The sequence below is a fragment of the Sphingopyxis sp. MC1 genome (assembly GCF_000371385.1).
GTDB classification, from domain to species: Bacteria; Pseudomonadota; Alphaproteobacteria; order Sphingomonadales; family Sphingomonadaceae; genus Sphingopyxis; species Sphingopyxis terrae.
In genome coordinates, this window is record NZ_AOUN01000012.1 from 1 (window position 1) to 40,725 (window position 40,725).

At 66.9% G+C, this 40,725-nt stretch carries 35 protein-coding genes and 1 pseudogene; 16 read left to right on the forward strand and 20 right to left on the reverse strand.

From position 1 onward, the window contains the following. Nucleotides 1-141: 141 nt before the first annotated feature. The 4 genes from EBMC1_RS13695 to EBMC1_RS13710 all read right to left on the reverse strand — a co-directional run bounded on the left by EBMC1_RS13695 (nucleotide 142) and on the right by EBMC1_RS13710 (nucleotide 7,837). Nucleotides 142-1,956: a tetratricopeptide repeat-containing sulfotransferase family protein gene (locus tag EBMC1_RS13695; RefSeq protein WP_003048701.1), complete on the reverse strand. Its 1,815-nt coding sequence runs from the start codon at nucleotides 1,954-1,956 to the stop codon at nucleotides 142-144. 11 nt (nucleotides 1,957-1,967) lie between these two features. Beyond that, nucleotides 1,968-3,569, reverse strand: coding sequence for a DsbA family protein (locus EBMC1_RS17935; RefSeq protein ID WP_156001303.1), 1,602 nt, complete (start codon nucleotides 3,567-3,569; stop codon nucleotides 1,968-1,970). A 56-nt stretch (nucleotides 3,570-3,625) separates the two neighbouring features. After that, entirely contained in the window at nucleotides 3,626-5,032 is a 1,407-nt protein-coding gene (locus tag EBMC1_RS13705; protein ID WP_003048705.1) for a M48 family metalloprotease, read from the reverse strand. Nucleotides 5,033-5,200: 168 nt separating this feature from the next. After that, nucleotides 5,201-7,837 (reverse strand): Rne/Rng family ribonuclease, encoded by a 2,637-nt coding sequence (locus EBMC1_RS13710; RefSeq protein WP_003048708.1) that lies wholly within the window; start codon nucleotides 7,835-7,837, stop codon nucleotides 5,201-5,203. Between the two features lie 602 nt (nucleotides 7,838-8,439). On the opposite strand from EBMC1_RS13710, the gene EBMC1_RS13715 reads away from it, so the two are divergent. From EBMC1_RS13715 to EBMC1_RS13745, 7 genes are all read left to right on the forward strand, one after another. After that, a complete protein-coding gene (locus EBMC1_RS13715; protein WP_003048712.1) occupies nucleotides 8,440-9,708 on the forward strand; it encodes an N-acetylmuramoyl-L-alanine amidase in 1,269 nt (422 codons plus the stop codon). 71 nt (nucleotides 9,709-9,779) lie between these two features. Then, nucleotides 9,780-11,048, forward strand: coding sequence for a D-arabinono-1,4-lactone oxidase (locus EBMC1_RS13720; RefSeq protein ID WP_040590385.1), 1,269 nt, complete (start codon nucleotides 9,780-9,782; stop codon nucleotides 11,046-11,048). After that, nucleotides 11,045-12,190: a DSD1 family PLP-dependent enzyme gene (locus EBMC1_RS13725; RefSeq protein WP_003048714.1), complete on the forward strand. Its 1,146-nt coding sequence runs from the start codon at nucleotides 11,045-11,047 to the stop codon at nucleotides 12,188-12,190. Before EBMC1_RS13720 ends, EBMC1_RS13725 begins: the two co-directional genes overlap by 4 nt. Beyond that, nucleotides 12,187-12,867, forward strand: coding sequence for a TetR/AcrR family transcriptional regulator (locus EBMC1_RS13730; RefSeq protein ID WP_003048715.1), 681 nt, complete (start codon nucleotides 12,187-12,189; stop codon nucleotides 12,865-12,867). The genes EBMC1_RS13725 and EBMC1_RS13730 overlap by 4 nt, the downstream gene beginning before the upstream one ends. Before the next feature lie 108 nt (nucleotides 12,868-12,975). Then, nucleotides 12,976-15,492, forward strand: coding sequence for a penicillin-binding protein 1A (locus EBMC1_RS13735; protein WP_003048717.1), 2,517 nt, complete (start codon nucleotides 12,976-12,978; stop codon nucleotides 15,490-15,492). 61 nt (nucleotides 15,493-15,553) lie between these two features. Continuing rightward, nucleotides 15,554-16,681 (forward strand): peptide chain release factor 2, encoded by a 1,128-nt coding sequence (gene prfB, locus EBMC1_RS13740; RefSeq protein ID WP_040590389.1) that lies wholly within the window; start codon nucleotides 15,554-15,556, stop codon nucleotides 16,679-16,681. Continuing rightward, nucleotides 16,681-17,424, forward strand: coding sequence for a class I SAM-dependent methyltransferase (locus EBMC1_RS13745; RefSeq protein ID WP_003048721.1), 744 nt, complete (start codon nucleotides 16,681-16,683; stop codon nucleotides 17,422-17,424). Before prfB ends, EBMC1_RS13745 begins: the two co-directional genes overlap by 1 nt. Before the next feature lie 10 nt (nucleotides 17,425-17,434). On the opposite strand, the gene EBMC1_RS13750 is transcribed toward EBMC1_RS13745, so the two are convergent. The 8 genes and pseudogenes from EBMC1_RS13750 to EBMC1_RS13785 form a co-directional block, all read right to left on the reverse strand. After that, nucleotides 17,435-17,809 carry a DsrE family protein gene (locus EBMC1_RS13750; RefSeq protein ID WP_231292930.1) on the reverse strand — a complete coding sequence of 125 codons (375 nt, stop codon included), beginning with the start codon at nucleotides 17,807-17,809 and terminating at the stop codon, nucleotides 17,435-17,437. Next, nucleotides 17,788-18,537, reverse strand: a complete 750-nt coding sequence (locus EBMC1_RS13755; RefSeq protein WP_003048725.1) for a HesA/MoeB/ThiF family protein — start codon at nucleotides 18,535-18,537, stop codon at nucleotides 17,788-17,790. Before EBMC1_RS13755 ends, EBMC1_RS13750 begins: the two co-directional genes overlap by 22 nt. A gap of 105 nt (nucleotides 18,538-18,642) precedes the next feature. Continuing rightward, nucleotides 18,643-19,104 (reverse strand): annotated as a pseudogene (gene dut, locus EBMC1_RS13760) (dUTP diphosphatase); the annotation flags it as partial. Further along, nucleotides 19,067-20,329: a bifunctional phosphopantothenoylcysteine decarboxylase/phosphopantothenate--cysteine ligase CoaBC gene (gene coaBC, locus EBMC1_RS13765; RefSeq protein WP_003048728.1), complete on the reverse strand. Its 1,263-nt coding sequence runs from the start codon at nucleotides 20,327-20,329 to the stop codon at nucleotides 19,067-19,069. The gene coaBC and the pseudogene dut, both read right to left, overlap by 38 nt. A gap of 52 nt (nucleotides 20,330-20,381) precedes the next feature. Continuing rightward, complete coding sequence (locus tag EBMC1_RS13770; RefSeq protein WP_003048730.1) at nucleotides 20,382-21,497, reverse strand: DUF2029 domain-containing protein; 1,116 nt, start codon at nucleotides 21,495-21,497, stop codon at nucleotides 20,382-20,384. Continuing rightward, nucleotides 21,485-22,666: a glycosyltransferase gene (locus EBMC1_RS13775; protein ID WP_231292931.1), complete on the reverse strand. Its 1,182-nt coding sequence runs from the start codon at nucleotides 22,664-22,666 to the stop codon at nucleotides 21,485-21,487. Before EBMC1_RS13775 ends, EBMC1_RS13770 begins: the two co-directional genes overlap by 13 nt. Before the next feature lie 59 nt (nucleotides 22,667-22,725). After that, entirely contained in the window at nucleotides 22,726-24,273 is a 1,548-nt protein-coding gene (gene ubiB, locus EBMC1_RS13780; protein WP_003048734.1) for a 2-polyprenylphenol 6-hydroxylase, read from the reverse strand. Nucleotides 24,274-24,415: 142 nt separating this feature from the next. Further along, nucleotides 24,416-25,153 carry a class I SAM-dependent methyltransferase gene (locus tag EBMC1_RS13785; RefSeq protein ID WP_003048735.1) on the reverse strand — a complete coding sequence of 246 codons (738 nt, stop codon included), beginning with the start codon at nucleotides 25,151-25,153 and terminating at the stop codon, nucleotides 24,416-24,418. A gap of 92 nt (nucleotides 25,154-25,245) precedes the next feature. Here EBMC1_RS13785 and mutM point away from each other — a divergent pair, with 92 nt between their 5' ends. From mutM to EBMC1_RS13820, 7 genes are all read left to right on the forward strand, one after another. Beyond that, nucleotides 25,246-26,058, forward strand: a complete 813-nt coding sequence (gene mutM / locus EBMC1_RS13790) for a bifunctional DNA-formamidopyrimidine glycosylase/DNA-(apurinic or apyrimidinic site) lyase (protein WP_003048737.1) — start codon at nucleotides 25,246-25,248, stop codon at nucleotides 26,056-26,058. 197 nt (nucleotides 26,059-26,255) lie between these two features. After that, nucleotides 26,256-26,519, forward strand: a complete 264-nt coding sequence (gene rpsT / locus EBMC1_RS13795) for a 30S ribosomal protein S20 (protein ID WP_003048739.1) — start codon at nucleotides 26,256-26,258, stop codon at nucleotides 26,517-26,519. A gap of 503 nt (nucleotides 26,520-27,022) precedes the next feature. Then, the gene (gene dnaA, locus EBMC1_RS13800) at nucleotides 27,023-28,393 is read left to right on the forward strand and encodes a chromosomal replication initiator protein DnaA (protein WP_231292932.1); all 1,371 of its coding nucleotides are present in this window, start codon (nucleotides 27,023-27,025) and stop codon (nucleotides 28,391-28,393) included. A gap of 194 nt (nucleotides 28,394-28,587) precedes the next feature. Further along, complete coding sequence (locus tag EBMC1_RS13805; protein WP_003048744.1) at nucleotides 28,588-30,111, forward strand: acyl-CoA synthetase; 1,524 nt, start codon at nucleotides 28,588-28,590, stop codon at nucleotides 30,109-30,111. Beyond that, entirely contained in the window at nucleotides 30,108-30,758 is a 651-nt protein-coding gene (locus tag EBMC1_RS17940; protein WP_003048746.1) for a TetR/AcrR family transcriptional regulator, read from the forward strand. The genes EBMC1_RS13805 and EBMC1_RS17940 overlap by 4 nt, the downstream gene beginning before the upstream one ends. Nucleotides 30,759-30,787: 29 nt before the next feature. Beyond that, nucleotides 30,788-31,399 (forward strand): 2-hydroxychromene-2-carboxylate isomerase, encoded by a 612-nt coding sequence (locus tag EBMC1_RS13815; protein ID WP_003048748.1) that lies wholly within the window; start codon nucleotides 30,788-30,790, stop codon nucleotides 31,397-31,399. An 11-nt stretch (nucleotides 31,400-31,410) separates the two neighbouring features. After that, nucleotides 31,411-32,214, forward strand: a complete 804-nt coding sequence (locus EBMC1_RS13820) for a crotonase/enoyl-CoA hydratase family protein (RefSeq protein WP_003048750.1) — start codon at nucleotides 31,411-31,413, stop codon at nucleotides 32,212-32,214. A 25-nt stretch (nucleotides 32,215-32,239) separates the two neighbouring features. On the opposite strand, the gene EBMC1_RS13825 is transcribed toward EBMC1_RS13820, so the two are convergent. Genes EBMC1_RS13825 through crcB form a run of 5 tightly spaced genes read right to left on the reverse strand, consistent with a single transcriptional unit; the run spans nucleotide 32,240 to nucleotide 35,394 of the window. Then, nucleotides 32,240-32,929 (reverse strand): ATP12 family chaperone protein, encoded by a 690-nt coding sequence (locus EBMC1_RS13825; RefSeq protein ID WP_003048752.1) that lies wholly within the window; start codon nucleotides 32,927-32,929, stop codon nucleotides 32,240-32,242. Continuing rightward, a complete protein-coding gene (locus EBMC1_RS13830; protein ID WP_003048754.1) occupies nucleotides 32,926-33,162 on the reverse strand; it encodes a hypothetical protein in 237 nt (78 codons plus the stop codon). The genes EBMC1_RS13825 and EBMC1_RS13830 overlap by 4 nt, the downstream gene beginning before the upstream one ends. After that, nucleotides 33,159-33,782, reverse strand: coding sequence for an FMN-binding negative transcriptional regulator (locus EBMC1_RS13835; protein WP_003048755.1), 624 nt, complete (start codon nucleotides 33,780-33,782; stop codon nucleotides 33,159-33,161). Before EBMC1_RS13835 ends, EBMC1_RS13830 begins: the two co-directional genes overlap by 4 nt. Then, complete coding sequence (locus tag EBMC1_RS13840; protein WP_003048757.1) at nucleotides 33,782-35,020, reverse strand: RluA family pseudouridine synthase; 1,239 nt, start codon at nucleotides 35,018-35,020, stop codon at nucleotides 33,782-33,784. Before EBMC1_RS13840 ends, EBMC1_RS13835 begins: the two co-directional genes overlap by 1 nt. Beyond that, nucleotides 35,017-35,394, reverse strand: coding sequence for a fluoride efflux transporter CrcB (gene crcB / locus EBMC1_RS13845; RefSeq protein ID WP_040590392.1), 378 nt, complete (start codon nucleotides 35,392-35,394; stop codon nucleotides 35,017-35,019). Before crcB ends, EBMC1_RS13840 begins: the two co-directional genes overlap by 4 nt. A gap of 287 nt (nucleotides 35,395-35,681) precedes the next feature. Between crcB and EBMC1_RS13850 the strand changes: the two genes are divergently transcribed. Next, the gene (locus EBMC1_RS13850; protein ID WP_003048761.1) at nucleotides 35,682-36,695 is read left to right on the forward strand and encodes a hypothetical protein; all 1,014 of its coding nucleotides are present in this window, start codon (nucleotides 35,682-35,684) and stop codon (nucleotides 36,693-36,695) included. 111 nt (nucleotides 36,696-36,806) lie between these two features. On the opposite strand, the gene EBMC1_RS13855 is transcribed toward EBMC1_RS13850, so the two are convergent. Genes EBMC1_RS13855 through EBMC1_RS13865 form a run of 3 tightly spaced genes read right to left on the reverse strand, consistent with a single transcriptional unit; the run spans nucleotide 36,807 to nucleotide 39,688 of the window. Beyond that, on the reverse strand, nucleotides 36,807-38,204 hold the full coding sequence (locus EBMC1_RS13855; protein ID WP_003048763.1) for an SPOR domain-containing protein: 1,398 nt from the start codon (nucleotides 38,202-38,204) through the stop codon (nucleotides 36,807-36,809). A gap of 27 nt (nucleotides 38,205-38,231) precedes the next feature. Next, nucleotides 38,232-38,948 carry a hypothetical protein gene (locus EBMC1_RS13860; RefSeq protein WP_003048764.1) on the reverse strand — a complete coding sequence of 239 codons (717 nt, stop codon included), beginning with the start codon at nucleotides 38,946-38,948 and terminating at the stop codon, nucleotides 38,232-38,234. A 17-nt stretch (nucleotides 38,949-38,965) separates the two neighbouring features. Further along, on the reverse strand, nucleotides 38,966-39,688 hold the full coding sequence (locus EBMC1_RS13865; RefSeq protein WP_003048766.1) for a ParA family protein: 723 nt from the start codon (nucleotides 39,686-39,688) through the stop codon (nucleotides 38,966-38,968). A gap of 258 nt (nucleotides 39,689-39,946) precedes the next feature. Here EBMC1_RS13865 and EBMC1_RS13870 point away from each other — a divergent pair. Next, nucleotides 39,947-40,725: tetratricopeptide repeat protein (locus EBMC1_RS13870; RefSeq protein ID WP_003048767.1), on the forward strand; the 779-nt coding region annotated here is incomplete at its 3' end.

Sequence of the window (40,725 nt, forward strand, 5' to 3'; positions counted from 1 at the left end):
CCCACTCCACTCGATGACAACAATGTGACGGAGAATGACGCGGTGCAGCGCAAGCGCAAGCATTGTCATCGCACCGGTGCGCGCATTGGTCGAAAATGTCGGCTGCTGTTGCTCAAAGGCAACGTATTTGCGCGCGGCGGGCTAGTCGGCGAGCAGTGGAACCCCCGGATAAGCCTCCAGCACCGGACCGAGCGCCGCCTTGAGCGGGTCGAGCCATGCGTCATAGGGGCGCCATTGATCGACGCCGTCGCGGTTGATGGGGCGGCGCACCTGTTCGCTCGATGCGGTACGCACGGCGCGATCATTGGCGTAAAAGGCCAGGCAGGCCTCCTCGAACGGGACGTTCAGATAGGAGAGCATCGCGCGAACCTCGCCCTCCGGATCGTCGAGCAGCGCCTCGTGGATCACGCGGTGAACCCGACCCGGCTGGACCGCGTCGATATGCGCCATCAGGCGGACATAGTCGCGATAATAGGCACCGATATCCTCCAGCCCATAGCTGAACGCCTGACCCTTGGCGAAATGCTGGCGAAAGTTCGACCAGCAGCAATCGAGCGGGTGGCGCCGAGCATCGATGATCTTGGCGCCGGGCAGGGTCAGGCGAATGAAGGGCAGGTAAAGCCAGTTGTTCGGAAGCTTGTCGATATAGAAGGGCTTGTCCGTTTTGCGCTGGACTGCAGTGCGCGCCAGGAATTGCCGGCCGAGGTCGGCCAGCGCATCGGAGGGCAGATCGGCCAGTGCTTCGACCCAGCGACGCGGGTCGCCCTTCGCATCGCGCCCGAGGCTGAGCGCCAGCGCTGGAATATCAGGCAATTCCATCGTGCCTTCGATCGCACTATGGCTTGCCAGAATTTGCTCGATCAGCGTTGAACCCGCGCGCGGCAGGCCGAGGACGAAAATCGGATCGGGATCGGGCGCGCCCGCACCGGCCATTGCCGCAAAGCGTTCGGCCGGAAAATGGGCGATGATGGCATCGACCGTGGCGTGCGTATCTGCCGGATCATAGCCGAGTTGCGCCGACCGGATCGCATTGCCTGCTGCGTAGTGACGAAAGGCTGCGGCATGATCGCCGGCATCGTCATAGGCCTTGCCAAGCGCGAAGTGCAGATGGAGCCGGTCGTCCGCGCGCGCCTCGTCCGTTGGCGCCGCATCGACGAGCGCAGCTTCCATGGCGGATCGGTCGGCGGCGTCGAACCGAATGGTCTTCAGATTGGCGAGGCTCCACCAGATTTCGCCCAGCCCGGGATCGGTGGCGAGCGCATGGCGATAGGCCGCGATGCTGTCGTCCTGCCGCCCGACCGTCTTGAGCATATGACCATAGCTCATCCACAATTTGGCGTGGCCGGGAAAGCGGCGGGTCAATTCTTCGTACAGCGCGATCGCTTCGTCATAGCCGCCGATACGGCCGAGGGCGGCGGCCTTCAGATTGGCGTGGGCCGGATTGTCGGGATCGTCGCCGAGCACGGAATCGAGCGCCGCGACGGCTTCCGCAAAGCGATTCTGCTTGTAATAGACCGTCGCCAGATTGGCGCGGGCGGCGCCGAACCCCGGCGCGAGTTCGACCGCCCGCATCAGCAGCTTTTCGGCATCGCCATAACGGCCGATACGCCCGGCGACCTCGGCCAGCATGCGGATCGCCGCGACATCGGTGGCGTCGTCGCGCAGGCGTCCGCGCAGCGCGGCCTCGGCATCGGGCAGCCGATCTTCGGCGAGGGCGAGCGCCGCCGCGATCATCTCGGGATCGTGGATCGCCGCGCCAACGGCGTCGAGCGCGGCCGCCTGCGCCTCTTCCTCGCGTCCGAGCGCGCGCAGCGCGTGCGCAGCAAGGCGGTGGGCGGCGGCCGATGTCGGAACAACCTCGATAATCGCCTGCGCCTGCGCCAGCGCCGCCGCAGGCTGACCCGCCAGCAGATGCCGGGCGTTGGCGAGCGCCTGATCGTGCGTGACGGTCGCCAAGCCCGCGCGCCTCAGCTCTTGGACCGGGCCTTGGCGATGGCGCGCTTCAGCGTGTCATAGCCCACTTGGCCTTGGAGCAGTTGGTTGCCGACGACCCAGGTCGGGGTTGCATTGAGCTGAAGCTGGGTTGCGATCGCGAGGTTCGCGTCGAGTTCGCGCTGGAACAGCGCCTCGTTCGCGGTCGCGTCGGCGCTGCCGTCGGTGACGACGCCCGCGCGCTGCGCCGCGGCGGCGATCGCCGACGGATCGAGCGAGCTCGCTGCGAACATCGCGTGGTGGAAAGCGTCATACTTGCCCTGCCGCGCGGCGGCGAGCGCCATCAGCGCGGCATCGCGGCTTTGCGGCGAGATGATCGGCAATTCGCGGAACACGACCTTGAGCCGCTTGTCCTCGCGGACCAGCCGGTCGACGTCGGGCACGCTCGCCCGGCAGAAGCCGCAGGCATAGTCGGTGAAGACGACCAGTGTGACGTCGCCGTCGGCATTGCCCGCCCAGGCGCCGGCATAGGGCTTTTCGAGTGCGGGGCGGATCGCGTCGATGGCCTTCGCCATTTCGCGGTCGCGCTGCGCCTCCAGCGCCTCGGGGATGATTTCGGGATTGGCGCGAATATAGTCGCCGACGATCGTCTCGACCTCGCTCTTGCTCATGCCGCCGCCGAAGCGGCCGCCAAGCCAGAAGGTCGCGCCGAGCAGTGCGAGCGCGGCGATGCCGCCGATCAGCAGGGTGCGCGTCGATACGCCGTCCATCATTCCTCCCTGGCGCTGCGGCAAACGGCCCGCGGTCATCGCCTTGGCGCGCGCGGGCTTGGGTTTGGCCGGGGCTGCGACATGCGGGGTGCGATCATCGTCCGACACGGCGGCTATCGCCGCCGCTTTGGCTTGCGTTTCGGCCAAGGTCGCGGGGATCGCCTCGCCGGCAAAGAGGGGGAGGTCGCCCGCATTCCGGGCGTCGGCGGCGCGCGCCTCTGCCTCTTCGCGCGCGAGCAATTGTTCGAGCCCCGAGGGCGGCGGCGCAAGCTCTTCGGCAGCCGGGCGCAGCTTGTTCGCGGCATCGCCGATGCCGTCCTTGCCGGCGCGCGCAACCTGACCTATCCCGGCCTTCGTCTTGCCCGCAACCTCGCCGATCCCGCGTCCGGCTTCGCTGGAAATTTTCGCGACCTTGTCGCCCAGCGCCATCTTGCCCCACGCCTCGCCGCTCGCGCTCGCCGCGCTGCGCGCTGCCTTCGCCGATCCGCGTCCGACCGCACGCGCGGCCCGCGCGGCGCCGCGGCCCGAACGCTGCGCAAGGTCGCGCGTCCGCCGCGGTATCTCCATCGCCTCGACGCGCGCGGGGATATCGGCGCGTTCGCCGACATCGATCGTCCAGTCGGCAAAGGCCGCAGCGCCGTGCCGGATCGCACTCCACAGCCGCGCCGCGCCGGCCTTCAACTGCTCCCCCGTGACGCGCGGATCGCGCGCCGGGGCGGGCTTCGGCGTATAGCGGCCGACGTCGATGCCGACGGGCGGGGCGTCCTTCGGCTTTGCCAGTCCCTCGTCGGCGCGCGGCAGGGGCTCGGGCGCCGGCGACGGGTCGCGCAACCACGGCTGATAATATTCGTCTTTCTTGTCTGTCACTTGTCGCCCTTGTGCATTCGCGAAATTGCGATGCATCCCCGAATTTCGTCGTGAATCTAGCGCCGTTTGCGCGTCCGTTCTACCTCGGCGCGCGCAACCATCGAAATATCCTGTGCACGAATCCAGTCGGGCGACCCTTGCGGCAGGCCCTGCATCGCCATTTCGGCATTACGCAGCGCGAGCATCGGCTGTCCACCCTCGAGACTGTAGCGTTCCGCCGAGGCGAGCGCCGCGCGCGCCTGATCGCCGCGGTTCGCATAGACGATGCCGAGCTGATACCAGGCGAACGGATTCTCGTTATCGAGCGCGACGGCGGTTTTCAGCACCTTTTCGGCCTCTGGGAAATTGGCCGGATCCTCGGTCGCGATCAGCGCATGGCCGAGCGTTGAGGCGATCAGCGGCTGCGATTTCGAATTGGCGACCGCTTTGCGCAGCGGCGGGATCGCTTCCTTGGGCCGCCCGGATTCGAGCAAGACCTGGCCTTCGAGCTCGAGGAAATACGGGTCTTCGGGATTGGTGGCGATCAGGGCGTCGACCTCGTCCAGCGCCTTTTGCGGATAGGCGCTCTTGTGCCAGGCGTAAGCACGGGCGTAGCGCGCGGGCACGCTCTTGTCGCTTTCGGGATATTTGCGCAGCGTCCGCTCGGGCTCTTCCATATAGCCGAGCAGCTTGGCCTTCACGCGCTGAAAGCGGGCTTCGAGCTGGGGATCGCTTGGCTTGTCCCACGCCGGATCGACGACATAGACTTCGCGGAGCGCCTGGATGCGATCGCCCGACAGCGGGTGCGTGCGGCTGTAGGCCTGATCATCATCCTGTTTGACGGCGTAGCGGAATTCGAGATTCTGCAGCTTCTTGAAGAAATCGAGGCTGCCTTTGCCGCTGATCCCTGCCTTCGACAGATATTGCGCACCGGCGGCGTCGGCGGTCGCTTCCTGAACCCGGCTGAACGCCAGATATTTGCCGAGCGCGGCCTGTTGCCCCGCCATCATGATGCCCATACCGGCATCGCCGCCGCCCGCCGCGATCGCCGCGGCGCCGAGCAGCAGGCTGAGCAGCGAGATGCCCGTTGCCGTCTTGGCGCCGTCGCTGGCGCGGATGGCGTGGCCGCCCATGATATGGCCGAGCTCGTGGGCGAGTACGCCCTGCACTTCGTTGGCGCTGTCGGCGGTCTCGATCAGACCGCTAAAGACATAGATGTCCTGACTGCCCGCCACGAACGCGTTGATGCTGCGATCGCCGAGCAGGTGGACGCGCACCTGTCCGGGACGCAGCCCCGCCGCGACGAGCAGCGGATCGACCATGTCCTGGAACAGCGCCTCGGTTTCGGCGTCGCGCAGCATCGACTGCGCCATCACCGGCCGCGCAGCAACCGCCACCATGGCGACGAGCGTCAGCAGCAGGCGCAGCGCGGCGCGCCAGGCGCCCGGCCGGGCCAGGATGTGGGACGGGGATGGCGCGATCATCGCCGCCCGTCTTGCGCCGCGCGTCTGAACCTCGAATGAAGCCATGGAGACTTATTGGGGCGCCAGCCGCGCGGGCGCAAGGTGCGTGATGGCCGCTACTGCGGCGCCTGTCCGAAAAAAGGGCCCCCGCTTGCGCGAGGGCCCGTCTTTTCATGCAATTCAGGCCCGTCAGTTGCCGAAGGTGCGCTGCCACCAGCCGCGACGGGGTCCGCCCTCAGGGGCGTCGCCTTCGGCGTCGGCAGGGATGGCTTCGACCGTGGAATCGCCCTGCGGAGCGCTTGCGGTTGCTTCGGCGGGCTGCGCTTCGGCGGCGGCCGCCTTCTTGCTGCGGCTCGCGCGCTTTTTCGGCGCGGGCTTGGCGGGTTCTGCTTCCTCTACCGGCACGTCGGCGACAGGAGCCTCGGGCGCTTCGCTGCTTGCGTCGGCGGCTTCGACCGCGGCCGCTTCGGCAGCGATCGCCGCCTTGGTCTTGCGCGGCGCGCGTTTGCGCTTCGGCTTTTCGTCAGCCGCAGGGGCTTCGGGGGCGGGGGCTTCGACGGCTTCCGGTTCGGGCGCAGTCGTGTCCGCGTCGCCTGCCTCGGCCTCGACGGCTTCGGCCTCGACCTTCTTTCGACCGCGGCCGCCGCGGCGGCGACGCGGCTTGGCTTCGCCTTCCTCGCTCGCTTCGGCGGCTACGGGTTCGGCCGCACCATCGGCGCCGGCTTCGTCGTCGCCGTCGCCGTCGGTTTCCTCGGCCTCTTCGGAAGCCGTTTCGCCCTCGGCGGTTTCGTTGCCCTCGTCATCGCGGCGACCGCGACGACCGCGGCGGCGACGCCGGCGGCGCTTGTTGCGTCCGCCTTCGCCATCGGCATCGCCCTCTTCACGCTCGCGTTCGCGGCGCGCGGGGCGTTCGGCTTCTTCTTCCTCTTCTTCGATATCCTCTTCGTCGACGATATCGTCGTCATCATCATCCTCGATCGGCGCGATCGGGGCGAAGCTGCGGCGCTGAACGGGCGGCGGGCCGCCGACCTCGATCGCCATGCGCGCGCCTTCGGTTTCGCCGTCGGGCAGGATTTCGACGCTGACGCCGTACAGATCCTCGATATCGCGCAGTTCGCGGCGCTTTTCGTTGAGGAGATAGAAGGTCGCTTCCTGGCTCGCGCGCAGGATGATCTTGCTGCCCTTGCCGCGTGCGGCTTCCTCTTCGATCAGGCGCAGCGCGCTGAGACCCGCCGACGATGCGGTGCGGACGAGGCCGGTGCCTTCGCAATGCGGGCAGGGGCGCGTCGACGCTTCGAGCACGCCGGTGCGCAGCCGCTGGCGGCTCATTTCCATCAGGCCGAAGCCCGAGATGCGGCCGACCTGGATGCGCGCGCGGTCATTCTTGAGCGCATCCTTCATCGCGCGCTCGACCTTGCGGACGTTCGAGCCATGATCCATGTCGATGAAGTCGATGACGATCAGGCCCGCCATGTCGCGCAGGCGGAGCTGGCGGGCGATTTCGTGTGCCGCCTCAAGGTTGGTGCTGAGCGCGGTCTGTTCGATATTATGCTCGCGCGTCGAGCGGCCCGAGTTGATGTCGATCGACACCAGCGCCTCGGTCGGGTTGATGACCAGATAGCCGCCCGATTTCAACTGGACGACCGGATTGAGCATCCCCGCAAGCTGATCCTCGACGCCATAGCGCTGATACAGCGAAACGGGGTCGGCATATTGCTTCACGCGCCGGGCGTGGCTGGGCATCAGCAGCTTCATGAACTGCTTCGCCGCCTTATAGCCCTCTTCGCCCTCGACGAGCACTTCCTCGATGTCGCGGTGATAGATGTCGCGGATCGCGCGCTTCACAAGGTCGCTGTCCGAATGGATCAGCGCCGGCGCGCTCGACCCCAGCGTCTTTTCGCGAATCTCGTCCCACAGCCGGGCGAGATAGTCGAAGTCGCGCTTGATCTCGGTCTTGGTGCGGCTCATCCCCGCGGTGCGGACGATGCAGCCCATCGACGGCGGCAGGTTGAGCTCGTCGATCATCGCCTTCAATTTGCGGCGATCGGCGCCGTTCGAAATCTTGCGGCTGATCCCGCCGCCGTGCATCGTGTTCGGCATCAGCACGCAATAGCGGCCGGCCAGCGACAGATAGGTGGTCAGCGCCGCACCCTTGTTGCCGCGCTCTTCCTTGACGACCTGCACCAGCATCACCTGGCGGCGACGGATGACGTCCTGAATCTTGTACTTGCGGCGCAGCGACATGCGGCTTTCGCCATTTTCATCCTCGTCGCGGCGTCCGCGTCCGCGGCCGCCCTTGCGACCCCGGCTCCGCCCGCGGCCCCGTCGACCCTTGTCGTCGCGATCGTCGCGCGATTCTTCGCCATCTTCGCCGTCGGCGTCGTCCGCGGAATCTTCGCCGCCATCGTCGTCGCTGTCCTCGCCGATGGTTTCGGGGGCCGCAACGGCGGCGTCATCGTCGCCGGGTTCCTCGACATCGGCGACATCGCCTTCCAGCTCGTCGAGGTCTTCCTCGGCGCGCATCGCGGCTTCGGCGGCATGCTCCGCCTCTTCGCGCAGCAAGGCTTCGCGGTCTTCCTTCGGGATCTGGTAATAGTCGGGGTGGATTTCGCTGAAGGCCAGGAAGCCGTGGCGATTGCCGCCATATTCCACGAACGCCGCCTGCAGCGACGGTTCGACGCGGGTTACCTTGGCCAGATAGATATTGCCCTTGAGCTGCTTGTGCTCGGCGGACTCGAAATCAAACTCCTCGATGCGGTTTCCCTTGGTGACGGCGACCCGGGTTTCTTCCCGGTGCCGCGCGTCGATCAACATGCGCGTGGTCATTATTATCACTCCAGGCGCGCCGCAGCGCGCCAAACAAAAAGGCCGCCGCCGCCCGTGGAGGGCGGCTGCGGTCGATAGGGTTCAAACGGAAAAAGACGTTATTGCCGCGCGTGGCCCGCGTCCGGTCCTGGACGCGCATGCGGTCTTCCGTCACGTCGACGCGCGGCGCAAATGCGACCGCGTCGGCATGGGAAGAGGGCATGGCAAGCCTCATACGGCATCAACCTGTTACGGGGTGACCGTTATGGCAGGCGACGCTGGAATGGGGTCGGCCGCCGCCCGGTCATCCGGGTGGACTGACGGACATGTCTTTCCCCGCATGTCCGGCGCCGGGGAGGCCATGAACCGCGAATCGCGCGGGTCAGCCTTTCCCCTCAAAAGGCCGGACGGGATCGGGTCGGACACCGTCAGTGTGTCGGGTGCTAGCATCGGCACGGACCAACGGCAACCCAAAGCACGGCAGACACATGGGAATGTTCGCGCACGCCGACAAGGCGTTTTGCGCAATTCGTGCTGAATCGCCCGTTAACCGTGCCGGTTGACCGCGATTTGACGGGCAATGGCTAATGGCTGGTTCATCCTTTTTTGCGGCCGGAGCCCTTATGTTTTCGAATAAGCGCTGGACCATCGCGCGCCGGGGGCGGCATAACCGGGCGATGGGCCTGATCCTTGTCCTGATCGCGACGATCCTGTCGATACCGGCGGCGATCGCGGGCGATATTCGCGCGGTCGAAATCGGCGACCGCGAGGTGACGCTGCGCTTTGCCGACGTCGTCGCGGGCGCGTCGGCCTTCGTCCTCGCCGGACCCGACCGCATCGCGCTCGACATTCTGGGCGCAGATCCCGGCCGTTCGCCGCAGGGCAGCGGCCTTGTCAGCGCCGTGCGTCAGGGGCGGCCGGCCGCCGATACGGCGCGCGTCGTGCTCGATCTGGCGCGGCCCGCGGTGGTCACCGACGCGCGCTTCGCCGCCGACGGGCGCAGCCTGTCGCTGCGCTTGCGTCCCGTCTCGGCCGACGAGTTCGAACGCGCCGCCAAGACGCCGCGCACCGAATGGCAGCCGCCTCTCAACTTTCGCGCCAAGCCCCCCGAAAAGCGCTACAGCGTCACCGTGCCGATCGGCGCACCCAAGCCGGCGCCGGCGCTGCCCAAGATCGAGGGGCCGAATAATCCACGCCTGCCGCTCGTCGTCATCGACGCCGGCCATGGCGGGCACGATCCGGGCGCGATTTCGCCGCACAGCGGCAAGCGCGAAAAAGATATCACGCTGGGGATTGCGCGCGCGATCCGCGACGATCTGATCGCCAGCGGCCGCGTCCGCGTTGCGCTCACCCGCTCCGACGACCGCTTTCTGGTGCTCGAGGAACGCTATGGCATCGCGCGGCGGCTGAAGGCCGACCTGTTCATTTCGATCCACGCCGACGCGGCCGAGAATGAAGAGGCGCATGGCGCGTCGGTCTATACTTTGTCCGAAGTCGCCTCCGACCGCGAGGCGGCGCGGCTTGCGGCGCGCGAGAACAAGGCGAATATCATCAACGGCGTCGATCTGGGCGCGCACAGCGGCGAAGTCTCGTCGATCCTGCTCGACCTGACGCAGCGCGAGACGATGAATGTCGCGTCCGATTTCGCCCGTCTGCTCCAGCGTGAGGCGGCGGACGATGTCACCTTCCGCACCACCGCGCACCGTTTTGCATCCTTCGTCGTGCTCAAGGCCCCCGATACGCCGTCGATCCTGTTCGAAACCGGCTTCATCTCGAACAAGGATGATTCGGAATTTCTGGCTTCGGCGGCGGGGCAGAAAAAGGTCGCGCGCGGCGTCCGCGACGCCATCCAGGTTCATTTTGCGCGGCAGATCGCCGCCGTCGGCCGCTGAACCAAAAAGTTAGTCTTGACTAACTTTTTGCGGGCGCGCAGCTTCCGTCCCGTTCGCGGCGGGAGAGTGGCATGGCGACGGCAGAAGCAGGGTGGAGCAACTGGTCGGGCAGCGTGAGTGCTCCAGCCAGGGTGGCACGACCGACGAACGAGGCGGCGCTTTCCGCGCTGGTGCGCGAGGCCGCCAAGGTGCGCGCGGTCGGCGCCGGGCACAGCTTCATGCCGCTATGCCGGTCGGACGAACTGATCGTCAGCCTCGACGCGATGACGGGCGAGCTCAGTATCGCCCCCGATCGTCAGACCGCGCGCATCCCGGCAGGATGGAGCATCAAGCGGCTGACCGAGGCGCTGTGGCAGCACGGCCTTGCGCTCGCCAACCAGGGCGATGTCAATCCGCAGGCGCTGGCGGGCGCGATGGCGACGGGCACGCACGGGACCGGCGTCGATCTCGGCTCGCTGTCGACCTTTGCGCGGGGCTTCCGGCTGATCGGCGCCGACGGCACGGCGCGCTGGTGCGACGCGCAGGAAAACCCCGATCTGTTCGCGGCGCAGCGGCTGTCGCTCGGGCTGTTCGGCATCGCGACCGAGATCGAGGTTGCCGTCGTCCCTGCCTTTCATCTGGTCGAACGGATCGAGAAAAGGCGCTGGGACGAAATCCGCGAAAGCTATGACGAGCTTGCCGAACGCCACCGTCACATCGAATTCTGGATCTTTCCGCACGCCGAGCATGTGATCCTGAAGACGTTGACGCCGTGCGACCCGTGCGATCCGCCGCGCTCGACGAGCGATGTCGACGAAAGCGCGTTCCGCCGCGCGCTCGACATCGCGGCCTTCGCGCCCTTTCTGACCCCGCTGCTCCAGCGCGCGATGATGAAGACGCGCTTCGACGGCGAGCGACGCGGCCCCGCGCACAGCATCTTTCCGTCCGACCGCACGATCCGTTTCGAGGAAATGGAATATGAACTGCCGCGCGCCGCGGGCCTCGCCGCGCTCGACGCCGTGATCGGCTGGATTCGCGCCGGGCGTTTGCCCGTGACCTTTCCCTTCGAATATCGCACCGTCGCCGCCGACGATATCTGGATGAGCCCGATGAACGCCGGGCCGGTCGCCGCGATTTCGATGCACCAATATGCGAAAATGCCGTGGGCGGATCATTTTTCCGGTGCCGAGGCGATTTTCCGTGCGCATGGCGGGCGGCCGCATTGGGCGAAGCGCCACACGTTGACGCGCGCCGATGTCGACGCGCTCTATCCGATGGCCGAACGCTATCGCGCGGTCCGCCGCGCCGCCGATCCGCATGGCAAATTTCTGAACCCGCATCTGGAGGCGCTGTTTTCATGAGCGACGATCTGACCTTGCACGCCCATTTCGTCGGCCGGCAGGGGTCGCGCGCCGACCTCAATACGCCGGTACTCGTCCTCGATATCGACGCGCTCGACCGCAATATTGCGGCGATGGCCGGGCTGGCCGCTGCGCGCGGCATCGGCCTCAGGCCCCATGCCAAGACCCACAAGAGCGTCGATATCGCGAAGCGCCAGCTTGCGGCGGGCGCCGCCGGGGTCTGCTGCGCGAAGATCGGCGAGGCGGAGGCGCTTGCCGATGGCGGCATCACCGGCATCCTCATCACCTCGCCGGTCGCCGCGCCGCACGCGATCGAGCGGCTTGCGGCGCTGGCGACGCGGGCGGACGGGTTGATGGCGACGGTCGATCATCCCGATGTCGCGCGGCGGATCGATGCCGCGCTTGCGGCGCAGGGCGCGACGCTGGACGTGTTGATCGACATCGATCCCGGCATCGCGCGGACCGGCGTCGCCTCGCCCGAAAAGGCGGTCGACCTTGCGCGCGCCATCGCCGCGCTTCCGGCGCTGCGCTGGCGCGGCGTCCAATATTATTGCGGGTCGCAGCAACATATCGAGGATTATGCCGAGCGCCGCGCCGCGATCGTCGAGCGCACCGACTATCTGAAGACCGTGCTCGCCGCGCTTGCCGACGCGGATTTCGCGGCGGAAATCGTCAGCGGCTCGGGGACGGGAACGCACCATATCGACCTCGACCTCGGCGTCTTTACCGAGCTGCAGGCGGGCTCCTACGTCTTCATGGACAAGCAATATTGCGACTGCGATCTGACCGGCGACGGCGCGGTACCGTTCGAGGTTGCGCTCGGTGTCGATGCGCGCGTCGTCAGCGCCAATCATAGCGGTCTCGTCACCATCGATGCGGGGTTCAAATCGCTGTCGACCGACGGCGGGGTCGCCGTGGTCCGGCGCGGCGCGCCCACGGACAGCTTCTTCGCCTTCATGGGCGACGAACATGCCGCGCTGGTCGCGCCCGGCATCGGCGAACGGATGGCGCCGGGCGATCCGGTGACGCTGACCGTTCCGCACTGCGACCCGACCGTCAATCTCTATGACCATTATCATGTCGTCGCAGGCGACACGCTCGTCGCCATCTGGCCGGTCAGCGCGCGCGGCCGCGCGCGATGAGCGTCGCGGCGAAGGCGCCGCCGAAGCAGGACCGCGCGCGCGCCACCTATGACCGGCTGCTCGATGTCGCGGGCCTGCTCCTCGCCGAAGAGGGCATCGAACGCATTTCGACCAACCGGATTGCCGCCGAGGCGGGGCTGAGCCCGCCCGCGCTCTATCGCTATTTCGGCGACAAATATGCGGTTCTCGAAGCATTGGGCCGCCGGCTGATGGAGCGGCAGAATGCGGTGCTGGAGGCGTGGATCGAGCGGCACCGGCGCGGCGGCATCGCGGCGATGGCTGGCCATATCGGCGAACTGCTCGCCGAAACCGCCGCGGTGACGCGGGTCGAACCGGGCGCGGTGTGGACCTTGCGCGCGCTCCACGCGACCCCGCGGCTCGTCCATGTCCGGCTCGAATCGCATCGCCACGTCACCGACCGGCTGACCGATGCATGCGCTCCGCATTTGCCTGCTATTGGCCGGGACATGTTGTGGCGCCGGCTTCGCCTCGCGGTCGAGCTTGGCTTTGCCGCCGAAGAGATGACGAATGAAGAAGACTGCGTGCCGGCCGATGCCGTCCTTGCCGATGTTACCGCCATGCTGGGCGGACTGTTGCTCGACCTGACCCCCCTCCCGCAAGCGGGAGGGGTTGGGGGTGGGCCCGGACAGTCGGGTGGCCCACCCGGCTGCGATTAGCGAGCAAGCTCGCAAGTCTCGCTACCCCTCCCGCCTGCGGGAGGGGGATGCCCGACCACCGCAAGCCGCTTCCCTTTCGGCGAAGCAGGCTTTAGAGGCAGGCCAATCATGGTCGCCGACAGCACGTCCCACTTCCGTTACCGCCTGCGCCGCGACAGCAACGCCGTCATTGGCTGGTTCCGGCAGATGTGGACGCGGCGCTGGTTCCGCTGGCTCGGCTATCTTGCGCTGGCGGGCGTGGCCGCACTGGCGCTGCTGTGGGCGATATTCGCGCGTAACCTGCCTTCGGTCGACCAGCTGCGCGACTATCAGCCGCCGCTGCCGACGATGGTGCGCGACGGCGAGGGCAAGCCCGTCCACAGCTATGCACGCGAGCGCCGCGTCCAGCTGGAATATGCCGAATATCCCCAGCTTCTCGTCCGCGCCTTTCTCGCGGCCGAGGACCGCACCTTCTTCGAACATGGCGGGATCGACTATCCCGGCATCGCGACCGCGATCCTGACCAACCTGAAGCGCGACGGCCGTCCGGTCGGCGCGTCGACGATCACGCAACAGGTGGCGAAGAATCTGCTGCTGACGGGCGAGGTCAGCTATACTCGCAAGATTCGCGAGGCGATCCTCGCCAAGCGGATCGAGGCGGCGCTGACGAAGCAGCAGATCCTCGAACTGTATCTGAACGAAATTCCGCTCGGCCGTCGCAGCTTCGGCGTCCAGGCCGCGGCGCGCGCCTATTTCGACAAGGATGTCGATCAGCTCGCGCTTCACGAAATGGCCTTCCTCGCCATTTTGCCCAAGGCACCCGAAACCTACGGCCGCGCGCGCAATACCGACAAGGCGATCGCGCGGCGCAATTTCGTGCTTTCCGAAATGTTCCGCAACGGCTGGATCACCGCGGCGCAGCGCGACGCCGCGCAGGCGATGCCGCTCGGCCTCTCTGAAACGGGCAACAAGGCGGTCGCGCAGGTCGGCGGCTATTATATGGAAGAGGTGCGCCGCCAGCTGATCGACCAGTTCGGCGAGACCCCCGAGGACGGCCCCCTCAGCGTCTATGGCGGCGGGCTTTGGGTGCGCACCCCCTATGACGACAAGATGCAGCAGGCCGCGACCGGCGCGCTGCGCCGCGGCCTCGTCCGCTACGACACCGGCAAGGGCTGGTCGGGACCGATTGCGCGGATCGAGGCCGACGACAAATGGCGCAGCCGCCTCGCATCGAGCTTCATCGGCATCGACTATGACAATTGGCGCGTGGCCGCAGTGCTCGCCAAAACGGCCGGCGAGGCGCGCATCGGCTTTGCCGACGGCGAAGAGGGCCGCCTGCCCGCAGGCGCCGCGAGCATGGGCTATCGCAAGACGGGCGGCAGCGCCTTTTCGGCGATGCGCCCGGGCGACCTGATCGCGGTCAAGGCGACCGGGCCCGGCGTATATACGCTGAAGAACATCCCCGAAGTGTCGGGCGGCATGGTCGTCGAAAGCCCCCATTCGGGCCGCGTCTATGCGATGCAGGGCGGGTTCGACGTCCGCCTGTCGCCGTTCAACCGCGCGACCCAGGCCGAACGCCAGCCGGGGTCGACGATCAAGCCCTTCGTCTATGCGACGGCACTCGACAATGGCATGACGCCGGCGACGCTGATCGTTGACGGCCCCTTCTGCGTCTATCAGGGCGCGCGCTTCGGCAACAAATGCTTCCGCAACTTCGGCGGCGCGAGCGGCAGCGGCGAGCATACGATGCGCTGGGGCCTCGAACAGTCGCGCAACCTGATGACGGTCAGGACGGCGAGCCAGATCGGGATGGAACCGATCGTCGAAACGATCAAGACGATGGGGATCGGGACGCACGAACCCTATCTGTCGACCGCGCTCGGCGCCGGGTCGACGACGGTCGAAAAGATGGTCAACGCCTTTTCGATGCTCGCGAACCACGGCCGCGAGCTCAAGCCCCGACTGATCGACTATGTCCAGGATCGCCGCGGCAAGGTGATTTTCCCCAAGAACTGGAGGCCCTGCGAGGGGTGCAACAGCGACGATTGGGATGGCAAGCCGATGCCGCGCTTCACGCCGTCGGGCAAGCAACTGATGGACCCGATGACCGCCTATCAGGTCGTCCATATGCTCGAAGGTGTCGTCCAGCGCGGGACCGCGCAGGTGCTGCGCGATCTGAACGTGCCGCTGTTCGGCAAGACGGGGACGACCACCGGCCCGACCGACGTCTGGTTCGTCGGCGGCACCCCCGACGTCGTTGCCGGGCTCTACATGGGCTATGACCAGCCGCGCAGCATGGGCGGCTATGCGCAGGGCGGCAGCCTCGCCGCGCCGGTCTTCAAGCAATTCTTTCTCGAATCGCTGACCGACCGGCCGCCGGTGCCGTTCATAGCGCCGAAGAATATCCGTATGGTGCGTATCGACCGCCAGTCGGGCCGCCGTGTCTATGGCGCGTGGCCGGGGACCGATCCCAAGGCGGCGATCATCTGGGAAGCCTTCAAGCCCGAAAGCGAACCGCGCCGGACGATCCGCGAAGAAGAGATCAAGCCCGCCGCCTCCGCCAAGCGACCCGATGCGCCGGTACAGGAAGGCAATGGCCGGCGCAGCGACGCCGACTTCCTCGACGACCGCGGCGGTATCATCTGACGGCTTGCCTCGCGCGGCTGAGCCACTATGGCCGTCGCCTACAGTTTCAGGAGCAAAGACCATGCGCGCCGAAGCGCAGGATCATGTCGATACCATCAACGCCGCGCTGGCGCTCTTGCGCCGTTTCCTTGACTGGGACCGCGCGGTGCGCCGCCTCGACGAACTCAATGCGAAGGTCGAGGACCCGACGCTTTGGGACAATCCCAAGGCGGCGCAGGATGTCATGCGCGAACGCCGCCGTCTCGACGAGGCGATCACCGCGACGCGGTCGATCGAAAAGGAGATGGGCGATACGGTCGAACTGATCGAGCTTGCCGAGATGGAGGGCGACGAGGCGCTGGTCGATGACGCGGTGCAGTCGCTCGCCACGCTGGCGGCGCGCGCCGAAGAGGACAAGATCAAGGCACTGCTCGCGGGCGAGGCCGACAGCTATGACTGCTATATCGAGGTTCACGCCGGCGCCGGCGGCACCGAAAGCCAGGACTGGGCCGAAATGTTGCAGCGCATGTATATGCGCTGGGCCGAAAAGCGCGGCATGAAGGTCGAACTGATCGAGTATCAGGCGGGCGAACAGGCGGGCATCAAATCGGCGACGATGCTGGTCAAGGGCGAGAATGCCTATGGCTATGCGAAGACTGAAAGCGGCGTTCACCGCCTCGTCCGCATTTCGCCCTACGACAGCTCGGCGCGCCGCCACACCAGCTTTTCCAGCGTCTGGGTCTATCCGGTGATCGACGACAATATCGAGATCGAGATCAACGAAGGCGACCTCAAGATCGACACCTATCGTGCTTCGGGCGCGGGCGGGCAGCACGTCAACACGACCGATTCGGCGGTGCGTATCACGCACATCCCGACCGGCATCGTCGTCGCGAGCCAGAACGACCGGTCGCAGCACAAGAACCGCGCGACCGCGATGGGCATGCTGAAGGCGCGAATGTACGAGGCGGAGCTCCAGAAGCGCGAAGCCGCGGCTTCGGGCGAATATCAGGCCAAGACCGAAATCGGCTGGGGCCACCAGATCCGCTCCTATGTCCTCCAGCCCTATCAGCTGGTGAAGGATTTGCGCACCGGCGTGACCTCGACTGCGCCCTCCGACGTGCTCGACGGCGCGCTCGATCCCTTCATGGCGGCGGCGCTGTCGCAGAAGGTGACGGGCGAAAAGGTCGAGGTGGAGGATATCGACTGATGCGCCGCCGCGCGGCCCGGCCTGCGGCACTGCCGCTGTTCGCCGCGCTGGCTGCGCTGTCGCTGCTCGGGGGATGCAACGCGCCGTGGAGCGACAATAGCGACCGTCCCGAAACCGCGCGCGACTTTCCGCCCGCCGACCGTCCGGTCGCGCCGATCACCTCGACCAAATGGTCGACCGAAGAGGCGCGCGACCGCGTCAACGAAGCCGACGACATCATGGATTCAGCCGACGTGCGCCCCGGCATGACCGTGGCCGACATCGGCGCCGGCGATGGCTATTATACAGTGCGGCTCGCGCCACGGGTCGGCCAGTCGGGCCGCGTTCTGGCGCAGGATATCCAGCCCGAAGTGATCGAGCGGCTCGCCGACCGTGTCGCGCGCGAACGGCTCGATAACGTGTCGCTCAAACTTGGTGCGGTCGACGATCCGCGCCTGCCCGCGGCCAGCTTCGACCGCGTGTTCATGGTCCATATGTATCACGAGATCGGCGAGCCCTATGCCTTTCTGTGGCGCCTGCGCCCGGCGCTGCGCCGGGACGGGCAGGTGATCGTCGTCGACGGCGATCGTCCGATCGCCCAGCATGGCACACCCTTTCGCCTGCTCGTCTGCGAATTCGAGGCGGTGGGCTTCAAGCTTCTGTCCTATGACGACAAGGCGCACGCGGGCGGCTATCTCGCGCGCTTTGTACCCGATGGTCAGCGCCCGGCGCCCAAAGCCATCAAGGTCTGCAAGAACCCCTAGGGTCCTGACCCTAGTAGACCAGCAGCCTGTCGTCGGCGCGCGCGTCGGCAAGGAAACTGACGAGGCCAGCGGCGCGCACCTGCGGCACCAGGTCGTTCGCCGTCATGCCCGCGAGCGCGAGGCCCGACTGACAGACGAACAGGTCGACATCCATCGCCATCGCCTCGGCGATCAGTGCGGCAAGCCCCGGCTGGCCGACCGCCTCGCGCGCGCTGTCGCCGGCAAAGGTGACGGGGGTACGCAGCAGCGCCGCCGCCTCGCCCTGCAGGAACAGCCGCGCCGGGCGGCCGAGCGCCGCGGCGGCGATCCCCGTCTCCAGCGCGGCATAGAAGCGCGCGCCGTCCCGGCTCGCGACGATGATGCTCAGGCGCTGCATATCGGACATGTCGGCTCCTTTGCGACACCGACCTCGCGCCAGCGGCGATCGAGCATGTCGAGGATGGCGAGGCGGCCGGTCAGCGGTTGGCCCCAGCCGGTCAGCGCGCGCACCGCTTCGAGCGCAGCCATCGCTCCGATCATTCCGGCGAGCGCGCCCATCACGCCCGCTTCGGCGCAGTTGATGCCGGGTCGGTCGGGGTCGTCGCCGACCAGACAGGCGTAGCAGGGGCTGTCGCCGCGCCAGCCTTCATAGAGCGCGATCTGTCCCTCGAACGCGCCGATGGCGGCGCTGAGCAGCGGAATCTCGCGCGCGACCGCCGCGCGGTTGACCGCGAGGCGGGTGGCGAAATTGTCGCATCCGTCGAGGATCAGGGTCGCATCGGCCAGCAGCGCTTCGGCATTGCCCGTATCGAGCCGCGCCTCGACCGCCACCGCTTCGACATGGGGGTTGATGCGCCGCGCGGCGTCTGCCGCGACGATCGCCTTGGGACGGCCGATATCGGCATCGGTAAACAGCGGTTGACGCTGCAGATTGGAAAGTTCGACGCGATCATCGTCGACGATCGTCAGTCTGCCGACCCCCGCTGCCGCCAGATAGGTGATCGCCGGACAGCCGATCCCGCCCGCGCCGATGAGCGCGACATGCGCCGCCTTCAGCTTCGCCTGCCCCGCGCCGCCGAATTGCGGCAGGATGATCTGGCGCGCATAGCGGTCGAGTTCGGCGTCGCTGAGCAAGACCTATTCGCCCGGCCGCCGCATCTTCATCGCCGCGAGCGACCCGACATTGGCGGGCGCATCCTGATCGCCCTCGCTCTGTTCGTCGGCCGCGCCGCTCGCGACCCCGGTCGATCCGAAGCCGCCCGCGCCGCGCGCCGTTTCGTCGAGCGTCTCCACCTCGGCAAAGGTCGCGCGCTGGACGGGCGCGGGCACGATCTGCGCGATGCGGTCGCCGCGTTTGATTTCGAACACCTCGTCGCCGAGATTGGCGAGGATCACCTTCACCTCGCCGCGATAGTCGCTGTCGATCGTCCCCGGCGTGTTGAGGCAGGTGATGCCGTGCTTGAGTGCGAGGCCCGAGCGGGGGCGCACCTGCACCTCATAGCCTGCGGGAATCGCCATCGCGAAGCCGGTCGCAACCGCGTGGCGCGCGCCGGGGCGCAGCGTCAGCGTCTCGGCCGCGACGATGTCCATCCCCGCTGCGCCGTCGCTGGCATAGGCCGGAACCGGCAGGCCGCCGCCGTTGGGCAGGCGCTGGAGGCGGATCTCAATCATCGGCAAGGGGGACGCGGGTATCGAGTTCATCGGCGATTTTTTCCATCAATTTGCGGGCGACGGCTTCCTTGGGCAGCCGGTCCCAACTGTCGACGCCAGCCTTGCTGACGATATGAACGCGGTTCGTCTCGCCGCCCATCGGGTCCGCCGAGACATCGTTGGCGACGATCAGGTCGCAGCCCTTGCGGGCGAGCTTTGCCTGGGCATGAGCGATCACGTCGTTGGTTTCGGCGGCGAAGCCGACGAGCAGCGGCGGCCGCTTGGCGCTCTTCGCGACGCTCGCCAGAATGTCGGGATTTTCTGCCAGCGCGAGCGGTGGCACCTCGCCGCTGCCGTCCTTCTTGATCTTCTGCGCCGATGTGTCGGCGGCGCGCCAGTCGGCAACTGCGGCGACCATGATCGCGGCGTCGACGGGCAGTCCCGCCTCGACCTCGGCCGCCATTTCGCGCGCGGTTTCGACATCGACGCGAACCACGCCCGGCGGCGTCGGCAGCGGTACCGGCCCCGCGACCAGCAGCACCTCCGCGCCCGCTTCGGCGGCGGCGGCGGCGATCGCGAAGCCCTGCTTGCCGCTCGACCGGTTGGCGATGTAGCGGACGGGGTCGATCGGTTCGTGGGTCGGTCCCGCGGTGACGAGGATGCGGCGGCCATAGAGCGGGCGGTGGCGCGACGGCGCGAAATCGGGCTGGCCGCCGAGCGGCCGGACAATCGTGCCTTGCGCCAGCGCCGCCTCGATCGCCGCCTTGATCGCTTCGGGCTCGGGCAGGCGGCCGGGGCCATATTCGCCGCACGCCATTTCGCCCTCGTCGGGCTCCATCACCGTCACCCCGTCGCCGCGCAGCGTCGCGACATTGCGCTGGGTCGCGGGGTGCAGCCACATGCGTACGTTCATAGCGGGCGCCGCGAGCACCGGCTTGTCGGTCGCGAGCAGCAAGGTTGTCGCCAGATCGTCGGCGATGCCCCCCGCCATCTTTGCCAGCAGATCAGCGGTCGCGGGGGCAACGACGACCAGGTCGGCTTCGCGTGAAAGCTGGATATGCCCCATCTCGACCTCGTCCTTCAGGTCGAAAAGATATGTATATACTTTATTTTCGGACAGGGCGGCGAGCGTCAGCGGGGTGACGAACTGCTCGCCCGCGCGCGTCAGCACGCAGCGCACGCTATGGCCGGCCTTGCGGAGCAGGCGCACCAGCTCGATGGCCTTGTAGGCGGCGATGCCGCCGCCGATGATCAGAAGGATACGCCGATGGGTCATGACCCTATCCTATAGGATGTCCGCGCCCGCGATCCACGCAGATTCTGACCGCTCAGACCGCGGGTACGGAAACCGGTGACGGCTCCGCCCGGATCGACCGGTACAGGGCAAGGAGTGCGGCGGGCGCGAAGATCAGCCCCACGAACAATGTCGGTTCGATCAGCATCGCCCAGTAAAAATTATTGGGGCGTGCGAACAGCATCAGCATCGCCGCATAGCCGAGCTGGACGATCAGCATCGTCGTTCCCAGCCGCGACCGCCATGCGGCCCAGCCAAGCAATGCCAGCGGCACCACCGGCACCATCGTCCACGCCGGAAGAAAGCGGAATGCCGACGACACATGGACGAAGGACAGATAGGCCGACCATCCGCCCATCCCGCTCCAGCCGGGGGTGATCATATCGTCGGGACGGACGAAGGCGGTCAGCGTCGCCGCGTGCCACGCCATCAAGGCCAGGAAACCCAGTCCGATGCCAAGCCAGCCGGCGGCGGCGCGCCAATCGCGGTCGATCAGCGCGAACAGGCCCAGTAGCATTGCCACGGGCAGCACCGTTTCCCGCATCGCCAGCGCGAGCGCGGTCACGGCCATCGCCGGCCAGGGGCGGGCAGGGCGATAGAGGGCGAGCGCCAGCGCGATCAGCACGCCCGCCACCACTTCGTGCATCAGCACCCATTGGCGCGATACGATCTGCGACATGTTGGCCGCCATCAGAAGCGCGCCGAAGCGCGCGTAGCGCGGCAGGTCGTCATCGGCCATCAACCGCTTTCGCCACAGAAGGATCGCCGCAAGGCCGGTCAACGTCAGCAGCGCGACCGACCCGCGCAGGCCGATCACCGCCATGATTTCGGCCTGGGTGGGTAGGCGCACCGTAAAGAAAGGATGCAGCGGATAGCGATGCGCGCGCTGCGTTTCCGTCGCGGCAGAATAATAGGATTGGCCCGCCTCCATCTTGCGCAGGATGTTGAGGTACAGCGCATGGTCGCCGACCATGCCTTCGAACTTCATCGATGTGGGCTTGGCGGGCTGTACCCTCTTGCCGCCCACGCCGCCGCTCCATCCGGCCACCATCAGCGCGGCGAGCAGGACCAGCACGACCGCGGCCCAGAGACGCGGGATGGCCGAAAAGCGGTTCCAGCCGGTGCCGGCCGCCGGTGCTATTTGCGCCACGTCAGCGCCGAAGACATGGCGAAATTCCAGATCGCGCCCACCAAGACCCCGGCGACGCCCGCGACCCACCAACGCTCATTCTGCCCGGCGAGCCAGGTGCCGATGCCGATATTGGCAAGCGCGCCAACCGCCGAGATCGCATAGAAGCTCGCCAGTCCGCCCAGCACCGCCCAGCCCTTGAGCTTGCGGTCGGCGTAGGTGAAGCTGTTATTGAGGAAGAAATTGAACGCGATCGCGGTCACGACCGCGCCGGTCTGCGCCATCATGAAACTGTTGCCTGCGGTCAGCAGCGCCCACAGCACCGACAGGTGGACGAAGACGCCCAGTCCGCCGACCATCAGGAATTTCAGCAGACGGACCGGCACGAAGCGGCCGATCGTCTTTTCGGCGAGCAGTTCGGCATATTCGGCGATGACGCGCGCGCCGATCTTGCTCTCGCCCGCTTCGCGGGTGCGGAATTGATAGGGAACTTCAGCGACGCGCAGCGGCGTCGGCGACGACGCCAATATGTCGGCCAATATCTTGAAACCGATCGCCGACAGGCGCGGCAGCGCTGCGTCGAAAGCTTCGCGGCGCATCGCGAAAAAGCCGCTCATCGGATCGCTCACCTTGGTGCGCAGCGCGATCTGACCGATCTTCGTAGCAAACTGGCTCATCGACACGCGCAGCGCGCTCCATTCGCCGACGCCACCGCCATCGACATAGCGAGTGCCGACGGCGATGTCGGCGTCGTTCGACGCCACCGCGTCGATCAGGCGCGGCAGCGCGTCTTCGCTGTGCTGAAGATCGCCGTCCATCACCGCGATCACCGGAGCGGCCGTCGCCAGCACTCCTTCGATCACCGCTGACGACAGGCCGCGGCGGCCGACGCGCTGAACGATGCGGACGTGGCGCGAGGTGCGCGCGATACGGCGCACGACGTCGCTGGTGCCGTCGGGCGAATTATCGTCGACGAACAGCACTTCCCAGCCGCGACCGGCAAGCACGTTCGTCAGCTTCTCGACCAGCCGCTCGACATTGGCGGCCTCGTTGAGCGTCGGGACGACGACCGCGACTTCGAGCGGGAGGGTGTCAACCGACACGATCGGGTCGGCAAGGGCGGTTTCGTGGTGCATGTCGGGTGAAGATGCCTCGGTTCGATCGAGCGGTACCGCCCTGTTGGTCCTCAAAAAACGCTAGCGAATTAAGGTAAATCTTTGGTAATCACAATCGGCCTTGGCAGCGGCGATCAACCGCCCAGCGCAAGGAGGATCGCAGCGCCTGCGGCCGCCCCGGCGAGCGCGGTCAGCGCATAGCGCCAGGCCGTCCGCTTTTCGCCCCTTTCCCACATCAGCCGGACGTCGGGGAGCGGCGGCGCGGGCGGAGCAGCACCCGGCTTCGGCAATTGCGCGTCGAGGCGGCGGATGATGTCGGGGATCAGCGCCAGCGTCCGCCCCTGTTCGCGCAGTCCGTCGGCCAGCGCGGCTTCGGGGCCCAGTTCGTCGCGAATCCAGCCTTGCACGAACGGTCCCGATACATCCCACATGTTGATCCGCGGGTTGAGCATCGTGGCCACGCCCTCGACCATCACCATCGTCTTTTGCAGCAGCAGCAGATGCGGCTGGGTCTGCATGTCGAAGTCGCGGGTGATCGCAAACAGTCCGTCGAGCATCTGGCCGACGCTGAGCTCGCTCACCGGCTTGCCGCGCATCGGCTCGCCGACCGCGCGCAGCGCCGTCGCGAATTCCTCGACGCTGTGATAGTCGGGGACATATTGCGCCTCGAAATGAATCTCGGCGACGCGGCGATAATTGCCGGTGGTCAAGCCATAGAGAATTTCGGCCAGCCAGTAGCGCGCCTGCCGGTTGATCCGCCCCATGATACCGAAATCGACCGCCGCGATCGTCCCGTCGGCCTTCACGAACAAATTGCCCTGGTGCATGTCGGCGTGGAAGAACCCCTCGGCGATCGCCTGCCGCAGAAAGGCGTGGACCATATTGGTCGCCAGCTTTTCCATATCGTGCCCCGCCGCGACGAGCGCCTCGCGGTGCGAAATCTTGATCCCGTCGATCCAGTCGAGCGTCATGACGCGCGACGCGGTGCGGTCCCAGTCGATCGCGGGCACTTCGTAGGTCGGCTCGGCCGCCATTGCCTCGCGCAGTTCGGACGCCGACGCCGCTTCGCGGCGCAGGTCGAGCTCGCGCAGCGTCCAGCGGCGGAAATTGGCGATCACCTGTCGCGGCCGCAGCCGTGCGGCTTCGCCGCCCAGTGCCTCGAGGTGCGCGGCCGCCCATTCATAGGTTTCGATGTCGCGCGCGAACTGCTTGTCGATGCCGGGGCGGCGAACCTTGACCGCGACCTGCCGGCCGTCGGTGGTCACCGCGCGGTGAACCTGCGCGATCGAGGCCGAGCCGACGGGTTCGGGATCGAATTCGCTGTAAAGGCTTTCGAGCGGTGCCTCGAACGTCGCCTCGATCTCGGCACGGATGCGGGCAAAGGCCACGGGCGCGAGCGCGTCCTGCAGGGTCAGCAGGTTGCGCGCCGCCTCTTCGCCGACGAGATCGGGACGCGTCGCGAGCGTCTGGCCCAGCTTGACCGCCGCAGGCCCGATCGCCTGGAAGGCGGCGGCATAATCGGGCACCTTGGGCTGGATCGTGCCGATCCGTGCGATGCGGCACAGCCGCTTGACCCCCGGCGGCGTCTGTGGCGCGGTCTCGATCCCGCGCAGCGCGCCGTGGCGCGCCAGGATGCGGCCCCACTTCAGCAGGCGGGCAATATGGGTGACGGGTCGGGTCACCTTGGCCCCCCTCCCGCTTGCGGGAGGGGGTGGGGGTGGGCCAGCAACGGCGACGTTGCCCACCCCGCTGTGACTAGCCAGTAAGCTGGCAAGTCTCGCTGCCCCTCCCGCGAGCGGGAGGGGGTAGTTTCGCTTATCGATCTCACGCCTTCCACCCGCTATGGATCGCGACCAGTCCGCCCAGAATCGGTTCGACTTTCACCTCGGTAAAGCCCGCATCGCGAATCATCTGCGCAAAACGCGGCATCGGCGGGAAGCGGCGGATCGATTCGATCAGATAGCGATAGCTGTCTTCATCGTCGGCGATCAGCTTGCCGAGCTTTGGTACCAGATGGTGCGAATAGGCGTCATAGACTTGTGCAAAGCCGGGCCATTCGTTGGTCGAAAATTCGAGGCAGAAAAAGCGCCCGCCATAGCGCAGAACGCGGTGCGCCTCTTTCAGCGCGGCGGGAATGTCGGTCACGTTGCGGATGCCGAAGGCGATCGTGTAGGCGTCGAAAAACTGGTCGGGAAAGCTCAGCTTTTCGGCATTTTGTTCGGACCATACCAGCGTGTCGATGCCGCGCTCCGCCGCGCGTTCCATGCCGACGCCCAGCATGTCGGGATTGATATCGGCGACCGTGATGCTCGCGCCCGACGGCTCCATGCGAAAGGCGATGTCGCCCGTGCCGCCCGCCATGTCGAGGATCGCTTCGCCCGCGCGCGGCTTGACGCGCCGGACAAAGCGGTCCTTCCACAGCCGGTGCATCCCGCCCGACATCGCGTCGTTCATGATGTCATATTTGCGCGCAACGCGGCTGAACACCTCGCCGACCATCGCGGTCTTCGCGGTCGCCGGGACCTGTTCATAGCCGAAGCTGACGGTGTCGGGGGTGGTCATCGGGTGCGCGCCTTTGCGGGGAAAGCCTGTTTCAGCAGCGCCTTTAGCCGGGCCTTGCCGCGCGCGCAAATGCCAGATACCGCTGGCGCGAAATGCCCGAGCTTCCCGAAGTCGAAACCACCGTGCGCGGCCTCGCGCCCTTTCTCGAGGGGCAGCGGCTCGTCACGGTCAGCACCTTCCGCCCCGATCTGCGGCGCCCCTTTCCCGCCGACCTTGCGCAGCGGCTGACCGGGGCGACGGTTACCCATCTCGCGCGGCGCGCCAAATATGGCATCGTCTCGACCGACCGCGACGACCATATGATCTTCCATCTCGGCATGTCGGGGCGCTGGCGCACCGAGGGCGGCGAAGCGGGCAAGCATGACCATCTGCTGCTCGAAACCGGCGCCGGACACAGGCTGTTCCTCCATGATCCGCGGCGGTTCGGGTCGGTCGATCTTGTGAATGGCGACCCGCTCGCGATCTTTCCAGCCTTCGTGACGCTGGGGCCGGAGCCGCTGTCGGACGATTTCGACGCCGCCTATCTGGCCAGCGCGCTCGCCGGCCGTCGCGCGCCGATCAAGGCGATGCTGCTCGACCAGACGATCGTCGCGGGACTCGGCAACATCTATGTGTGCGAGGCGCTCAACATGGCGCGAATCGCGCCGACCCGCGCCGCGGCCGACGTGTCGCGGGCAAAGCTCGGCGCACTGGCGCCGGCGATCAAGGCGGTGCTGGCGGCGGCGATCGCTGCCGGCGGTTCGACCTTGCGCGATTTCCTCAGTCCCGAAGGCGACCTCGGCTATTTCGCCAAGGATTGGCGCGTCTATGGCCGCGAGGGCGAGCGCTGCGAATGCGGCGGCACGATCGTGCGGATCGTCCAGTCGGGGCGGTCCACCTTCTATTGCCCCAAATGCCAGCGGTGAGCGTGATCGGATGCCGCTTTTCCAGCGAAAAGCGTTGACCTTCGGAGACATGCTGGCTATGGGCCCACCCTTCGAGCAGGGTCCGGTCAACCGGAACCGGCCGCATCCGGACATTGATTCGCCGTCCACGCGCGATTCGGCTGCTCCGCTGCTGCTGTGCTCCGACCGTTGAACCGATTGGATATTTTGAGGAACTTATGGCCAATACGCCGCAGGCAAAAAAGCGCATCCGTCGCAACAGCGCGCGCACGCTGATCAACAAGAATCGCGTGTCGCGCATCCGCACGCTCGTGAAGAAGGTCGAAAACGCGGTTGCCGCCGGCGACAAGGCCGCCGCGACTGCAGCGCTCGCAGCGGCGCAGCCCGAAATGGCGCGCGGCGTTGCCAAGGGCGTCCTCCACAAGAACACGGTTGCGCGCAAATATTCGCGCCTGACCAAGAGCGTGAACGCGATCGCCTGATCCGCGCACGCCGCACCGTCCCGAAAGGGCACAAAAAAGGACCCGCCGGCCAAGCGCCCGCGGGTCCTTTTTTGTTACAGCGCGATGGCAAAGCTGTTGCAGCGCGGTAAGTGACGGATTTATCGCGATTCGTTTACCATGACGTTTTCACGTCGAATTAAACATCTGAAAAATATAGGAAATATTGCCCTCCAACGCGTTTCCGCGCCCCCTTGCGAGTCAAGAATTTTATTTCAGATTTTTTACGCTCCGCACCCTTGATCGACTCGTCTCCCCCTGCCTAGAAAAAGGCGTCGTTGGCCTTCGCCGGCGGCCGCCACATCGACATGATTCGGAAAGCTTCGGGCTGCGCGCCCGGGACAGGATGCTTGCGCCCCGGCGTGGGCGCCCGGATCGGCATGTGGTGGGCTGCGGGGCGATCGGGCCGCCGTGGGGGCATATCGGGGGCATGGATTGTGGTGCAAAGCGGGGACAGGCGTGACGACAAAGCAGGCATGGAAGCGATGAGCGCCGATGCCGCGACGCTTTGGCCGCGCGTGGCCGAAGGGCTGCGCCGCGATCTGGGCGCGCGCACCTTCGACCATTGGCTGAAGCCCGTCCGTTTCGCCGAATATTGCACCCTGTCGGGCGTCGTGACGCTGGAAACCGCGAGCCGCTTTTCGGCCAACTGGATCAACGAACGATTCGGCGAGCGCCTCGAACTGGCGTGGCGCCAACTGCTGCCCGCGGTGCGCAGCGTGTCGGTGCGCGGCGGAGTCGCCGCTGCCGAGCGGGCGACCGTGCTCGCCTCGGCGCCGCTGCCGAGCTTCGAGGCGTCAGCGCCGGCTGCCGTGCCCGCTGCCAATCCCGCGCTGCTCGGCTTCGATCCGCGGCTCTGTTTCGATCGCTTCGTCGTCGCGCGCTCGAACATCCTCGCTGCCAATGCGGCGCGCCGCATGGCGATGGTGGAAACGCCGCAGTTCAACCCGCTCTATCTCTGCTCGGGCACCGGGCAGGGCAAGACGCATCTCCTGCAGGCGATCGCGCAGGACTATGCTGCCGCGCATCCGACCGCGACCATCATCCTGATGTCGGCGGAAAAATTCATGCTCGAATTCGTCGGCGCGATGCGCGGCGGCGACATGATGGCGTTCAAGGCGCGGCTCCGCGCTGCCGATTTGCTGCTCCTCGACGATCTGCAATTCGTGATCGGCAAGAATTCGACGCAGGAAGAGCTGCTGCACACGATCGACGACCTGATGACCGCGGGCAAGCGGCTCGTCGTCACCGCCGACCGGCCGCCCGCGATGCTCGACGGGGTCGAGGCGCGGCTGCTGTCGCGCCTGTCGGGCGGACTTGTCGCCGATATCGAGGCCCCCGAGGACGATCTGCGCGAACGCATCATCCGCCAGCGCCTTGCCGCCATGCCGATGGTCGAAGTGCCCGACGACGTCGTCGCCTATCTGGTCCGCCATTTCACGCGCAACATCCGCGAACTCGAAGGCGCACTCAACAAGCTGCTCGCCTATGCCGCGCTGACCGGCGCCAGGGTCGATCTGGCGCTCGCCGAAGATCGGCTCGCCGAAAATGTCCGCAGCGCGCGCCCGCGGATCACGATCGAGGAAATCCAGCGTGCGGTCTGTGCCCATTACCGCCTCGACAAGGCCGAAATGGCGTCGAAACGCCGCGTCCGCGCGGTCGCGCGCCCGCGCCAGGTCGCGATGTATCTCGCCAAGGAACTGACGCCGCGCTCCTATCCCGAGATCGGCCGCCGCTTCGGCGGGCGCGACCATTCGACGGTGATCCACGCGGTCCGCACGGTCGAGGCGCTGCGCGTGACCGACAGCGAACTCGACGCCGAAATCGCCGCGATTCGGCGCAGCCTCAACAACTAATCCACAGACTTATACCGGGCTTATCCCCAGACTTTTGCCGGGATCGGCGGGCGCTTCGGCCGCAGCGAAACAGCGCCCATTTTGAAATCGGCATATCCTAGGGTCTTCACCCTACGGCGGCTTGACCGAAAGTTTCAGCTTGCTACTGATCGCGGGACATAAAGAAACCAAAAGCCCCTTGGAGAAGATGCCCGATGCACCCGTCTGTTCATGCTGCCAGTTCGCCCGACAAACCCGCGGTAATCGTTGCCGAAACCGGTGAGATGATCAGCTATGCCGAACTCGACGCAGCGTCGAACCGCGCCGCGCAGCTGTTTCGCAGCCACGGGCTGAAGCATGACGATGTCGTTGCTTTCATGCTGGAAAACACGCCGCATTATTATGGGCTGACCTGGGGGGCACAGCGCGCGGGGTTGCGCTATGTCTGCATTTCGTCGCGGCTGACGCAGGACGAGACCGACTATATCCTTGAAAATTCGGGCGCGAAGATGCTCGTCGTCTCGGCCAGCCTCGCATCCGCGGCGCTCCAGCTCGAAACTCGGATCGAACGCTATTCGATGGGCGGCGCGATTGCCGGATGGACGCAAATCGAGGACGCGCTGGCCGCGATGCCCGCGACGCGTATCGCCGACGAACGCGCCGGAGTCGATATGCTCTATTCGTCGGGGACGACCGGCCGGCCCAAGGGGGTCAAGGTACCGCTGCCCGAAGAGGAAGAGATCGACGCGCCGAACAGCCTCGTGATGCTCGCCTCGGCGGCGTTCGGGATCAACGCCGACAGCATCTATCTTTCGCCCGCGCCGCTCTATCACGCCGCGCCGCTCCGCTGGTCGATGACGATCCACCGGCTTGGCGGCACCGTCGTGCTGATGAAGAAATTCGATCCCGAAGCCGCGCTGGCGGCGATCCAGCATTATCGCTGCAACGCGGCGCAGTTCGTGCCCACCCATTTCGTCCGCATGCTCAAACTGCCCGCGGAGGTGCGTGCGCAATATGACGTGTCGTCGATGAAGAGCGCGATCCACGCTGCGGCGCCGTGCCCGGTCCCGGTCAAGCAGGCGATGATCGACTGGTGGGGGCCGGTGCTGCTCGAATATTATGCGGGGTCGGAGGGTAATGGCATGACCTTCGCGACCAGCCAGGACTGGCTGGCGCACAAGGGCACCGTCGGCCGCGCGATCCTGGGGACCGTCCACATCGTCGGCGAGGACAATGAAACCGAAGTGCCGGTGGGCGAGGAGGGTGCGGTCTTCTTCGAAAGCGACAATGTGTTCGAATATCACGACGACCCCGAAAAGACCGCGTCGAGCCGCAATTCGAAGGGCTGGTCGACACTCGGCGACGTCGGCAAGCTCGATGCCGACGGCTTCCTTTATCTCACCGACCGCAAGAGCTTCATGATCATTTCGGGTGGGGTAAACATCTATCCGCAGGAGATCGAAAACCATCTCGTCACCCATCCCAAAGTTGCCGATGTCGCGGTCGTCGGCGGCCCGCACGAGGAAATGGGCGAGGAGGTGATCGCGGTGATTCAGCCCGCCGACATGGCCGACGCGACCGATGAATTCCGCGACGAGCTTGGCGCCTATGCGCGCCAGAAACTGTCGGGCGTGAAGGTGCCGCGCCGCATCGATTTCATGGAGGCGCTGCCGCGCCACGATACGGGCAAACTCTACAAGCGGCTGCTGCGCGACCAATATTGGGAAAAGAAGGCGTGAACGCACCCCGCGTCAAGACGCGCGACCGCATCCTCGCCGCCGCGCTGCGCCTGTTCAACGAACAGCGCTTCGGCAGCGTATCGACCGCGGCGATCGCCGCCGATGTCGGCATCGCCGAGGGCAATCTCTGGTATCATTTCCGAAGCAAGCGCGCGCTCCTCGACGCGATCAGCGCCGATTTCGCCGAGGCGATCGAAGAGCGGCTGCAACTGCAGCCGTCCGATGACGGCGATCTGATCGAAGAATATGTCGCACTGCTCGCCTGCATGCAGCGCGAACTCCATACCTTCCGCTTTCTCTATCGCGACCGCGCCGATTATGGCGAATCGAGCCCGATCATTCTCGACCACATCGACGGCTGGTACGAACGCGTGCACGGCCAGCTGATGCTCTATCTCGGCGCGATGATCGATCGCGGCTACCTCGACTGGTCGCGCGCGCGGCTCGGCGATCTTTGCACCAATGCGCTCGTGATCCTGCGCTTCGGCCTCGAATATCAGCGCGAGATGGACCCGGCGGCGGTCGGCGACCTCGATAGCGCGCGCTGGACGGTCGAACGGCATCTGACCTTGTTCGAGGACCGGCTCGATCCCGCTGTGGCGCGCCGGTTCCACCGCGCGATCGAACAGGCCGACCTGCAGGCCTGACGCGCCTTTTCATTTGCAAAGGATCGATCATGCCGCGCCATCTGGAATTCTTTTTCGACCTGTCGTCGCCCTGGACCTATCTGGCGTTCACCAACGTCCAGCCGCTGATCGCGCGCACCGGCGCCAGCGCGACCTTTCGGCCGATCCTGGTCGGCGGGGTGTTCAACGCGGTGAACCAATCGGTCTATGCGGCGCGCGAACAGAGCGACAATCGCAAGCTGCAACATAGCTGGAAAGTGCTGGGGGACTGGGCGCGGCTCGCGGGGGTGGAGATGAATTTCCCCTCCCGCTGGCATCCGGCAAAGAGCGTCGCGGCGATGCGCTTCGCCACCGCGCTCGAGCCCGATCAGCCGGCGCTGATCGCCTTCGCCCGGGCGGCGTTCGAATCCTATTTCGGCGCGCAGGACAATCTCGACGACCCTGCGGTGCTCGAAGCGGCAGCAACGCGCGCGGGCCTCGACGGCGCGGCGATCCGCGGTGCGGCGGCGAGCGATGCGGTCAAGGCGCGGCTGCGCGCCAATACCGACGAGGTGATCGCGCGCGGCGGCTATGGTTCGCCGTCGATGTTCGTCGACGGCGATGATATGTATTTCGGCAACGACCAACTGCCGCTCGTCGAAGCGGCGCTTTTGAAAGCCTGAGAGGACTCTCCATGCAGGACCGCATTTCGATCACCATGCTCGACGACGGCATCGCCGACGTCCGCCTGATCCGCACCGACAAGATGAACGCGCTCGACGGCGCGATGTGGGAGGCGCTTGCGGCGGCGGTCGACCAGCTCAAGGCGACCCCGGGGCTGCGCGTCGTCGTCCTGTCGGGCGAGGGGCGCGCCTTTTGCGCCGGACTCGATCTCTCCAGCCTCGGCGGCGAGCGTGATCCGGGCGCGAGCAGCGCCGGCGGCGGACTCGCCGAACGGACGCGCGGTCTTGCCAACAACGCGCAATATGCCGCCTGGGGCTGGCGCGAACTGCCGGTGCCGGTGATCGCGGCGGTACATGGCGTCGCCTTTGGCGCAGGTAGCCAGATCATGGCCGCCGCCGATATCCGCATCGTTCATCCCGATACGCGCATCGCGATCATGGAAATGCGCTGGGGCCTTGTCCCCGATGTCGCCGGCATGGCGCTGTGGCGCACCCAGGTTGCCGACGACGTGCTGCGCGAGATGATCTACACCAACCGCGAATTCAATGGCGTCGAGGCGAAGGCGCTGGGCTTTGCGACGCATGTCGCCGAAGAACCGCTCGCCAAGGCGATGGAACTCGCGGCGGTGATCGCGGGCAAGAATCCGCATGCGATCCGGGGGGCGAAGCGGCTGTGCAACATGCTTGCCGACGCGAGCGATGCCGAAATCCTGCAGGCCGAAAGCGACGAACAGATAAAGGTGATCCGCACCCCCAATCAGATGGAAGCGGTGATGGCGCATATGCAGAAACGCAAGCCCGACTTCGCCGATTGACCGGAGGCGTCAGAGCATCGATTCGTCAGAGTAAGCGCAAGAACCGCGCCGCGTTGCCCCAATCGGCGGCGCGGCGGTCGCGCGCCTTTTGCGCTTCGCTGTCGGCGCCCCAGCGGCGTTCCTGATACAGCTCGTCGAGGCTGACCGCCTCCCACAGCATGTCGGCGGCGAACGCGTCTTCGACGAGCGCGAGCCCGGCGACGAGCGAACCGCCGATGGTGACGAGCGGCGACAGCGGCGCGAGGCGAAAGGGATCGAGCGCGTGCACCGCCTCGCGCAGCGCCGCCACCGTTGCGGCGGGCTGGTCGATCGGGAGCACGCCCTGCGCCAGCGCGAATTCGATGCCGTGCCGCGCCTCCGCCCAGGCGAGCAGCGGATTCCACGCCGCCGCCTGTTCGCCTTGCAGCGCGGCATCGCGGTCGTCGCGGTAGCAGAGAAGGTCGGTCTGGGCATAGGCGGCGATGGTCTCGGCAAAGGCCGCGCGGTCGCCCGTCGCCAGATCGATCGCGGCGTTGGCGATACCGGTCATCGGCATCGCCGCCGGATCGATGTCGCTGCCCTGCGCATTCCATTCGGCGGCGATCGCTTCGGCAAGCTCCTCGCTCGGCACCACCAGCGGCGCGCGCGCGGGGGTGCGCACCGGGCGCCCGTCAAGCGCGATGCCCCGGCCGCCGTCCTGCGGGACGGTCGTGGCAGTCCTCCAGAAGCGTTTCATGGCGCGGGCGGTGTCCGCCAGCGGCGCGCCAGGATGCGCGGCATGATTGCGAAATCGAACACGCCGGTCAGGACGACGATCACGCCGATCCAGCGATCGGTGGGCTGACCGGCGATGGCCCAGCCGCCCCGGATCAGCACGAAACCCGCCATGATGAAAAGCGCGCCGACGATTCGCATCGCCGACAGCGCGAAAAAGCGCTTCTTGGCCAGCCGGTCCTGTTCGTTGCTCATGCCCCCGCCTTATCGCCTGCGAGCTGGCGCATCAAATGCGCGAGGGCGCCGTGGCCCGTCCGCTCGATTCCCGCTGCCACGCGCTCGCGCTCGGCTGCATCCTTGTTCTGCGACAGTTTCACCGTCGGCCGCCATGCGCTGATCCGCATCTCGAAGCCGGTGATTGCGCCGGTCAACCGCGCGAAATGGTTGGCGTCCATCTTGGCGCGCGTCCACGGCGGATTTTCGCCGGCGCGTGCCTCGTGCAGCGTCGACAGCGTGTCGAGCTGCGCGACCAGTTCGGCATCCTCGAGCTTGCGCGCCACGCCTTCCATCTCGACCGCGACATAATTCCACGTCGGCACCGCGGTTGCGGCGTCGGCGTACCAGTTGGCGCTGACATAGGCATCGGGGCCCTGCACCACCGCGAGTGCCGGCGCGCCGGCAAGATGCTTCGTCAGCCCGTTACCGCGCGCGAGGTGGAATTGCAGCGTCGTCGCGTCGGCGCTGAGCACGACGGGCGCGTGGGCGACGCGTGGGCCGTCGGGCGTCGCCGCGAAAATGGCGGCAAAGCCGATTTCGCGCACCAGCAGCGCGGCGAGATCGTCCTGCCGGGGCCGGAACGCCGGATTGGGGTGCATCAGCGCGGCTTTCGCGGCGCCGGACCGCGGGTGCCCGTCTTGGCGGCTCCGGGCTTCGCGGCGCCGGGCTTCGCCGGGCCGCGCTTTGTGGGCGGTTTGCCGCCCGGCTTCGATGCGCCGGATTTCTCCGTCCCCGGTTTCGACTTAGCTGGTTTTGACTGGACCTTCGCCTCGGCACGGCCGCGCCGTTCGCCGCGTCTTGCCTTGCGCACCTGCTTCGCATGCGCCTTCGCCTTTGCCTTCTGCACCGTCTTGGTCGATGCGCGCGGCGCCTCTTCGGTCAGCAGGTCGCCGAGCAGCGGGTCGAAGCCCAGCGCTTCCAGGCTTTCGGCGAAATGCGGCGGCAGCGGCGCGCTGATGTCGATCGCGCCGCCATCGGGATGGTCGATGCGCAGCCGGCGGCTGTGCAGGTGCAGTTTGCGGCTGATCGTGCCGGTCAGGAACGCGCCCTTGCCGCCATATTTGCCGTCGCCGACGATCGGATGGCCGATCGCCGCCATATGGACGCGCAATTGATGCGTGCGGCCGGTCAGCGGCTGCAGTTCGACCCACGCCGCACTGTTGCCCGCGCGTTCGATGACGCGATAGCGCGATTTCGACGGCAGGCCTTTTTCGTCGACGTGCATCTTCTCACCGCCCGATCCGGGTTGCTTGGCGAGCGGCAGGTCGATCTCGCCCTGCGCGATGTCGGGGACGCCGACAACGATCGCCCAATAGGTCTTGCGCGCGCTGCGGTTCGAAAAGGCCTTGGCGAACCAGGTAGCGGCGCGCGGGGTGCGCGCGACGAGCAGCGCGCCCGACGTATCCTTGTCGAGCCGGTGGACCAGCTTGGGGCGCACGGCGGCATCGCCCTGCAGGGCGCCGAGCAGGCCGTCGACATGACTGTCGGTCTTCGTTCCGCCCTGCGTCGCGAGGCCCGGCGGCTTGTCGAGCACCAGCGCGCTCTTGTCGCGGTGGATGACCATCGCCTCGGCGAGCGCGACATCGGCGGGCGACAGCGCTTTTTCCTTGCGCGGCCGGGGGCCGGATGGCGCCGCGGGCGGCACCGGCATCGCGATTGTCTGCCCCGCCTCGATCCGGTCCGAGACATCGGCCTTGCGCCCGTCGATGGTCAGCTCGCCCGACCGGGCCCAGCGCGCGATCAGCGCGTGGGGCGTGCCCGGCCGGTGCCGTTTGAACCAGCGGTCGAGGCGGATGCCGTCATCCTCTTCGGCGACAATGGCGCTGTCGCTGCTCATGCCGGAAGCTGCCGTATCGTCGCCATTCCGACGCCGCACGCCGCAATGCCGATGATGACCGACGCGCCGACATAGGCCGCCGCCTGCGGCATCTGGCCGCGTTCGAACAAAGTCCAGAACTCCATGCTGAACGACGAGAAGGTGGTGAAGCCGCCCAGCACCCCGACGCCCAGGAACAGTCGGGCCTGATCGCTGCCGCCGCTGCGCGCGAGCCAGCCGATCAGCAGCCCCATCATCAAGCTGCCGGCGATATTGACCGACAACGTCCACCAGGGAAAGCCGGGGCCAAGCCGCGCGAGCAGGATCTGGCCGACCAGGTGCCGCGCACCCGCGCCGATCGCACCGCCGACCATGACAGGGAAAAGTCCGTTCATCCGCTCGCCCTAGCCGCAAAAGCGCGTGGCGCAAAGCGGGCGATCGCCCGTTGGTGGTCGCATCGCTCCCTGTCGGCGACCGGGATCGTCGCCAAGGGGGCTTGACGATGAGAACAAAACATGTCCAGATCGGACCTTCTTCCCGTCCGTCGGCGCGCGTCGACTCAGGCTATCGTTGTGCTTGGGTCCGTTTTGGCGGCAAATGGGAACGAACAAAAGGTGAATAGAGCCGCTGTGACGGCATAGTTGTACCGCGATGGACCAGGGCGACAGGGAAGGGCGTCGAAATGGAACAGATGATCGATATGCGACCGGCGGAACCGGTCTTTCCTTTAGGGCTGAACGAAACGCGGGCGGCATGGTCGGCGCCGCGCGACGAAGGGGCGCCGGCGCGCCTGCTTTTCGTCGGCTGCGATGCGGCCTGTCCCGACGTTGACCGTGTCGCGGGGGTGCGGCTTGTCGCGGCGGTGCCGTCGATGCGCGCCGCAGGGCATCTGCGCGCGATGATCGCCGCCGACATATTGTGGATCGCGGGAGCGGAGGCGATCGAGAGCGAAACCTTCGCCGACCTGATGGCGGCGGCGGCCGAACGGCAATGCGGCCTTGTCTGCGAAACGACGCTTGCCGCGCTCGATCGCGTCGCCGCCGCCGTGCCTGACGCTTTGCGCACCCAATGGCTGGTCGATGCCGACCCCGCCGAACGCCTCGTCGCGCTTGCCGCAGCGCGCCCGTCGGCGCGGCTCGCCGTCCACGATATTTCGCGCGACGAGGCGATGGAGCGGATCGACCGGTTGCAGGATGAGGTGGCGCGCATTTCGCGTCTGCTGGGCGAACTCGCGGGGCAGCCGGGACTGGCGGGGGCGCCGCGCCCGGGTGGCGGCATCGTCGGCTATGACGCCGGCGTGCGCGCGCCGACGCGCGATTTTTCGGTGATGCCGCGCAGTTTCGAACCCGAAGAGCGCACCCGCGACCGTCAGCGCGCCAAGGCGGTGCGCCACATGCTGCGCCAGCGCCGGATGCGCGAGCAATATTTCGCCGCCGATCTGTTCGCCGATCCCGCCTGGGACATGCTGCTCGATCTCTATGCGGCGCGGCTCGAGCGGCAGCCGGTGTCGGTGTCGAGCTTGTGCATCGCCGCCGCGGTCCCCGCGACGACGGCGCTGCGCTGGATCAAGACGATGACCGACGCCGGCATTTTCCTGCGCGAGGCCGATCCGCAGGACGGACGGCGCATCTTCATTGCGCTGTCCGACGGCGCGAACGAGGCGATGGCGCGCTATTTCGAGGCGCTCGACGAATAGGCGTCGGCGCGCCCGGGGGAGAGGGCCTTCAAACGCGAAAGGGGCGCGGCCCCCCGGCTACGCCCCTTTCCCCCCTCAACCCCTTCCTCTGGTGGAAGGGGCAAACTTTGTTCAGCGCGCGGCCATGCGCACCGGCTTGCCCGCCGATGCCCACTGGATCGCCTCGCTGCCGCCCATTTCGCGGACGAAGCAGCTCTGGCCCTGGGCCTTGAGGCTGCTGCACAGCTTCACGGCGTCGGCGCGCGAGCCGAGCCCGTTGACCGTCAGGCGGAAGAAGGTGCGGCCATCGACGACCGCCGAATGGCTCGAAGCCGGATAAGCGGCCAGCACGCCGTTGCGTCTTTTCAACACGCCCCATTTTTCCTTGGCGATGCCCAGGCTGTCATAGGCGCCGAGCTGAACGGCCCAGCCCTGCGGCTTGGCGGCATCGAAGGCGGCGACGCGCGGCATGACCTTGGCGGCCAGTTCCTTCGCTTCGGGCGAGGGCTTGCGAACATAATCGCCCGCGACGCGCGGTGCGGCGCGATAGGGCTTGGCGTCGGCCATGATGACCGGCGCGGCCTTGGGCTGCGGCAGATCGGTGACGGGCACGACGCCATTGGCGTCGCGTTGCGGCATCGGCAGTTCGACCGTGCGGATAGCGCTGTCGGGACTGGCGAGCAGCGGCGGCGGCGGCGCAAACTGATCGACCGGCGCGGGATCGGCGCTCGCCAGAACCGGGGCGTCGGCGGCCGGTGCGGTGTCGGCCATCTGGGTGCCGGCGAAATTGCTGAGCGCGAGGCGCACCGGCATCCCGGCATCCTGTTGCGGCGTCGTGCCGATCAGGCTCGCGACGCGAAGTTGAGAGTTGGGCTGTTCGGCCAGTTTCGACCACTCGGCCATGCGCGTTTCCACCTTCGCGAGCGACAGATCCTGCGACGCGACGATGCGCGCCTGCGCCCAGCGGCCCGACAGGGCAAGCGCCAGCGCCAGATTCTGCCGCGTGCGCGCGGTTGCGCCTTCGGCGCGCGCGGCTTCGGTCAGGATATAGATCGCCGATTCGGTGTCGCCCGCCAGCGCGAGCGCGAGGCCGAGGTCGGGGGCCGGAACGGTATCGAAATTTTCCTTGAGCAGCGACACCGCCTGCGATGTCTTGCCCTGCGCGATGTGCGCCAGCGTCATCGCCAGCACCGTGTTGCTGTCCTTGACGCCCAGCTCCATCGCTTCCGACAGGGCGTCGGTCGCCGAGGCGAAGCGTCCGTCGTTCAGATAGGCCTGGCCGAGCAGCGCGCGGTAATGGCCGTCGCGCGGGCTTGCCGCGACCGCGGCTTCGGCAAGACCGACCGCCTTGCTGACCTTGCCGTCCTCAAGGGCGGCACGCGCCTTCTCGGCCGACGCGGCGGCAACCTCGGGCTTGCCCGCGGCATCGTTCGGCCCCGCGGCGACCTTGCCGGGTGCGGCGCACCCGGTCGTGGTAACGCCCAGGACAAAGCCCGAAACGGCCAGCTTCATCAGCATGTTGCGGTTCATGTCAGGTCCCCCTTTATCTGGTCCGGATCAGGCCGACTTGCGCAGCGGGCGCGCGGCGGGCAGGCGGCTCGCCATCGCGTCGATTTCGGGCAAGGCCGACAGATAATCGTCGAGCAGTTCGGTCAGGATCGTCTGCGCCGACCGGTTGGTCACCGCACTCGCAAGCCGCAGGCGCAGATGGCGTTCGGCGTCGAGGCGGAGCGTGAACGCCGCCTTTTCGCGGGCGTGCTGCGTTCGCGGCGCCTTGTCCTTCTTGGCTTTGGGTTCGGGCCGCGCTTCGACCTTGCGGGCGACGGCCGCGACGCGCTCGATCAGCGATTCCTGCTGGCGAACGATTTCGGGAACTTCGACTGCTTCAGGAGCAATGTCGGCCGCGGGCGCGCCCGTCAGATCGACCGGCGTCGGATCGAGCGGCGCCATGTCGGCGGGCGTCAGGTCGGCCGTTTTTTCGGCGATCAGCTCGTGGCCGGTGCTGGCGTCAACCGCATGTTCGGCGGCGGCATTATGATCGAGCACCGATCCGGCGAGCAGCGGCTTCAGATCGACCATGCGTGCCGGTTCCGACGACTGCTGCGGATCGACATCATAACCCATGTCGTTCCAGCCCAGATCGTCATAGCCCTGCTGACCGAAGGTCGCGGCGGGGCCGCTGCCGAGCGGCTGGCGGCGCATGGCAGGCCGTGCAGCGCCCTTGCGGGCCAGTAGTCCGGCGCTCAGCGATGCGAGGGGTTTGGGTTCGCCCATTTTTTCTACTCCCCCGTTCACTGGCCGGCCATGCGGCGGCCGAAACCGCCGCCCATCGGGCGGACAGTGCCGTAGCCGGGCTGTGCCGGCATCGGAGCGGAGAAGACGGTGCGGCGGAAATTCTTTTCCAGCCGGTCGTTGATGTAGGTCCAAAGCTGGCGGATCTCGTCGGCCGAACGGCTGTTCGGATCGACCTCCATCACCGTGCGGCCATCGATCATCGAAGCCGCATAATCGGTGCGATGGTGTAGCGTCACCGGCGCGACGGTGCCGTGCTGCGACAGCGCAACCGCCGCTTCGCTGGTGATCTTGGCTTTCGGGGTTGCCGCGTTGACGACGAACACCAGCGGCTTGCCCGCGCGTTCGCACAGGTCGACGGTGGCACCGACGGCGCGCAGGTCGTGCGGGCTCGGACGCGTCGGGACGACGATCAGTTCGGCGACCGAAATCACGCTCTGGATCGCCATGGTGATCGCGGGCGGCGTGTCGATGACCGCGAGCTTGAAGCCCTGCTGGCGCAAAATCTCGAGATCGGAGGCCAGCCGCGCGACCGTCGTTTGCGCAAAGGCCGGCAGATCGGTCTCGCGTTCGTTCCACCAGTCGGCCAGCGAACCCTGCGGATCGATGTCGATCAGGACGACCGGACCGGCGCCTGCAAGCTGGGCCTGCACCGCCAGATGCCCCGACAGGGTCGTCTTGCCCGACCCGCCCTTTTGTGAAGCCAATGCCAGAACGCGCACTGCTGTCCCCCTGAAAAAATCAACGAATTGGCGGGGGAATGCCATGCAGGGAGCTAAAATTGGGTTAACGATGATAAAAAGAAGGTGAACGAATTGCGCAGAAACAAGGTTAACAAGGCGTCAGCAACGACCTGTACCGAAGCGGGGCAACTTCGGTCCGCCCGGCCCCTATGCTAAGGGGCTGTTAGCCATTTGGGGCTAGGACCGGCTCCCGCGACTGCCGCCCGCCCGGTGCGGCGCAAGTCATTGGAGAATAAGATGCGTTCATTTCGCACCGCGCTGCGCCTCGCGCTTCCGATCGCTTCGGCCCTTGCGCTCGCGATGCCCGCACAAGCCGATGTCAAGGATGGCGTCGATGCGTGGCAGGCTGGCGATTTCGCGAAGGCGGTGGCCGAATGGCGGCCGCTGGCGCTCGCCGGCGATGCCGATGCGCAGTTCAATCTGGGGCAGGCGTACAAGCTCGGGCGCGGCGTGCCCGTCGATCTGACGCAGGCCGAAAGCTGGTATCGCCGCGCCGCAAAACAGGGCCATCTGCAGGCCGAGGATAATCTCGGCCTCGTCATCTTCACCGCCGGGCGGCAAAAGGAAGCCATGCCCTATATCATCCGCTCGGCCGAACGCGGTGAGCCGCGCGCGCAATATGTGCTCGGCACCGCGCTGTTCAACGGCGACCTCATCGCCAAGGACTGGCCGCGCAGCTACGCGTTGACCAAGCGCGCGAGCGACGCCGGACTGACCGTCGCTTCGGCGCGCCTGGTCCAGCTCGACCAGCTCGTCCCCCTCGATCAGCGCCAGCGCGGGCTGGCGATGCTGCCGCAGATGGAAAAGGACGAAACGCGCGCGCGGCTCGCGGCGGTCAGTGCCGGCGCCCCGGAGCCCGATGCAGCGCCCGCGCCGACGATCCGCACCGCCAGCCTGCCGGCCTCCGAACCGGGCGCGAGCTATACGCCGCCGCCGCTCATCGAGCCGCAGCCCTCCGCCGCGAAGCCCGCCAAGGCGCGCGACGCCGCCACCGCCGCGAGCGAAGCGACCGCCGA

What these genes read in the sequence shown, in the direction of transcription:
- EBMC1_RS13705 (WP_003048705.1), bottom strand. Translation starts at nt 5,032, where the DNA reads ATGATCGCGCCATCCCCGTCCCACATCCTGGCCCGGCCGGGCGCCTGG.
- EBMC1_RS13710 (WP_003048708.1), bottom strand. Translation starts at nt 7,837, where the DNA reads ATGACCACGCGCATGTTGATCGACGCGCGGCACCGGGAAGAAACCCGG.
- EBMC1_RS13715 (WP_003048712.1), top strand. Translation starts at nt 8,440, where the DNA reads ATGTTTTCGAATAAGCGCTGGACCATCGCGCGCCGGGGGCGGCATAAC.
- EBMC1_RS13720 (WP_040590385.1), top strand. Translation starts at nt 9,780, where the DNA reads ATGGCGACGGCAGAAGCAGGGTGGAGCAACTGGTCGGGCAGCGTGAGT.
- EBMC1_RS13725 (WP_003048714.1), top strand. Translation starts at nt 11,045, where the DNA reads ATGAGCGACGATCTGACCTTGCACGCCCATTTCGTCGGCCGGCAGGGG.
- EBMC1_RS13730 (WP_003048715.1), top strand. Translation starts at nt 12,187, where the DNA reads ATGAGCGTCGCGGCGAAGGCGCCGCCGAAGCAGGACCGCGCGCGCGCC.
- EBMC1_RS13735 (WP_003048717.1), top strand. Translation starts at nt 12,976, where the DNA reads ATGGTCGCCGACAGCACGTCCCACTTCCGTTACCGCCTGCGCCGCGAC.
- prfB (WP_040590389.1), top strand. Translation starts at nt 15,554, where the DNA reads ATGCGCGCCGAAGCGCAGGATCATGTCGATACCATCAACGCCGCGCTG.
- EBMC1_RS13745 (WP_003048721.1), top strand. Translation starts at nt 16,681, where the DNA reads ATGCGCCGCCGCGCGGCCCGGCCTGCGGCACTGCCGCTGTTCGCCGCG.
- EBMC1_RS13750 (WP_231292930.1), bottom strand. Translation starts at nt 17,809, where the DNA reads ATGTCCGATATGCAGCGCCTGAGCATCATCGTCGCGAGCCGGGACGGC.
- coaBC (WP_003048728.1), bottom strand. Translation starts at nt 20,329, where the DNA reads ATGACCCATCGGCGTATCCTTCTGATCATCGGCGGCGGCATCGCCGCC.
- EBMC1_RS13785 (WP_003048735.1), bottom strand. Translation starts at nt 25,153, where the DNA reads ATGACCACCCCCGACACCGTCAGCTTCGGCTATGAACAGGTCCCGGCG.
- mutM (WP_003048737.1), top strand. Translation starts at nt 25,246, where the DNA reads ATGCCCGAGCTTCCCGAAGTCGAAACCACCGTGCGCGGCCTCGCGCCC.
- rpsT (WP_003048739.1), top strand. Translation starts at nt 26,256, where the DNA reads ATGGCCAATACGCCGCAGGCAAAAAAGCGCATCCGTCGCAACAGCGCG.
- dnaA (WP_231292932.1), top strand. Translation starts at nt 27,023, where the DNA reads ATGAGCGCCGATGCCGCGACGCTTTGGCCGCGCGTGGCCGAAGGGCTG.
- EBMC1_RS13805 (WP_003048744.1), top strand. Translation starts at nt 28,588, where the DNA reads ATGCACCCGTCTGTTCATGCTGCCAGTTCGCCCGACAAACCCGCGGTA.
- EBMC1_RS13815 (WP_003048748.1), top strand. Translation starts at nt 30,788, where the DNA reads ATGCCGCGCCATCTGGAATTCTTTTTCGACCTGTCGTCGCCCTGGACC.
- EBMC1_RS13820 (WP_003048750.1), top strand. Translation starts at nt 31,411, where the DNA reads ATGCAGGACCGCATTTCGATCACCATGCTCGACGACGGCATCGCCGAC.
- EBMC1_RS13825 (WP_003048752.1), bottom strand. Translation starts at nt 32,929, where the DNA reads ATGAAACGCTTCTGGAGGACTGCCACGACCGTCCCGCAGGACGGCGGC.
- EBMC1_RS13830 (WP_003048754.1), bottom strand. Translation starts at nt 33,162, where the DNA reads ATGAGCAACGAACAGGACCGGCTGGCCAAGAAGCGCTTTTTCGCGCTG.
- EBMC1_RS13835 (WP_003048755.1), bottom strand. Translation starts at nt 33,782, where the DNA reads ATGCACCCCAATCCGGCGTTCCGGCCCCGGCAGGACGATCTCGCCGCG.
- EBMC1_RS13840 (WP_003048757.1), bottom strand. Translation starts at nt 35,020, where the DNA reads ATGAGCAGCGACAGCGCCATTGTCGCCGAAGAGGATGACGGCATCCGC.
- crcB (WP_040590392.1), bottom strand. Translation starts at nt 35,394, where the DNA reads ATGAACGGACTTTTCCCTGTCATGGTCGGCGGTGCGATCGGCGCGGGT.
- EBMC1_RS13850 (WP_003048761.1), top strand. Translation starts at nt 35,682, where the DNA reads ATGGAACAGATGATCGATATGCGACCGGCGGAACCGGTCTTTCCTTTA.
- EBMC1_RS13855 (WP_003048763.1), bottom strand. Translation starts at nt 38,204, where the DNA reads ATGAACCGCAACATGCTGATGAAGCTGGCCGTTTCGGGCTTTGTCCTG.
- EBMC1_RS13860 (WP_003048764.1), bottom strand. Translation starts at nt 38,948, where the DNA reads ATGGGCGAACCCAAACCCCTCGCATCGCTGAGCGCCGGACTACTGGCC.